Genomic DNA, 57671 nt, shown 5'->3' on the forward strand with positions numbered 1-57671 from the left:
GTTTGGACCACGCTAGTTAGTCGCAAACCTCCGACCTCGGTCGGGGGTAGTTGATACTTTGCGATATTTGATATTTTCATCAGCCTTACTGAAAGTCGACCTAAATAAAGCAAGAAAATCCGGCAAAATGCTTAACAATCATTCGGCAAAAGTCAGGCAAAAGAGTCTCAAGCAGAGCATAAAAAAGAGGACCCGCGGGTCCTCTTTTCATGATTAGTTTTTTATTTACAATGTTTTCAATTCTCAGCTTCCGGCTACTTGATGTAGGCTTCCTTGAAGTTGTAAGGAGAGCCGGCACCGTTGAAGACGACGCCCTTAACTGAAGTCTTAACCAGGGTAGCCTCGTTGCTGTAGTACAGCGGCGTTACGCCTTGGTCTTCAACAAGGGCCTGGTCAGCGGCAACAAGGGCCTTCCAGCGGTCAGCAGTTGAACTGGTCGTCTTTGAAGTCGTCAGGTTCTTGTTGTAGCTGCTGCTTTGCCACTTCCCGTAGTTGTAGGCGTTGCCCTTGGCAAGCAGGTCCAGGAAGGAGATTGGGTCTGAGAAGTCAGCAGTCCAGCCAGTTGCGACCACGTCAAAGTTCAGCGCGGAAACGCGGGACAGCCGGGTCTTGAATGGCACGTTGGAAACTTCAACCTTCATCCCCAGGTTGGTTTCCAGGGCTGATTGGATGAATTCGGTAACCTTCTTGGCATCATCAGTGTCATCCCCCAAAAGCTGGATGGTGATTGACTTCTTGCCAAGTTCCTTCAAAGCCTTCTTGTAGTATTCCTTGGCCTTGGCCTTGTCGTAGCCTTGAACGGCCTTGGTTGCGGCAGTTTCAACTTCGCTTGAGAAGTCCTTGCCAGTCGCGCCGTCGGTGATGCCAGCTGCCGTGAATGAAACGGCTGGGGCGTTGGCGGCACCAACAGTAGTTGCCAATTGGGACTTGTTGATTGAAAGTGAGATCGCCTTGCGCAGGTTGGCATTAGCCAGGTTCTTGTCCTTGGCGATGTTGTATTGCAGGTATCTAGTCGAAGCAAACTTCCGGATGGTCCAGCCCTTGGTGCCCTTCAGCTGCTTGCTTTGCTGAGCGTTCAGGTTGGTTTCGTCCAGCTTGCCGCTTTGGTAGAGGTTGTAGCTGGTCGTTTGGGTCTTTTGAACGCTCATGCTTACTTCATCAAGCTTGACGTTCTTCTTGTCCCAGTAAGTGTTGCTCTTCTTCAGCTTCCAGCTCAAGTTGGTGCCAGTCCAGCCGGTCATCTTGAACGGGCCGTTGGACAGAACGTACTTGGCCGCGGTGCCGTACTTGGAGCCGCACTTTTCCACGAACTTCTGGTTTTGCGGGAAGAAGATGTAGAAGCCCATCAGCAGCTTGAAGTATGGGATTCTCCGATCCAGGGTAACGACCAGCTTGTACTTGCCATCAGCCTTGACGCCCAAAGCAGTGGCCTTCTTCTTGCCGGCTACGATGGCATCAGCGTTCTTGATGCCTGAGAACAGGTAAGCATATTCTGAAGCCGTCTTCGGGTCAACCGTTCTCCTCCAAGAGTAGACGAAGTCGTTGGCCGTAACTTCATCGCCGTTGGACCACTCAGCCCCCTTGCGCAAGTTGAAGGTCCAGGTCTTGCCGTCCGCGCTTTCCTTCCAGGACTTGGCCATCCCTGGGGTAGCCTTGGCCTTGTTGCTCAAGCGGATCAAGCCTTCCATGACGTTGTTGAACTGGTCGGCATCATAACGGTCAGTGGCCTTTGACGGGTCCATCGTGGTCAATTCGGCCGCTTCAGTCCAGGCAAGCTTTTGGGGCTTGCTGGACGAAGAGGATGACTTGCTTCCGCAAGCTGCCAAAAGCGCCGCGGAGGCCAAAAGGACTGAGCTGGCTGCAAATAATCTGCTCTTTCTCATTTTAAATACCTCACTCATTGCACACACGAAACTGGAAACATCGTTCCAGCTGTCTTTCTTCAAGTTTTACATTAACCAAAAATTAAATTACTTAAGTTGTGTTTAATTATAGCAAAAATTTGCCTTTTGAGAAGACTTTTTTGGCAAAAAAATGAGGAAAAGTACAATTCTCACCAGTGTTTTCTCATTTTTTCAACAAAACTAAAAAAGGGCCTTTTTTTGGCAACTATCAATCGCCATAAAAAAGAAGAGAAGCAAGCTTGCTTCTCTTCTTCATTTAAATCTAGCTTTTAATTAGGCTGCAGTCAGACTACTTGATGTAGGCATCCTTGAAGTTCCAAGTCCCACGGTTTTGGTAAACGTCCTTGACGTTGGTGCGTACCAGAACTGATGAGCTTTGGTAGTAAAGTGGGGAGATGCCGGAGTCCTTAAGCAGGATTTCTTCGGCCTTGGTCAGATCGTCCCAACGCTTGGATGATGATGAAGTGGTCTTTGAGTCAGCAACCAGCTTGTCGTATTCGCTGTTCTTCCACTTCCCGTTGTTTTCTGGGTTCTTTGAAGTGAACAGGTCCAGGAAGGAGATTGGGTCAGCGAAGTCGGCGCTCCAGCCGGAAACGACAATGTCAAAGTTGCCGGCAGTTGACCGTGACAGACGGGTCTTGAATGGCAGGTTTTGAACTGAAACGCTGACTCTCTTGCCGAAGGTTGATTCAAAGTTTGATTGCAGGGCTTCAGTCGTCTTGTTGCCGGCGTCAGTGTCGTCAGACAGGATCTTGAAGCTGAAGCTCTTGACGCCAAGTTCCTTGAGACCCTTGTCCATGTACTTGACGGCTTCACTCTTCTTGGTGCTGGTTGGGTAGTTGGCTTCAGCTGATGAAGCAATGCCCTTGGTGTAGTCTTCGCCGTTGACGTTGGTCAATTGCGGTGGAGTCAAAGTGTTGGCAGGGGTGCTTGAGCCACCGAGAGTTGAGCACAGGCCCTTCCGGTTGACGGCCAGTGACAAAGCCTTGCGGACGTTAGCGTTAGCCAGGTACTTGTTCTTGGCAATGTTGAATTGCAGGTAGAAGGTTGCACCTTGGTTCAAGCTACGGTAAGCTGGGTCGTTCTTTAATTGCTTGGTTTGTGAAGCATCCAGGCTAGTGTAGTCAAGCTTCTTTGATTGGTACAGGTTGTACGCGGTTGATGGTGACTTTTGTACGCTGTACTTGATGGCGTCAAGCTTAACGTCCTTGGCATCCCAGTAGTTCTTGTTCTTAACCAGCTTCCAGGTCAGGTTTGAACCAGTCCAGCCAGTCTGCTTGTAAGGACCGTTGTAGGCCATGTACTTGGAAGCAGTACCGTACTTGGAGCCATACTTCTTAACAGCCTTTTCTTGTTGCGGGAAGAAGACCGCGAAGCCCATCAGCTTGTCGAAGTAAGCGATCCGGCGGTCAAGCGTTACGACCAGCTTGTACTTGCCTTCGGCCTTGACGCCCAAGGAGCTGACTGGCTTCTTGCCGGCAACGATGTCATCAGCGTTCTTGATGCCTGAGAACAGGTATGAGTATTGGGAAGCAGTCTTAGGGTTGACCGTTCTTTGCCATGAGTAGACGAAGTCCTTGGCAGTTACAGGAGTACCATCGTCCCACTTTGACTTTCTCAAGGTATAGGTATAAGTCTTGCCGTCCTTTGAAACCTTTTCACTGGTTGCCAAGCCCTTTTCCAGCTTGGAGTTAGGGCCCAAACGGTAAAGACCTTCCAAGGTGTTGGTCAATTGGTTGAACGAGGTAACGTCAGTTGCCTTTGACAAGTCCATCGTTGGGATTTCAGCCGCGTCCATCCACTTCAAGGTCTTGCTTGATGATGACGACGAGGAATTATTATTGCCACAGGCAGCCAACAAGGCAGCTGATGCCAAGACGGTTGCGCTTAAACTTAAAGTCTTGCTAAGCTTCATTGTACTTTTCTCCTTTATCTTCTTAGACACACGAGTATTAAGTGAGATTAAGAAAGTTGGCCAACTAATTAATCTTTAATGTTAAATTCATATTACTCCTCTTTTTAGAATTGCACAAGCCCGTATTAATTGTTTTTTCATTTTTATTGAATTCTGGCAAAAAGAAAAAGAGAAGCAGAAATTGCTTCTCTTTTTCAGCTTTAAAGCTGCTTGCCTTTACTTAACGTAAGCGTCCTTGAAGTTCCAAGTACCACGGTTTTGGATAACGCCCTTAACGCTTGGCCGGATCATCCAGACATTGGTGTTGTAGTACAGAGGTGCCACGCCAGTGTTTTCAAGCAGGATGTTTTCGGCCTTGGTCAAGTCGTCCCAACGCTTGGAAGTTGAGGCAGTAACCTTGGAGTCGGCGATCAGCTTGTCGTATTCCTTGTTTGACCACTTACCGTTGTTTTCAGCATTGCCAGTCGTGAACAGGTCCAGGAAGGAAATTGGGTCGGCAAAGTCGGCGCTCCAGCCTGAGATGACCACGTCAAAGTTGCCGGCAGTTGACCGTGACAGACGGGTCTTGAACGGCAGGTTTTGAACTGAAACTGAAACCTTGCCGCCGAAGGTTGATTCGATGTTTGATTGCAGCAGTTCAGTCGTCTTCTTGCCCGCGTCAGTGTCGTCTGACAGGATCTTGAAGCTGAACTTGCTTACGCCAAGTTCCTTAAGCCCCTTGTTCAGGTACTTAACGGCTTCGCTCTTCTTGGTAGTCGTTGGGTAGTAGACTTCAGCTGACTTAGCGATCCGGGTCGTGTAGTCCTTGCCGTTGACGCTGGTCAATTGCGTTGGCGTCAAAGTGTTGGCAGGAACGCTGTTGCCGCCCAGTGATGAAGTCAGGCCCTTCCGGTTGACAGCCAGGGAGATGGCCTTGCGGATGTTGGCGTTAGCCAGGTACTTGTTCTTGGCAACGTTGAATTGCATGTAGAAGGTTGCACCTTGGTTAAGTGAAGTGTAGCCCTTTTGGTTCTTCAATTGCTTGGTTTGTGATGAGTCCAGAGCAGTAGCGTCCAGCTTGTTTGATTGGTACAGGTTATAGCCGGTTGATGGCGTCTTTTGCACTGACCAGTTGATGGCGTCAAGCTTGACGTCCTTCTTGTCCCAGTAGTTTTGGTTCTTGACCATCTTCCAAGACAGGTTTGAGCCAGTCCAGCCGGTTTGCTTGAATGGACCGTTGTACAGCATGTACTTGGAAGCAGTCCCGTACTTGGAGCCGTACTTCTTAACAGTCTTTTCTGATTGTGGGAAGAAGACTGCAAAGCCCATCAGCTTGTCAAAGTAGGCGATCCGGCGGTCAAGCGTGATAACCAGCTTGTACTTGCCTACGGCCTTGATGCCCAAGGAGCTGACTGGCTTCTTGCCGGCAACGATAGCGTCGGCGTTCTTGATGCCTGAGAACAGGTATGAGTATTGGGAAGCAGTCTTAGGGTTAACGGTTCTTTGCCATGAGTAGACAAAATCCTTGGCAGTTACTTCGCTGCCATCGCTCCACTTTGACTTTCTCAAAGTATAAGTATAAGTCTTACCATCCTTTGAAACCTTTTCGCTGGTTGCCAAAGCCTTTTCCAACTTAGAGTTTGGCCCCAAACGGTACAAGCCTTCCATAGTGTTGGAAATTTGGTTGAATGAAGTCGCGTCCGTTGCCTTGGAAAGGTCCATGGTTGGGATTTCTGAAGCAACCATCCAGTTGATGGACTTCTTGGATGATGAGCTTGATGATGAGTTGCCGCCACATGCTGCCAGCATTGCTGCTGATGCAAGGGCAGTGACACCCACGCCTAACGCTTTGCTAAATTTCATGATCTTTTCTCCTTAGCTTTACTATGAGATTTTCTGCACACACGAATTAAAACCTCACGATGTCTAACAGAAATTTTATCTTATTTTCTTAATCTTGGCAATCCTTTTCTCATCTTTGACTAAGAAAAATATTTTTAAGTTAGTCCAAATTCCACTCGTGCAGGAACTCGGCCACGAAAGCGCGCATATACTCGCTTCGGCGGTGGGCTTCAGCTTTGGCGGCTTGGGTGTTCATCAAGCCTTCCAGCTTAAAGAGCTTCTCATAAAAGTGATTGATGGTCGTTTCCGTATGGCTTCGATACTGGTCATGGCTGACCAATTCAGCCGGCTTGATCGCTGGATCGTAGATCTTGTTGTCATGCTTGCCGCCATAGACAAAGGCCCGGGCAATCCCAATCGCGCCCAAGGACTCGATCCGGTCGGCATCTTGGACGTACTCCCCTTCCAGAGACAGCTGGTAGCGGTGCTCGATATTCTTGGAAAAAGACATGTGCTGGATGGTAAAAAAGACATTCTCCTTGGCTTCCCGGCTCATGCCTGCCTGGTCAAGCAGCATGGCCAATTCCCCCAGAACCCGGCTTGGGTCAGCGCAGACCTTTTCATCGATCGCGTCATGGACAAAACCCGCCGCAAAAGCGATGTCACGGCTTTCCTGCCCGCTCTCCGGGTGATCGGCCACCAGCATGCGCTCGGCCAGTCTAGCGACCCGCTGGCCGTGATAGAAGTCATGCCCAGTCATTTCATCGCCTAATTGCTTCTCTATGTAATCTGCCACTAATTGTCTGTCCAATCTTGTTCCTCGTTTCTTGTGATTTTCGTTTTTTGAGACTGTCTTTTTTCAGACCTAAGATATTTCACCAATATATAACAAAGACCCCAGCCAATCAATAGCCGGAGTCTGCTTTACTAATTCTAATCTTTTGATGCAGCTGCTTGATCTAGCAGCAAATCAGTCGCCACGTCAAGAATCGTGACGTAGAAGACCAGGCCGTCGCGCGGGTCCCGAACCAGCCGTCCCTTGGCCAGAACCTTCAAGGGACAGCCATCCTTGGTCAAAAGACGAAAGGTCATGATTTCCGGGCGCTGGCTCTTGCGGTTGACATTAGCCACTGCCTGAGCCACGATCATGTTAACCTTTGGGCGGTCGGTCGGGTAGATGACGTGGTCCATCTTCCGGTCCGTGTTCTTTAATGCCACTGCTTTTAATTATAGCCGATTTCATATCGCATCTTGTGTTCTTTTAGTTAAAAAAACTTGAAGAAACCGTAGATATTGTATAAAAAAGTGACCTAACTTCAGCGGGGATTGCTCTTCAGCAATTAGCTAACGTACGTTTTTTATTTATATTTTAACATCTTTTAGTTTTTTTATGCTGTTATAAGAAAAGTAGGCCGAGTAGCCTGCTTAAGCCGCTTGTCAGATTTGAACTGACGACCTCCTCCTTACCACGGCGGTGCTCTACCTGCTGAGCTAAAGCGGCGTATCTATTGTAGCAGATTTGCCCGCTTTTTCATAACGAGAAAAACGCGTCCCCCCTAAAGGAGACGCGTCTTGCATGCTAAAAGATTATTGCTTATTTTACGTGAACCAGGGTGTACTTCTTCTTCCCCTTGCGGACGATCACGAACTTGCCGTCAAAGGCAGCCGCCGGGTCAACGACGAAGTCCACGTCCTGCACCCGGTCGCCGTTGATGTAAATGGCGCCGTTCTTGATGTCTTCACGGGCCTGGCGCTTGGATGATTCGATCTTGGCGTCAACCAGGAAGTCAACCAGGTTCTTCGGCTCACTCGTGCTGTCGGCGCTTGGCGCCTTAGCCAGGGCGTTTTCAACCTGCTTGGTGGTCAAGCTCTTCACGTTGCCGGAGAACAGGGCCTTGGTGATGGTCTTGGCTTCATCCAGGCCGGCTTCGCCGTGCACGAACTTGGTTACTTCTTCAGCCAGCCGCTTTTGGGCTTCCCGCTTCCAAGGCTCAGTCTTGACCTTTTCTGCCAGCTCATCGATTTCCTCGTGGCTGAGGAAGGTGAAGTATTTCAGGTACTTCACGACGTCACGGTCGTCTTGGTTGATCCAGAACTGGTAGAACTCGTAAGGGCTGGTCTTTTCCGGATCCAGCCAAACGGCACCGCCGGCTGACTTGCCGAACTTGGTCCCGTCGGCTTTCAGCATCAACGGAATGGTCAGGCCAAAGGCTGGGCGCTCTTGCCCTTCCAGGCGGTGGATCAGGTCAATTCCGGCCGTGATGTTGCCCCATTGGTCAGCCCCGCCGATCTGCATCTGCACCCCATGGTCCCGGTTCAGAATGTAGAAGTCGATGGCTTGCAGGATCTGGTAGGAGAATTCGGTAAAGGAAATCCCGTTTTCCAGGCGGCTGGCGACGACTTCCTTGTTCAGCATGTTGTTGATCTGGAAGAGCTTGCCGTAGTCGCGCAGGAAGGCGAGCAGGCTCATCTTGCCCAGCCATTCGCGGTTGTTGACGATCTTGAAGTTCTCAGTGCCAAACAGCTTGACCATTTGGGCAGTCAGCTTTTCCTCGTTTTCGTGAATGGTTGCTTCTGACTGCAGCACCCGTTCAGTTGAACGGCCGGATGGGTCGCCGATTGAGCCCGTGCCCCCGCCGATGATAATGACTGGCTTGTAGCCGGCCAGCTGGAATCTCTTCAAAATCATGAACGGGATCAAGTGGCCGATGTGCAGGGAATCGCCGGTTGGGTCGGTCCCGCAGTAAAGAGCAAAGTCATCATGCTCCTCCAGGTACTTGCGCAAGCCTTCAGGGTCAGTTTCCTGGTTGATGGCCCCGCGCCACTTCAAATCTTCCAAAATGTCAAAATTAGCCATTTCTGCCTCCAATAAAAAAGTCCCTGGATCCAATGATCCAGGGACGACTAAATTCATTCTTAGCCGTGGTACCACCCACGTTCGCACTCTTGTGCCTTTAACTGGAAGTTGTTAACGAGGACTTCCGCCCCGCGCTGTATTTCGCTGCCCTTGACCTGTCTAGCTCACACCACCCGCTAGTTCTCTGACCGCTGAATCAAGGCGCTACTTCGCTGTCGCGTTTTTATAAAAATAACATGATTTTGCTCCAGGGTCAAGCCTATAAAAGCCAGCGGGCCAAAAAACGGCTTCTTCGCAAAAGCCAGACGATGACCAAGCTGCTGGCGAAAACCAAGGCAACCAGGACCGGCAGCCAAGCCGCGTTCCCTGCCGCCAGCTGCCAGACCGGGCTTTTCCCCCAGTAGTAGATCAAGAGGGGGTGGATCAGGTAGATGCCCATGACTGACGCAGCCAGCTCCCCTAATTTTTCTCTAGACCAGGCCTGCGGCTTCAGGGTCTGCAGGCTGAGAAAAATCGCGCTGCTCTCCAGCAGGACAAAAAAGGAATTGTAGCTGTATAAAGCCAGCCGCAAATGGCCGCTCCTCGCCGTCACCCAGCCAGTCAAACCAATCGTTGCCCCTGCCCCGGCCAAGCCCAGAACTTGGACAAGGGGCAATTTCCGCTTATCCAGATGCGCCTGGCTGAGGTAATAGCCAGCCATGTAGTAGCCCCCGTAGCCCATCACGATTTTAACGTTCAGCTTGCCCAGCAGGCGGCTCAGCGCGGCTGTCGCCAATGTCAGGTGCTTGGGCGCGTTGGGCCAGAGCCGGGCCAAAGCCAGGCAGGTCGGCAAAATCCAGGCCAAAAGCAAGGCCAGCAGCAGGTAGTATTCCAAGAGCTGCCTTCTTCTGGCGATCGGCCGCAATAGCGGCGTCACCAGATAAAGACCGGCAATCATCGGCAAATACCAGAGATGGTCGTAGCTTCCCAGCAAAAGCCTGGCCACGGTCACCAGATCGCTGCCTTTGGCGAAATAGTACCAGCCGCAGTAGATCAGCTGCCAAATTACATAGGCAGTCACGATTCTGCGCAAGTACTTGTTAAACAGCTTGTCTCTGTTGAGCTCAAAATTAGGATTGAGAAAAAGTGCCCCTGAAATCATGATAAAGACCGGCACGCAAAAGCGGCTCAGTCCGTCCCAGAAGTTGAGAATCTGCCAGTTCAGCCCCGCGTAATCCTGATGGTAGAAATTAAGCGACGTGGCCACGTGCACGGTAATTACCCCGAAGATCGCCACCAAGCGGAGATAATCGAGATAGTCGATGCGCTGCTTCTGTTTCATCGTCGTCCCCTGTCTTTGGATTAATAAAGCAAAAACAGGGACCAAACCTCCTTGGTCCCTGTTCATTAATTACAATTGAATTACTTCTTCATGGTGTAGAAGCCCTTGATGTTCAAGGCATATGCTTCACCGGCAGTCATGTCGTATTGAACCATCTCGTAGTCCTTCAAGAGGGCTTGCTGTGAGCTGGTCAAAGTCTTTGGATCGACTTCCTTGCCCTTCTGGTCAACCAGAGTGAAGCCAGCGTCATCAGTGTAGCTGATAGTCAAGGCTGGCAGCTTCTTGTGCACCTCAGTCAGCAATGCCTGGTAGGCCGTAACCTTCGAATTGGTCTGTTCCAGCATCATCGCGATGAAGTCACTGGTGTTGACGTAGTTGGTCTTGGAAGCCAGCTTAGCCTTAGCCCCGTGCTGACGCGCGTACTTGTTGGAGTAGATGAAGTAGCGGGTTGAGTGCATCTGAATCGGGTACTTGGAAGTGTATGACTGGGGAACGACTGATGGGTAGTGGTCCCCGTAGAAGACCAAAGTGATTGGCTTCTTGATCTTGTCAATCTGCTTCAGAAACTTCTTGACTGCTTCGTCAGTGTAGTGGGTCCCCATGATGTAGGTCGCCGCTTGCGTTCTGACGTCACCATCGCTGAACAGGTCACCGGAGATCTTGCCAGCATAAGGGTTGTGTGGATACCAGTTGTTGTATGGCATGTGGTTCTGAATGGAAATCAGATTGATGAACTGGCCGTCCTTGCGGGAGTTGATCTGCCGCAAGCCGTTAGCGTAAGTCGTGAAGTCGGAGTTGTATGAGTTAGTCCCCAGCTTCTTTTGGTCAACGATCTTGTACTTAGAGCCGAGGTAGACAAACTTGTTGAACTTGAAGCGCTTGTAGTCTTCAATTCTTGAGTAGTAGGTCCCGATGAACGGGTGAACGGCTGATGAGTAGCTGAAGTTGGCCCCAATGGTTGGGTAGTACTTGTATTGCGGCACGACTTGCACGTAAGGCGTCAAAGAAGTACTGAAGGCCCCCATGTTGAAGCCGGTCAGGGATTCCCATTCCATGTTGGCCGTACCGCCGCCGTAGCCAGCGCTGAGCATGGTCCCGTAAGTCGTTGTCTTCTTCAAGGAGTGGATGTAAGGGATTGGGTCCTTGGCCCCCTTGGCGAACTTGATCGTTGGGAAAGTGGTTGGATCCATGAAGGATTCACTCAGGTTGAAGACGATCGTCTGCTTGGACAGGTCGTTGGTCCGAGTCTTGTTGATCGTTTGGGCAAGCTTCGCATACTTTTGGTAGATCTTGTTGATCTGGCTCTTAGAGTAATTCTCCGGCTTATCCATGATCTGCAGGTCAATATAGTTGAGGAAGTTCAAAATTGGCCCGTTGACCTGGATGTCTCTTTCCGGATTTCTGAAGGACTGCTTATCGTCAAAAGCCCGGTTGAGGCGGTAGATGATTGAGCCTTGGTGATTGAACCATAAAGGCGTGATGAACAAGCCCAGGGAGGCCAAGGCCCACAAGCCCCGGCGCTTCCAGTTGCCCCGCTTCTTGACCTTGAACTTGATTTCCAAAAAGACGATCAAGGCAATCACCAGGGCCAGGGCAACCAAGATCAAAATCAAGGTCTTGGTCCCGCCGATCATGTCCAGCAGACTGCCGGCGTTGGCCGCTTCAGACAATTCGCTTGGATAGATTGGTTCCCCGCGCAGATTCAGCTTGATCTTGTTGGCAATTGCCCAGCCAAGCACGAAGACCGTCGTGGTAACCATTGAAAGCCAGTAACGGGTCGTCACGAAGTAAAGAATCGTGAACAATGCATCGATAAAAATCGTCGTCAGGATCAAAGTCCCAAACTTAGTTCCCAGAATCCAGACGATCGCGTTGACGTCAGCCGCTGTAGAGATCTGAATCCGCAGCTTGTCGGATTCAATCAGGAATGACGCGAAGGAAACCACGAAGAAGAAAGCCCAAGTGGACAGGTTGGTCCGGTGGTACTTGATCCAGCTCCTCAAGTGGTCAAATAAGCCTTCAGCAACTTCCCCGAAGCTCTTGGTCCGGTACAAGAAGGCGTTGCAGCGCTTGATTGGCTTCCATCTGAACAGGTAGCGCTCGTAGAACCAGTGCCACAGAGTAGCAATCCCAAGCATGATCAGCATCGTAATCAGGCGGTTGGCCTGCCGGCTGCCCGTGCCGTACTTAAATGAAGCCACGAACTGGGAGGTAATTGGCGCCTGCATGAAGACGATCAGCGGAATCAGGAAGTCAAGGTCTTTTTCCTCCAAAACGGCGATCGCCTTGCGCGTTACCGCAAAGCCAGCCAGGGCAATCACAAAGATGAGCGGCGAGGTCACGTTGATCAGGAACTGGTAGTTCCAAGAAGTAGTTATGGCGTGGCCGGCCAAAATCTGTGACCAATAGACGGCATTAAAGCCCGGCACCCCGACCAGGACAAAGGCAAAAGTGAACAGGCCGGCCAAGACCGACCACACCGTCATTTTTGTCGTAAAGTGGATCTTGCCCAGGAACATCCCCCACGCGAATGGCAGAATCAGGTACAAGCCATACAGGGAGTAATTGATCTGGTAGGTCCCGGCCGTCAGGGTAAAGCCCAGGAAAGTCAAGGCTGACAGAATGATCAAGCTTTGCTTGTAGCTGAACTTCTCCTGCCAGTCAAAAATGACCGGCTGCACCAACAGGGCAAAGATGATCCCCGTCATCATGACGACCGTTGACGTCAGGACCGGGAACAGCATCCCCCAGAAGCGCCACGCGTTCAAGTGCCATGGCTCCATCGCGAAGAAGGCGATGTAGTACAGAAGCAGGGTCGCTTCCATAATGCACCATGCGCGGAAGCCCTCATTGAAGCGCAGCTTGCGCTTGCTGTAGACCGCCCCAAAGACCATTGGCACGAACCAGTAGGTTACGCTTTCCGCCGTAACTGGCAGATAGCGCAGGTAGGTCACCGGACTTTTCAGCATAGAGTGCTTAAAATTGAACATCTGCAGCAGAATGACCAAGCCCAATAGGACCAGGAATCCAATTTTAAGCAGATTATGAGCTCTAGTTGCTTTTTTATTTTCACTCATAGCTATAAAACTGTCCTCTTTCTCTAATTTCGTTAGCTCTCAACTGTCTATTATAGTAGTCTCTTCTAAAAAATAGCTTAAGAATTTATTTTATAATTCCTAATTTCTTTTTGATGGAGTATAGGATATCCACCCGCTTGCCATGGCCCGTAAAAAAGTCATAAATGTCTTTGCGGAACTTAAAGGCCATGATAGCAACAATCACAAAGAAGACGATCCCGGCTTCCTGTGACTTGGTCAGCTCATAGCCGCTGAACAAGATCATAAAGACCAAAGGCGGAATCGTCAGGTTCTGCATGACGGCAGTCAAAAACAGAGCCACCAGCAGGGTGAGCAGGCCGGCCCGCCAGTCGTAGGCGACTGACAAAAGCGCCGCGACCGCGACCGCCTTCCCGCCCCTGAAATGGTTCATGACCGGGAAGCAGTGGCCCAAGACCACGCCCAAGCCCGTGTAGGCAATGAGCAAGCGGCTGTGGTAGATGGCATAGACGACCACAATCGCCAGCAAAGTCTTCAGCAAGTCGCCAACGCAGGTCATGATGCCGGCTTTCTTGCCAAAAACCGCCCCAACATTAGCCGTCCCGGGGTTGTGGGACCCGTATTGGGTCGGGTCCTTATGCAGATAGTACTTCCCCACGAACATGGCACTGATAAAATTGCCAAAGAAATATCCAATTACGAGCGCAACACATTTCCCAGTCACGGCTAATAACCTCCTGAAGAGAACGGATTCGTATCATAGCTGCTGATTGAGTAAGCAGAATTGTTGGAATTAGAGTATGAATACGTCCCTGCATTCGTGCCGGTCCCAGACTGGGCAGCAGCTGAAGAACTGGCTGCCGTCTTCTTGCTGCTTGACTTGCTTTCCTTCTTCTCTTTGACTTCATTGACCGTCGTTGAGCTGGAGTAGATCTTGTAGGTCTGGGTCTGGCCGCTGGTAAAGTCAAAGCCATTGGCCTCGTTGAGCTTGTTCAACTCCGTTTCCCGGTTGGAAACCGTAGCCGTCTTCAAGCCCAATTCCTTGCGGATCTTGTTTGACAGGCGCTGCAGCTCGCTGGTTGGCGCGATCTGATAGGCAGCGTCATCGATGTAGGCACTGTAGCCTTGCAAGTAGTCGCTTGAAGCGTTGGAAGTACAGTTGGAGTAGTTGGCCAGGATCGACTTTAAAACTTGGAAGCTCAAGTTGGTCTTCACGTTGGAAGACAGATTGTCCGCGATCTTGGTAAAGTTCTTCAAGGAAGCGGTGGTGGCCAGCTTGGATATCAATTTGGTAATCACTTCCCGCTGCCGCAATTGCCGGCCGTAGTCGCCCTTAGGGTCGTCATAGCGCATCCGGCTGTAAGCCAGGGCCGCTTGCCCATTCAAGTGCTGCTTGACTCCCTTTTTGAAAGGAAAGCCGCTGTAAGTAAAGGTTAAAGGCGGCGTAACATAGATCCCGCCCACGTAGTTGACCAGTTTCATCAAGCCGCCCATGTTGACCAAGGCATAGTACTTGACTGGCACGTTAAGCAAGTCGGAAACGGTCTGCATGGTCATCTTGGCTCCGCCTCTGGCATAAGCCGAGTTGATCTTGGCCACGTCGCCAGAGTTGTCGCCGACCATGTCGGCCATGGTGTCGCGGGGAATGGAGTACATCGTGTACCCCTTCTTCTTCGGGTTGACCACCACGATGATGAGCGTGTCGGTGTTCCCCATCTTGTCGGTTCGGTCCAAGGCCCCCGTGTCCGTCCCTAAAAGCAGAACCGCAAACGGCTTCTTGCCGTTGAATTCACCGTATGTGGTCTTTACGGCGTTTTCTTGGTCATAGGCCTTGTTGGCCGCTTGTTCAGCCGTGCTGTACAGGTGGCGGGCATATAAGCCAACGCCCACCGCGACCATGCAAATGACGCCCAGGATGCCGATGATCCAGTTGCGGATCACTTTATTGCGCTGGCGATGCTGAGCACCCACGCGGGTGCTTCGGATTTTGTTTCTGTCTTCATTGTTCATAATTCGACACCTTAACTAAACTTGCACATTAGTGAGTATTATAGCAAAAAAACATGCCAAATTTCGTTCGGCGTTCTTTCTTATATAAATTGTAAAAAAGCAAACGCTTCATTTATCAGCCAATCATGATTGCTTGTTATTGACTGATTAACAGGTCTGTCTATTAAAAGCTACCATCTTCTGGCCGTCCATGTCAATCTTCAACGGCATTTTAGCGAACGACTGTTATTTTATTTTTGCAGTTTTTACAGCACAAAAAAAGCGCGGGATCGAAATCCTGCGCTTTCTTGCAGCTGAGAAGCAGACTTAAATTAGTCCAGCTTTTCCTTGCTTACAACGTTCAACTTGTCATCGAAGGTGTAAACAACTGGTTCACCGGTCTTCATTTCGACGTTCATGATGTCTTCGTCAGAAATGTTTTCGATGTACTTAGTCAAAGCACGGAGTGAGTTGCCGTGAGCTGCGATGATAACGTTCTTGCCAGCCAAAAGGTCTGGAGCAATCCGGTCTTCCCAGAATGGCATAACTCTGTCCAAAGTTACCTTAAGGTTTTCGGCCTTAGGAACGATGTGTGGGTCAAGGTTTGCGTAACGACGGTCATGTGCTTGGCTGAATTCTGAGTCGTCTGACAGAACAGGTGGCAAAACGTCGTATGAACGACGCCAAATGTGAACTTGTTCGTCACCGTACTTTTCAGCAGTGGCCTTCTTGTTCAAGCCTTGCAAAGCACCGTAGTGGCGTTCGTTAAGTCTCCAGGTCTTAACTTCTGGAACCCAAAGTTGGCCGCTTTCTTCCAAGGCAAAGTGCAAAGTCTTGATGGCACGGGTCAATACTGAAGTATAAGCTTGGTCGAATTCCAAACCAGCTTCCTTGATCAGCTTACCAGCCTTCTTGGCTTCCTCAACACCCTTGTCTGAAAGGTTAACGTCAACCCAACCAGTAAATTGGTTTGAAAGGTTCCATTGGCTTTGGCCGTGACGGATTAAAACTAATTTAGACATTAATAAATCTCCTTTAGCAAATTAAACGTTTCACTAAATATTATACGGCCTCTTGCCCACTTTTCAAAGACCCCGAACAAAAAAAGCTGGCTTTTCAAAGTTCAGTTCCAAGCAAATCACCGAACTTTTGCTAAAATGAAGAAAGATAGGATGTGATTGACCATGAAGTGCCGCCAAAATTTGCATTATTTACTGGCTGGCTTCCTCCTGCTGGCCTGCTTGACCCTGGCAGCCTGCAGCACGCCGGACAGCAGCACGATCCTGCGCAAGGCCGAAAAAACCAAGATCAGCAATTTCCAGCTGCAAGTCGACGACCACTACTATGACAAAAAGGGCCGGCCGGTTGCGTTCTACGGCACGATCCGCTGCCAGAAGCAGCCTTTCGTGCTATGGACCGACCTCACGCAGACCGGCGACCAACACGTCAAGATGTGGGTCGCCAGCCGCTATGCCTACGTAAGCCTTTATAAGGACCAACACCAAGCCTGGTACAAGGCCAAAGCCAGCCAGTATACCAGCGCCAGCCAGTTCCAGAAGATCGTCAACGATTTGGATCTCCTGACCCTCTCCGCCAAGTCGCGCGGGCTTTTTCAAGTCGCCAGACATGGCAAGACCGGCTATGTCCTCACCTACTCAGGCAAAAGCAAGTCCCTTTGGCGCGACATCAATAAAAGCGGCGGGCTGGCCACCGTCTCCGGCGATGAAAACGTGAATGGCTCTAAGCTGACCAAGATCAACATGCAAATCTACGTTAATCGGCAATACCAGCTGACCGGCTTCAAGATCGTGGCTAAGTACAAGACAGCTGGCAAAGGCGGTCAGGCCAAGGTGACCATGAGCGACGTCAACAGTTCAAAGAAGCTGGCCATTCCCAAAGCGGTCCTGGAAAACTCCGTCGACGTCACCCAAGCCAACAAATAGCAATCAAGCAATACAGATAGGAAGAAGCAAAATGAAGCTAGGAATCATCGGCAGCGGGAAGATCGTCAAGGACTTCCTCACCTGCGCCAATGCCATCACCGGCCTGGAACTGGCCGCGATCGCCACGACCAAGCGGTCAGCCCAAGTTGGCCGGGAACTGGCCGCCAAATACGGGATCAAGGCCGCCTTCAGCGACTACCGGCAAATGTTAATGGAGGCAAACGTGGACACGGTCTACGTGGCGACCCCCTCCTCCATGCACTACCAGATGAGCAAGGATGCCCTGGCAGCCGGCAAGAACGTGATTTGCGAGAAGCCTTTCGTCCTCACCGCGGCTGAGGCCAGCGAGCTGAAGCAGATCGCTGATGCGCGCGGCGTCATGATCGTTGAAGCCATCACCAACATCTACCTGCCAAACTTCAAGGCCCTTAAAGCAGACGTCCAAAAGCTGGGTCCCGTCCACAACGCCATCTTCAACTATACCCAATACTCCTCCCGCTACGATGCCTTCCTGCGCGGGGAGATCGCGCCGGCCTTTGACCCCAAGCTGGGCGGCGGGGCCTTGCTGGACCTGAACGTTTACAACGTCCACTTGGCCGTGGCCTTGTTCGGCGAGCCGGAATCCCTGGTCTACTACCCTAACCTGCAAAAGGGCGTCGACACTTCCGGCTCCCTGCACCTGACCTACCCAGACAAGCAGGCGGACCTGATCGCGGCGAAGGATGCCGACGCGGGCTTTCGCAACCAGTCCATCATTTCCGGGGAAAAGGGGGCCGTTGCCTTCACCGGCAGCAGCGGCGAATTGGCTGGCTACCAGTTCATCCCGCGGGGGCAGACGCCCGTAGCCAAGAACCTGAACCTGGCTCCCCACCGGATGATTCCGGAATTTACGGAATTCGTCCGCATGGAAGCTGAACGCGACTTCAAGGCCAGCGACCAGGCCTTCGCGCACAGCCTGGCCGTCTTGCGGATCCTGGAGACCGCCCGGAAATTCTGCCTTTAAGCAATACAAAAAGGCTGATGCCATTCGGCATCAGCCTTTTTTGCTGTTTGCTTGTCATTAATTCCGGCTCAGGATCTCATGGATCTTGTCCGCTTCCCGCCAAGGGCCACTGTAGATCAGCTCATCCCCCGGTTCCACGACCGTTGAGCCGTGCGGGGAGATCCACTTGTTGCCGCGCTTGATCCGCGAAACGGTGATCTGGTCGATAAAGTCCCAGTCCATCAGCTGGCGGCCAGTATAGGCCGAGTTCTTGACCACCACGTCATACAGGGCGTTGTTGACGTCGGTGATGATGTGGTAGACGGCTGGCGATTCGATCAAGGCCGCCAGCAAGGCCCCGCGCAGGTTGTTGACCGAGAAGCTCTCAATCCCCGCTTCATCCAGCCGCGCCATGACTTCGGCATTTGGCTGCCGCTGGCGGACGATGACCCGCTTGACCCCAGCCTTTTTGGCGGCCAGGCCCAGCTCGAAGTTGAGCTGGTCGTCATGGTGGCCGGCGACAAAGATATCAGCGTCAAAAGCACCAGCTGCCTCCAAGACGGCTGGCTCTACTTTGTCCAACAGCTTCAGCCCCGGCACCTTTGACTGGTAGGTGCGGTACTTTTCCGGATCGCAGGTCAGCATCTGGACGGAATACCAAGAGTCATGCAGGTCTTGGAAGACCGTGGAAGTCAACGCGTTCATGCCAAAAATCGTGACCTTGTCCTTCAGCTTGTCAGCTGGCGAGAGCTCGAAGGTGGCGTTGAAGACGATCGGGCAGACGATGCAGACGATGACAGCCGCCAGGATGAAGGCACTGGACTGAGTCGCCGTGATGGCTTTCAAGTCCCGCGCGACCTGCAAGGCCGGCAAGACAATGGTGATCGTCGTCGCGGTCAGGAAGCCGCCGGCAAAGGCGTTGCGCTTGTTGAACAAGCGCATGTAGACCAGGGAGACTGGTACTTTGGCCAGGAAGAAGCAGATCACCAATACCGGCAGGAGCATCAAGGCTTGCGGGTTGGCAAAAAGCAGCTTCAGGTTCAGATTGACCCCGGTCTTAATAAAGAAGAAGGGGATAAAAAAGCCATAGCCGATCGAGGTCAGCTTGTCCTTGGTTGCCTCGGTAGGCTCTAAGAGCTTCATGACCATCCCCGCCAAGAAGGCCCCCAGGATGTTTTCGGCCCCAACGCTTTCCGCCACTGTCACCAAAGCAAAGATCAAGAAGAAGGCCAGCCGGATGTCCAGCTGAGTCGTTGCCTTGGTCACCTTGGCAAACCACAGGTATGGTCGCTTGAAGCGTTTGAGCAGGATGATCGCGGCCACAAAGAGCAGGATGATCAGCCACAGTTTCTTGGCATCCCCGCCATTGACCGTGGAGTAGATCGTCAGCAGCAGCAAGGGGATGACTTCCCCCAGAACCGCCGTCAGCAGGATCGTCTGCCCGATTGGCCGGCCCAGGATCTCTTTTTCCTTCAAAGTAGCGATGACCACGCCCAAGGCTACCGTCATAAAAATGATCGCGGCCAAGGCAACGTCGCCAAACAAGCCGGCCGCCTTCATGGCGTAAGCCAGGGCCAAAGACATGACCGCCACGCCGGAAAAGGCGGCAATAGCGGCGGGCAGCGGCTTGACCTGCTTGCCGCTCTCTGACTTTCTGGCCTTGCTCTGCTTCTTGGGATTCAATAAATCAAAGTTGATTTCCATCCCAGAGAGGAACATCAAGATGATGACCCCCAAGTTGGACAAGAAGGTCAAATGGTCACTGGGGGTGATGACATTGAAGCAGCTCTTCCCCATCACGATCCCCACGATGATTTCCGCGACCGCGGTCGGGACGGTGGTCACCTGCAGGCGGGCCATGACGATGGGAATCACCAGGGCCAGCAGGACCACCAAGAATAGTGAAAATCCTTCCATAATAAAATTTGTCTCCTTATTTTAACTGCATTTACTATAACAAAAAAAGGACGTGAGATGAATTCTCACGTCCCGAAGCAGAGCAAGCATTTTTCCTGCTTCTGCATATTTCTTATTTAAAGTTGACAGCCTTCACGTATTGCGGCGCGTTGCTGCTGGTGTAGCCGATCAGGTAGTAGACCTTGGTCTTCTTGTTGGCCGTGATCTTGACCTGACTGCCGTAAGTGGTCAGCTTGCGGCCCTTCAGCTGCTTAGGCATAGTCTGGTCGCGCGCGCCAGTCCGGGTGTAGACCCAGGCATTGTGCTTCAGCTTGCGGCCATAGCCGGTGATGTTTCCGGCTCTGACGTACTTGTTGTTGCCGTACTTGTAGTACTTCGCTTTCTTGATCGTGACGATCCCGCCGTAGATCTTCAAGTAGCTGGTGGCCTTGATCGTCTTGATCTTGGCATTGCGCTTGCCGGCAGCGGTGTAGGTGTAGGCATTGCGCATCACCTTCATGGTCTTCACGGTCACGGCCTGAGAAGCCGGCTTGCTTGACGCTGATGAACTTGAGCTCTTGGATGAAGCACTCTTTTGGCTTGCGGAAGAGCTGGATGAACTTGATGATGAGCTGGCACTCTTGGACGAAGCCTTAGAAGATGAACTAGAACTTGAAGATGAAGATGAAGATGAACTAGAACTTGAAGATGAAGCTTTGGCAGCCGCGTTGGTTGAGGTCCCCATCTTGTTGTAGTAGTAGACGATCAAGCTGTAAAAGTTGTTCATGGAGTAGCCCCACTTGGCAAAGTAGCCGATTGGGTCCCCGTGGTCGGTCCCGCCGAGGTAGTTGGAGACGTCAGCGTGGGACCAGATCGTTCCCGTCCCATTGCTGCTGGCCCGGGATGGGGTCAGATTGTAAGCATGCAGCAGGGAGGCAATGTAGTAGGCGTCGTTGGCGACGCTTTGCACAAACTGCTTGCGGGTGCTGACTTCGCACAGTTCAATCTGGATAAAGCGCTTGTTGGCGATCGCGCCGGCGCCCCACACCCCGTAGTCTGGAGTCATCAATTGGATGACCTGTTTTTGGTCAACTACCGCGTGCACGTAAGTGTAGGCGCTCGTCCAGTTGTTGTTGAAGTAGCGGCCTTCATCCCAAGCGCTGGCGCCAGGGTCGGCCGTTTCGTGAACGACGATCCCTTCTGGCTTGCCAACGCCGTTGCGGTAGCCAAAACGGCTGCCGTACTTCTTGCCGTTGGCCACGCTGTTGAACTGGTTGTAGACCAGGCCCGCGGCCTTGAGCAGCTGGTCCAGGTACTTGGTGCCGCTGTACTTGGTCTTCTTGGCCTCACTGTTGATTGAAGCGTAGACCTGGCTGGCGCCAATGTTTTGGCTGACTCCGCCAGCAAAGGCCGTCAAAGCCCCGGCAGCGACAATGGTTGACAATAAGCGTTTGATTTTCATTTAATGTCCTTTCGCTTTTCTTATTTATGATTCAAGGCTATGACTTAAAAGTTGCCTTTTCTGACGTATTGGTTCAAGCCAACCACGTAGTAGTACTTGCCCTTGATCTTAACCTGCCAGCCGTAAGTCTGGTGCTTGGTCCCCTTCTTCCACTTCTTGGCTGGGGTGTAGCGCTTGCCAGTGCTGTTGTACAGGTAGGCATTCTTCTTCAAAGTCCGCTTGGTCCCGTCAAAATTAGTGGCGTTGACGAACTGGTTGGCGCTGGCGGAATTGATCCGGTAGTAGGTCGCGCCGTTCAAAGTTACCGTACCGTAGGTCACGACCGTCTTGCCGGCCTTCAGGCGCTTGTCCTTGGTCTTTTGGCCATTGCTGTCGTAGACATAGCTGTCGTGCATCAGGATCTTGGCTTGGCCAGCGGACGTTTGGGCGTCAGCCGCGTTGCCCGCTGGAGCTTGGGAGCTGCCAGTCGTCAAGGCATCCCCGTTAACCCAGCCCAGACCCTTGAGGTACATTCTCTTGGCCCCGTTATAGTAGGTAATGGTCTTGGAAACCGTTACGGACCGGCCGGCATTGACGTAGGACTTCTTTGGTGAAAGCGCGTGGTCAGTTGGGTACAAGTAGGTGGCGCCGGACTTGGCCACTTTGGCCTTGTAGGTCAAAGTCGAGATCATTGGATCGTACTTGGTCAAATTGTAGTTATTGATGTGGCTGATCAGCTTGCTGGCGTAGTTGACATCAGTCGCATAGCCGGCAGCCTTGATCTCCTTGGCCGCGGCTGCTGGGCTTGACGCGTTTTCAATCCAGGTCTTGCGGTAGCGCAGGCCGCCATTGCCAATCGTGTTCCGCATCTTGCGGCCGTAATCATCAAATGAGCCAGTGTAGCTGGAGTACTTTCTAAATGGCGCGTAGATGTAGTAAACCGCGCCATTTTTGGTCTGTTCCGCGGTCCGGACCGTGTAGCTCGCGCCGCTCCAAGTGCTGTCAGCCTTCATGCCAAACAGGTTGTAGGCCTGAGTGGCCAGAGTCGAGCCTCCCCAGGCTGACTCCAAGGCTGCTTGCGCCAGCATCAAAGACGGGTAGACTCCATACTTCTTGCCGGACTTTTCCGCCTGCAAAGCGGTCGCGTTTAAAAAAGCAGTGGTCGTCGTTGAAGCTTGCACTGCTTTGGTTTGCGCGTTATTTGAGAAAGACAGGTTGTTGGCAACTGGAACAGCGATGGAGGCAAGCATCGCAGCGGTAGCAATTCCAGTGAAAAATCTTCTCTTCATTAATTTCCTCCTACACTTTTTTCGATAATATACTTAATTGTATTGGGAATGACTCTTAGATACAATCGAACGCGCATTCTGTAAAAGAAAAGTAATAATAATTGACTGAAATACCTAAATTCCAGCGTTTTCACCCCCTTTCAGGTTTAATAAATTAGCCTCTGTTATAAGAACTGAAAACGGCGCTGGCTGGTCAAGATCATTAAGTTAAGTCAACGTAATAAATTAAGCCAAAAACACTCATCTAAGTTAGATGAGTGTCCTAAGGCGTTGTGTCTTAACTTAATCTGGCGTCCTTTTTGCCTGATCATTTACTGGCGCTTGCTAGTCTCAAATGACCAGGCAGCCCAGGATCTGCTTAACGAGCAGAATCATCAAACACAGTTGCGACGTTGCGTTCAATGTACTTTGCAGCCACTGGCTCATGATAGAGGCTCACTCCTTTTTTGACGAAGACGTCTTCCTTGGCAATGTCAGCCATTGCCCCGCGCACCACGTCTTCGGCAAGATCCTTGACCGCGTTGGGGAAGCTGATGCTCTTAGTCTTGCCTTCGCTGTTCTTGAAAGTCAGCTGCAGTTCAGTCGTCGTTGTCATGATTTTTCTCTCCTTTAAATAAATCGCTTAATCTGGCTTGTTCCTTATTCACCCTTGTCCACGATCAGGTTCTTCTTTTGGATCAAGGTCAGCATGCCCAGGGAATCGTCCTGCAGCTTGCTGATGGCCTGACCCACCTTGACCAGGCTTTCTGGGGTGGCGTCAGTCTTCACGTTGGGCAGGGTCCGGGCGAGCTTGCCGTCCTTGTACTTTTCGGAATTGAAGGTGTATTGGATGCTTTGGTCAGCTAATTCAAAATTCATTTTTTTGCTCCTTTTTCTAGCCTGACTGGCAGTGATATGCTTGGTAAGAGGTCTCGCGCGCTTTGTCTTACACCCTTAATAACGCTGGGCCTGGCCCAAGTGTGCCAGGCTGCCGGGAAAAATTTTCACGCTTTGGCCACTGAAGTTTAAAGATCTGTTACAAGATCGCGGAGTGCCGGCATTAGCTTGGAATCTTTGGTATAATTGACCCAACTATTTCAGGAGGAACACAATGAAACGTAAGACACTTTGGACGATCATTGGGATCGTAGCCGTCGCTGTTTTGGGCGGGGGCTTCTTCTATGCCCAGCACCAATCGTCTCAAAACCATTCCGCGGCTGAAAGCTACCTGACCTACATGAATGAAGGCAAGCAAGCAGCCAAGTCCAAGAAGTACGCCGCGGCCGCCAGCAAGTTTGCCAGCGCCTATAAGGTCAAGGCTACCAGCGAGGCCAAGCATTGCCAAAGCCAGGCTGAGAGCCTGCGCGACAGCGTCCACCTGGCCAAGACCAGCACCAAGTACGCCAGCGCCATCGTTTTGGCCCAAAAGGCCAAGAACGAGACTGCCGGCTATTCAGTCATGACCACCCAGGCCGGCAAACTGGTCAAGACCTTGAAGGGGGTCAAAGACAACTACGACAGCGAAATCAAGCCGCTGATGAAGAAGGCTGACTCATCCATGAGCCGCGGCGCCTACTCCGCGGCCGTCTCCACCTACGCCAGCATTTTGGACCTCCCTTACATCAACGAGGTCTACTACGCGAAAGTCCGCGCTGACGTCAAGGAAGACTTAAAGGAAGCCAAGGAGAAGGCCAAGGGCGAAGACCAAGATGAAGACAGCAGCTCCAGCTCTTCCACAAGCTCCAGCAAAGAATCATCATCTGCCTCATCTTCCAGCAAGGCTGCTTCCTCAAGCAAGAAAAGCAGCAAGTCCAGCAGCTCCAGCTCTTCCAGCCAGGTTGAAGGGGCCGGCCAAAGCGTCAACGACCAAGTCGGCGGCCAAACCGTCACTGCCCGCGACGTGCAGCAGATCCGCAATCAGTTGGCAAATCTGGGCGAAGACAGCTCCGGCTGGAGTCCGCAGGACCTGATCAACCTCTTCCGCTATGCCAACGAGCAAGGGCACACGACGATCGACTCCATCACCAAGGACGACGTCAAGGGCTACTTGTCGCCAAAGAAATAAATAAGCAAGCAAGGCAAGCGCCAAAAACAGCACATCCACAGGCTGTGGCGCTTGCTTTCTTTTGGCAAAGTAGTTAAAATTATCATTGACTTTATAGACTTTAATTGAAAAAAGGAGTTACAACTTTGGCTGAAGAAGAAAAGAAAAACCAAGAAATTGACGACATGTACAAGATTGTCATGCCTGAACCAGAACGGGTAACCATGCCTGCACGCGAAATTCCTGACCAACCTGACTACTTGGTAAACTTTGCCAACTTCTACATCGCTTCTTTCGAACGTGACGACTTGGAAATCATCAGCGAATACGATGGTGACGGCCACAACATGGTCAACATCAACCACTACCTGCTGGCTAACCAGCCATTCTCACGCAAGAACCTGGTTAAGCACGTTTTGATCGACCACGCGCAGAACTTCCAGGCAATCCTTGATGAAATGACCAAGGCCACTGGCGTGGTTCCAGAAGACATGATGACCTACGAAGACTGGGAAAACTGGTACGAAGGCCAACGCGCCAAGATTCAAAGCAGCTTGTCCTAAGCCAGAGGATCAGACTGGTTTGTCTGAATGGCTCTTGCAAGTTGCCTTCAAATATAAGAAAATAAGAGAAAAGAAAGAATGTCACATGGCATTCTTTTTTTACTTAATAAATTTAAATCGTCTTTAAATTTATCTGTGTCTATCACAGGCTTTTAAAGTTTGAGGAGTATTTTATTACTATGGAAGTAGAAAATAAACGCAATCGCATGACGGCCGCTGGCCTCTTGATCGCGATTGGGATTGTCTACGGCGACATTGGGACCAGTCCCCTCTATGTCATGAAGTCCGTAATCGCCGGCAACGGCGGGCTCAATACGGTCAGCCGGGACTTGATCATCGGGACCATTTCCGCAGTCCTGTGGACCGTGACCATGCTCACGACGGTGCAGAACGTGATTATCGCCCTGAAGGCAACCAACCACGGCGAAGGTGGTATCTTCGCCCTTTACACCTTGGTCAGAAATAAGGCTGCCTGGCTGGTCTGGCCGGCCCTGATCGGCGGGGCCGCTATCCTGGCCGACGGGACTCTGACCCCGGCCGTGACGGTTACCACTGCCATTGAAGGGCTGAAGGGGCTGGAATTCGGCAAGGGCAACGTCCCGGTCAGCAACCAGACCACGGTCCTGGTCATTACTATTATTATTTTGCTAGTGCTTTTCTCCATCCAGCGGATGGGGACCAGCATCATCGGAAAGGCTTTCGGTCCAGTCATGCTTGTCTGGTTCGCCTTCCTGGGCGTCACGGGGGTCATCAACATCGGCGGCAACTGGTGGATCCTGCAGGCCTTGAACCCTTACTACGCGATCAAATTGCTCTTTAGTCCTTACAACAAGGCGGGCTTAGCGATCTTAGGGTCCATCTTCCTGGCCACCACGGGGGCTGAAGCCCTTTACGCCGACGTCGGCCACGTCGGCAGGGGGAACATCCTCGGCTCCTGGCCATTTGTTTTCGTCTGCCTCTCCCTGAACTATTTAGGGCAAGGGGTTTGGATCTTAAACAACACCAACCTGCACTCAGCCACTGAAATCAACCCCTTCTACGCCATGGTTCCGGAAAACATCCGGCTGGCGTCAATCGCTCTGGCTACCCTGGCAGCGATCATCGCTTCCCAGGCCTTGATCTCGGGTTCCTTCACCCTGGTGGCTGAAGCCATCAACCTGAAGTTCCTGCCGCGGATGAATATCCTCTACCCATCTGATGAAAGAGGGCAGATCTACATCCCGGCCATTAACAAGATGCTGGGGATCACGACCATTGCCCTGGTTCTCTTCTTCAGAACCTCAGCCCACATGGAAGCAGCCTACGGCCTGGCCATCACCATTACCATGCTGATGACCACCATCCTGCGCTATGAATGGATGTTGCTCAAGCAGGGCCACAACCTGGCCAACCTGATCTTCGTGATCTTCTTCAGCACCATCAACATCCTCTTCATGGGGTCAAGTCTGAGCAAGTTCACTCATGGTGGCTACGTATCACTGTTGATCACCCTCTTGATCGTTTCCGTCATGGTCGTTTGGTACTTCGGCAACAAGGTCCGCGACAAGAACGAATTAGGCAATGCCTACGTCCGCTTGGATGAATACACCGACATGCTGACTGACCTCAGCCATGACGACAACTACCCAACTTACGCCGACAACCTGGTTTACATGGCCAAGGTTCAATACAACAAGTTCATCAAGCGGGAGATCATGTACTCCATCCTGGACAAGCGGCCTAAGCGGGCCCGGGCCTACTGGTTCGTGACGGTCAACGTCACCGACGAGCCATTTACCGCGGAATACGCGATCAACACTTACGGCACCAAGAACGTGATCAACATTCAGCTCTACCTGGGCTTTAAGAAGCAGACCAGCGTCAACGTCTACCTGCGCCAGATCGTCCACGACCTGATCAAGGACAACACGATTGAGCCGCAGCCACAAGAATACACGACCACGCCAGGCCGTGACGTCGGCGACTTCAAGTTCGTCATCGTCAACGACGTCATCTCTCCTTCAACCACCTTGACCTCTTACGAGAAGTGGCTGGTTGAAGCCCGCGTCCGCCTGCAGAACCTGTCGCCAAACCCGGCCCAATGGTTCGGTCTGGAATTCGCGGACACGGTCGTTGAGCGCGTGCCATTGATCCTGGGCAAGCAGAAGACCAGCCGCATCAAGCGCGTTGCCCCCCGCGACTACAGCAAGACGGCTATCAATACCAACAAGACCGCCAAGCCTAAGAAGCACGGCTTTCTCAAGAAGAAATAGCTAAAACGCGAATAAGCAAGAGTCTGAGAAAAAAGACTCTAACGAATAAAAAAGGCTTCTAGAAGTGAAAAACTTCTGGAAGCCTTTTTTATTCACAGCAGAGAGCTGCTGCAGCGCAAAAGCACCCAACTGAACCGTGTTTCTCAGACTCTTTTCTGCCATCATTTAAGAATTTTTGGCAATTTCTTCACCAAACTCCACAATTATATTCACAATTTCGCCATATAATTTGCGTACTATATAACCATAGACAGAAGCAAGAAAGCTTCTCCTCTATATCTAAATTTCTTTTTTATTTTTCTTTTCTCTTATACACAACACACATAACACAAAAAGCCGTCAGCTCAATTCGAGCTGGCGGCTTTTGCTTGTCGCTGATTTTTTCCAGTCTTACCAGATCTTGACGCGCTTGTCAGCTTCCAGGTACATCCCATCGCCTGGCTTAACGTCAAAGGCCTCATAGAATTGGTCCTGGCATTGGGCTTGGACGTTGGCCCGCAGTGGACCTGGGGCGTGGACGTCGACGGAAACGATCATCTTGATGGCCGCTTCCAGGGACTTTTGCGCCCAAACGCGGGCCCAGTTAGCGTAGAATTCCTTCAAATCGTTGCCGCCTTCTTGTTCGCAGGCAGTTACGGCCGCGGTCAAGCCGCCCTGGTCGGCAATGTTTTCAGAGACGATCTGCTTGCCCTTCAAGGTGGTTGGACCAAACTTCAGGCCATCGAACAAGTCAACTTCGGCCTGGGTCCGCTTGGCGAATTCCTTGTAGTCCGCGTCAGTCCACCAGTTCTTCAGGTTGCCGTATTCATCGAACTTGGCCCCGTTGTTGTCAAAAGCGTGGGAGACTTCATGGGCAATTACGGCCCCGATCCCGCCGTAGTTGGCGGCCCGGCTTTGGTCGGCGCTGTAGAACGGCGCCTGCAGAATGGCTGCCGGGAAGGTGATGTCGTTTCTCTGCGGGTCGTAGCAGGCGTTGACCATGTTCCCTGGCATCAGCCAGACCGTCCGGTCAACTGGCTTGTGCAGCTTCTCCAGGCTGTACTTGATGCTTTCCTTGGTCATTTCGCGCTCATTGGAGTAAAGGCTGCCACCTTGGTCAGCCGGCACAACCTGCAGACGGTTGTAGATGTCTTCGATCTTGTCTGGGTAGCCGACTTTAAGGATCAAGGCCTGCAGCTTGACGATAGCCTGCTGCTTAGTAGCTTCGGACAGCCAGTCGTTCTTGGCCAGCCGGTCCTCGTAAACGGCCAGCATCTTGTGAATCATGTCGATGATGTCCGCCTTGGCTTCATCCCCGAGGTACTTCTTCCCGTAGTAGATGCCCACGACTTCGCTAAAGGCACTGTCAGCCAGACGGTAGGCCTGCTTGACCCCGCTGGCCAGTTCTGGCTGGCCGGACAGGGCCTGGCTGAATGGGAAGGCGGCTTCTCTGAAGGCCTGAGACAGGTAGGAAGCAACGCCGTTGATGAATTTGGTCAGGATCCAGCCCTTGATTTCCGTGAAGCTGTCCGCGTTAAGCAGCTGCTCTGCCCCATCCAGGTAGCGGGGCTCAGTGTTGATGATGACGTCTGGCACTTCACCCAGGTACCCTTCCAAGTAGCCCTTCATGTCAAAGGAGCTGAACTTCTCCAAGAAATCCGCGCTCTTCATCGGGTTGTACATGGCTGGGTAGTCAGCCCATTCTTCGCTGGACTTGACGATCTGGGACAGCTTCTTGTCGTAGGCCAAGGCGCCGGCAACGTATTCCGCGGCTTGGTCATCTTCAACGCCAGCCATCTTGAACAGCTGCAGGCTTTGCTTCTTTAACACGTCCAGCAGCTTTTCTGCGTCAGGGCTCTGGTAAGTAGTCGTGTCTGGCAAAAAGGTTGACGGGCCGCCAAAGTAGACCGCGTTAACCTTGGTATTCTTCATGTCCGCGTCGATAGAAACGGAGAACGGCACGGCAAAGCCAGCCTTAGCCAAGGCTGGAGCCTGCCGGTTCAAGTCACTCCAGTCCTTGATGCCTTCCAGGGCCTTTAAGTCAGCTTGAATCGGCTCCGCGCCATCGCTGTCGCGCTTGTCGAAGTCCCGGGCCAGCTTGTAGAGCTCAACGGCCTTGTCCATGTTGGCCAGGTCTGGAACGGCTTTTTTGCCATCGGCAAAGTCAGCGAAGTCGGCCATCAGCCATTTTTCCACGTTGTCAGCAATTTTGACGAAACTCCCCATACTGGAGCGGTCAGCTGGGATTTCCAGCTTGTCCAGATATTCTGAGTTTACGGCCAAGTACAAGTTGTCTTGCGGACGGGCTTGCAGATCTGGGACAGTCGTGTCGCCTGCGCCTCCGCGTACGTTTTGTTTAATCATTATGCCTCCTGAATTGCAATTATCATTATTTAACTAGCAGCCTTGCTGGCCGACGCCACAAGCCGCGCCGGCCGCTGCCTTTTCCTGCTTGATCTTCTCCATGGCTTCATCGGCTTCCGCCGGCCAGATTGGCTCAAAGCCCTGTTTCCGCAGGTAGCCTTCCCAGTCAGTGAAAACCGTCCCGTCTTCCTTGACGCAGGCGGGAATGCCCAAGTCATGGACCGCCTTTAGATGATCAAAGACCGGGTTTGTGTCGCGCAGCTGGATGAAAGCTTTCATCTTTGGCATTGACGCGAAAATATTCACGAACCGGTAGCCGATCCCGTACTTCTTAAAGCTTGCCTCGCAAGCAATGCAGTCCGGACAGATCTTGGTGCCATATACTGTCAGCATAGTTTTTCCTCCGTTTCATCATTTTGTTATCTATTTTACATTTTTGCGGCAAAGAGTGACACCAAAGTGCTTGATCAAGCAAAAAAAGAATCCATTGCTGGATTCTTTTGCGGCTTTGCCGGGGCAAAGCTTTGCTTTTTAAGCTGCTGGCTTTTTCCTACTTATACAGCTGCAGCTTGTCCTTCATCTTGGACCGCAACGGAATCAAGAAAAACAGACAGAGGAAAATGCCGACACTGGCGACGATGAACATGGCCTTGTAGCCAAAGAGGTCGATCAAGGTCCCGCCAAACAGCGGCCCCAGGGCCCGGCCCACCCCGCTGGCCACCAAGGTCAAGCCTTGGTACTTGCCCTTGCTGGTGTATGGCGACATATCGTTGACCAGGGCGGGAATGGCGGAGAAGGCCGTCGATTCGCCCAAGGTCAGGATTGACATGGAGAGCACGAAGCCTGGGTAGGTCTTGGCAAAAATCAGAGTCAGCCAGGAAACGGCAAACATGAAGACGCCAAAGAAGATTTGGTGGTAGATCGTCTTGAAGATTCCCGGGAAGCGGGCCAGGATCAGCTGGACGATCACGATGATGCTGGCATTGATGGTCCACAAGGTTGAGTACAGGTGGAAGGGAATGCCCAGGCTGACCATGTAGACCGACAGGTTGGACTCCCAGTTCATGTACATCAGCCAGGTCACGCCCAAGGTAATGTAGAAGCCCATCGTCATCATGAAGTTGGCCTTTGGCATTGGCTCCGTCTTTGCCGGGGCCTGGCCGGCGGCCTTACGGGCCTTGCGGCGGTCATGGTAGGCAATGATCGGTCTGAACTTGAAGATCGCGATCACGCCGCCAATCGCGTACAGCAGGCTGGCAATAATGAACAAGAGCTCGATCGAATAGTCATACAGGTAGCCCACGATCAAGGTCCCGATTACCACGCCCAAGTTTTGGGCAAAATACAAGATGTTGAAGACGTAGCGGCCCGGGTACTTGCGCAGGCTGGTCGCGATCGAATTGATCACGGCCCCGTCCCAGCCGCCTAGGAAGCCAGTACAGATCAGCCAGAACCAGTAGATGGGCCAACCGTGGAAGAAAGCCATCAAAAGCAAAATGACGGCATCCGTCAGCATCCCGCCCACGATCAATGGATACGGATTCAAGCGGTCAAACAGGCGTCCGCCCAAGGTCGAGCCAACCATGTTGGCGGCACAGTTGCAGAAAAGGACGATCCCGATTACCGACAGGCTGATGCCCAAGCGCTTGTTCAAGTAGACCGAAGTCAGCGGCCAAATAAAGCTGGCCCCGATCCAAGTGGCCAGTTCAGCCAGCAGCAGCCAAGGCAAGCCGATTTCTTTACCGCCCTTTTCACCATGTTGCAATCTCATTTTTTTCTCATCATCCCCCTTTTTACGCATTGCTAAAACTGACAAGTTCTCAAGCTTAGTTTATCAATTAAAAAAACGACTTGCAAAAACAAGTTATTTTAAGTTAACAGCCGCGGAGGTAGGGACTTTTGAGCTTCAGCAGCTCTCTGCTGTGAATAAAAAGGCTTCCAGAAGTTTTATCACTTCTAGAAGCCTTTTATATTCGTTAGGGTCCTTTTCCCAGACTCGTCTTTTCTCCCAAAACCAATGTCTTACATTGCCTTTTATGCTTCCGGCTTCCGTTCTTCCTTCAGCAGGTCAACGATTTCCGCCAAGTATTCAGCTTCTGGCGAAACCTTTGGCGCTTCCTCTTTCTCCTTCTTCGGCGTCAGCTTGTTGATCGCCTTGACCAATAGGAAGATCACGAAAGAAATGATCAGGAAGTTGACCACGGAGTTGATGAATTCCCCGTATTTGAACTTGGTATCACCGATCTGCAGGATCAGGTTGGACATGTCAATCTTGCCCACGAACAGCCCGATCAAGGGGTTGATCAGGTTCTTGACCAGCGAGTTGACGATGGCCGTGAAGGCAGACCCCATGATCACGCCGACTGCCAAATCAACAACGTTGCCTCTGGCAATAAAAGCCTTAAACTCTTTAATCATGATAATACTCCCAAAAATTTGTGCTTTTCAGCATTAATTCCTGTCAAGTATATCATATTTTCTTTAGAGCTCCTTTTTATTGCCCTGCAGGCCGCGGACATGGGTGGCATCCTGAAGGACTTCCAAGACGCCCATGTATTGGCCTTGCTGATCGCGGACGGCAATGTACTGGATGTACACGAAGCGGCCCCGGAGCTCAAACCAGAATTCATGCTTGTCCTTTTTGCCGCTGCGCAGGTCAGCCACGATCTGCTTGACCTTGGCCACGCTCTTGGGCATGTGGATGCTGAAAAGGTTCATCCCCAAGTCATTGGCTGAGTGCGGATAGAAGCCGCAGTTGCCGCCAAAATAGCGGATGATGTCGTCCTTATCGACAAACGCCAGGTCAAAGGGCAGCAGATCCAAAATTGCGGACAATTGATCAAAATTCAGTCCTCCTTGGGCAAACTGCAAAAAGACCTGGCCTAGAGCCGCCGGCCCCTTGCTGGCGGAAGCTGCCGGAGCGACCGGCAATTGAGCATCATAATTGGCTTTTTCATTGCCGCCCAGTTGGCCGGCAAAGGCACTGATCTGCTCATTCCAGTTCTTGGCCAGCTGGTCCAGGTCGCGCGGCTTTTTGGCAAAATCCGCCAGCTCCTGCTGGCTCGGCCGCCAGTTGACCGGCGGATTGATCAGGGTATAGCCAAACTGCGGCTCATCCTCTTTGACCTTGCGCCAGTCATCCGGACTAGCCACGTCAGCCAGCAAAGGAACCATGATGGCCTCTTCCTTGAAGATCATTTCCGTGACCTCCTTGGCCGCCCGCTTGACCTTCCGGCTGAGCTCTTCTCGATCAGGCGCTTCTTCCTCGGCACAGGCTGCCGCCTCCCTGATCCAGCCACGGATGTCATCATCTACGCCCCACATGACTTGCGGCGGGGTAGTAATCCCGTACTTGGTCATCAAGGGGAAAATCGAAATCTCTTTCCGGGCATAGTGCTTGCCAATCGTCCGCAAGTCCGCCAGCTCCTGGCGGATCCTGGCCAAAACCGCGGCCTGCGGGTCTTGGACATACTTGTCCAGGTCCGGCAAAAGGGCATCATTCACCAAGCTGGCAATGACCATGTTCTCCAGCTTGAGCGTGTGCACGGGGTGACCGGGCCGGGCAAAGGCCGGGCTCTCCCTGCTTTGACCAATCGCTCCCCGGAATACTTCCGCGTGCACGGTGCACAGGTTCTGGATCTCAGCCGGATTCAAGCCGCCGGCAATCAAGGCCCGCTCGGCCTCAGTGATTTCACGGACGGAAACTTGGTCAAAAGCTGCCTTAAATCTGGCCTTGGCCTGGTCAAAGTCCCCATCTTCCTGCAAAATGCGGAGGATTTCGGCCAGCTTGGCCTTCCGCTCCTCCAGACTCATTTGTTCAGTCATCAGTCTTGCACCTGGTATCCTTTCGCTTGCAGCTGCTGCTTTACTTCTTCCAAGTCAAAGCCCATGGCCTGGCAGCCCAGGCGCAGGTTCATCACCCGGCCGACTGTCTGCAGCATCCCCGGCTGCTTGATCCGGTCAAAGCCAATCGCCGCCATGTCATCCACAAAGCTGGGATACCGGTCCGCCAAAGTCTTGATCGGCGTCCGCGTATCAAGCTTTTTCGCGGCTGCAGGCGCTGGCGCTGCCTGTTCCTGCCCGCTGATCCCCAGGGCCGCTTTGGCACTGGCTGACAGGCGGGCTGGTGACCAAACGGGGTACCAGACCAGCTTGACGGCTGCCTCCGTGATTCCTGGCACCTGGCACACGGCCGCTTTGATCTGCTGGTCCAAATAATCGCTTAAGGGGCAACCCATGGTCGTCAGCGTCATCGTGACCGTGCAACGGCCAGCTTCTGTGATGTCAACTCCATAGATCAGGCCCAGGTTGACCACGTCCACCAAGAGTTCCGGGTCTTCTACTTCCTGGAGCTTTTCAATGACCTGGTTTGCCAGGCTGAGCTTGTCTGCAATCATGCTTGCCTCCTTTTTAGCGAATCAGCTTGTCCCAGATGACCGGGTGCTGGTCCGGCGTCGCGAAGGACTTCTGCACGTCAATGATTCGCTGGTTGCTGGATCCTCTAAACTGCAGGGTCAAGTCCTTCAAGTTGTCCATAAAGCGGCCATCGACCAAAATATCGATGTTGTGCAGCATCTTCAGCTTGTCAGGCGTCTCCTGGAGCAACTCCTCCCAGGTGTAGCCAGACCAGGACCAGATGTCCTTGTCATGGCCGAATTCCTTTCTGACCCGGTCGATGATCCGGTTGCAGACCCAGGTGTTCAAAAATGGCTCTCCGCCCAGCAGGGTCAGCCCCTGCACGTAAGGCTGGCTGATGTCGTTGATGATCTGGTCTTCCAATTCCTGGGTGTAAGGGCGGCCGTAGTTGAAATTCTGGGCAGCCAGGTTGTAGCAGCCTGGGCAGTCAAACAGGCAGCCTGACACGTACAAGGAGCAGCGGACCCCTTCCCCGTCAACGAAGTTGAAGGGCTTGTAGTCGGCAATCTTGTGCTTGCTGTGGTCCTCCGAAATCCATTCGCCCGGCTTGGGATTCTTGGGCATCCGCTTCATCTTCTTGACCCGCTTGCCTTCCTGGCCGGCCTTCGGCTTGTATTGGTCCGGGTTGACGAAGACCGTTTCCCCGTCAACGCTGATTCTGATCAGGTTGTCGCGGACGTCTGGTCCTTCTTGCTGGTTTTTGTCTTTTTCTGGCATCTTTGTTTCCTCTTTTCAAAAAGCAAAATAGGCAATGGAACAAATCCCATTGCCTATCTCATGCTTGCCTTTTAGTATTGGCTGTTCTTCAGCTTTTCCGCGTTGGCTTCCTCGTCAACCATGCTCAGGCTCATGTGCTTTGCCCGGTGGGCAATTTCTTCATGACGGCCGTGAACCATTGGCCGCTTCAGCGGGTTGCCCAAGTAGCCGCAGGTCCGCTTGACGCAGTCGCAGGTTTCTGGGTTGTGGTTGCCGCATTGCGGGCATTCAAAGCCCTTGGCCGTGGCCTTGAATTCACCGGCAAAGCCGCATTCGTAGCACTTGTCGATTGGCGTATTGGTCCCCAAGTAGCCGACCTTGTCGTAGGCCCAGTCCCAAACGGCTTCCAGGGCTGCCGGGTTCTGCTTCAGGTTCGGGTACTCGCAGTAGTGGATGAAGCCACCAGCCGCGTATGGCGGGTAGTCCTTTTCAAAGTCCAGCTTTTCAAATGGGGTTGGGTGCTTGCGGACATCGTAGTGGAAGCTGTTGGTGTAGTATTCCTTGTCCGTGATGTCCTTGACCTTGCCGAACTTTTCCGTGTCCAGACGGCAGAAGCGGTCAGTCAAGCTTTCGCTTGGCGTGGAGTAGACGCTGTAGTGGTAGTGGTTTGGATCTTCCTTTTCCCACTTGGCGCAGGCATCGTGCAGCTTCTTGACCACTTCCAGGGTGAACTGCTTGGCTTCTGGGTTGTGTTCCCAGTTTGGCCCGTAGAAGACCGTGCCGACCTCGTAAAGGCCGATGTAGCCCAGGGAAACTGTGGCCCGGCCGTTCTTGAAGAAGTCGTTGACGTTGCCGTCATCGCCGACCCCCTTGCCGAAGGCGCCGTATTCATACAGGGTTGGAGCGTTGACCGGCTTAGCTTCAGTAACCCGGTGGGCCTTGAATTCAACGGCTTGCCGGCACAGGTGCAGGCGGTCGTTGAAGATCTCCCAGAAGCGGTCCATGTCCCCTTCGCTCTCCATCGCGATTCTTGGCAGGTTCAGAGTCACGACGCCCAGGTTCATTCTCCCAGAGTTGACTTCCTGGCCGTTTTCATCCTTCCACCCTTGCAGGAATGACCGGCAGCCCATTGGGGCCTTGAAGGAGCCAGTGATGTCGATGATCTTGTCGTAGCTCAAGATATCTGGGTACATCCGCTTAGTCGCGCATTCCAAGGCCAGCTTCTTGATGTCGTAGTTTGGGTCGCCTGGGTGCAGGTTCAAGCCCTTCTTGATCGTGAAGACCAGCTTAGGAAAGATGGCGGTTCTGTGCTCAACGCCCAAGCCTTCGATGCGGACTCTCAGGATGTCCTTTTGGATTTCGCGCTCAAGCCAGTTGGTGCCCAGGCCAAAGCCCAAGGTCGTGAACGGCGTCTGGCCTTGGCTGGAGAACATGGTGTTGATCTCGTATTCCAGGCTTTGCATTGCGTCGTAGATATCCTTCTTGGTCCGCTTCTTGGCAAAAGCCTTGACCTTTTCTTCATCGTCGATGAATTCGCGCCCTTCTTCCAGGTGCTTCTCGTAGTTCTTCTCGGCGAAAGGCGCCAGAACTTGGTCGCAGCGGTCAAATGAGCAGCCGCCGTATTGGCTTGAGGCCACGCTGGTGATGATTTGGGCCACTTGGCTGGTTGCCACCCGGATTGAGTTAGGAACGTCCATGAAGGCGTTGCCGATCTTGAAGCCATGGTTGAGCATGTACTTGAAGTCGATCAGGCAGCAGTTGGACATTGGTGACAATGGCGTGTAGTCCAAGTCGTGCCAGTGGATGTCCCCGCGCAGGTGGGCCTTGGCGATGTGCTTGGGCATCATGGTCAGGCCGACCGTCTTGCCAACCGTCCCAGCCGTCAGGTCTCTTTGGGTCGCGAAGACGTCAGAGTCCTTGTTGGCATTCTCATGGACGATCGTTGGGTCCTTGCGAACCAGCTTGGACAGGCGCTGCTTGGTGTCGGTCTGCTGGCGCCATTCTTCCTCGTCTTCCTGGCGCTTCTTTTCATATTCTTGAGCCTGGCTGCGGTAGCCAAGTTCATTCAGGCTTTCCTTGAAGGCCCGGTGCACTTCTTCGGCAGTGGCCGTGTCAGTGCCCAGCTTGTCGTAAACCTTGCTTAAAACGTCAGCCTTGATGTCTGAGTCGCCCAGACCCAGTTCTTCCAAGACGATTTCCAACTTGAATTGTTCAAACTTAAAAGTCGCACCATCACGCTTGATAAAAGTTTTGGGTTCGTTGGCGAAGACAAGACTCTTCACTTCTGGAGCTGGCTTTAACATGACAATCATCCTCTTCTTAAAAAATATCTTCTTTGTAAACTGAATACGTGCTTGGCAGCTTTGGCAGCTGCTCCCCTTGCTCTTGGCAAGTTAGCCACAAGATAAAGCAGGTCTTGTGGATTGTTTGTGGATAACCCCTATATCTTGGTTATCTGATGGATCTAGCATACCATAAAATACAAGATGTTGTGGTCTATACAAAGCCGCAAAGGACCCAATTCTCAAGTAAAAAATCAGTGCTGACGCCCCTTTGAGCCCGTATAGTTATTAAAAAAGAATATTTTTTATTTTTTGCTTTTTGTAAAGCAGCTTGGACTTTTTTAAATCTAGGTAAAAAGAAAGACGCCGGCCTTAGGCCAGCGTCTAAACAGCAGTTGCTTGCAATTTGCTTTTGCTCAGCTACTCAACTTTTTCGCCCACGATCTGCCGGCGGCCGCCTTCCTTGCCCTGGTACAAGTAGCGGTCGGCCTTGGTCAGCAGGTCGCGCAGGTCCTGGTTGTTTCGCGGGTGACCGAAGCAGTAGCCAATGGTCAGAGTCACGCTGCGCGGCGCCCCATCGATATAGGCGCTGGCCACGCTGTCGGCCATCCGGCCCAATTCCTTGACAAACTGTTTGCGCGTCATGTGATTGGTGACGATCAAGAACTCATCGCCCCCATAGCGGTAAATGTCATTGCCAAAAAAGAGCCGGCCGGTCTGACCCACGATCCGAATGACCTCATCGCCGCACTTATGCCCAGCCAGGTCGTTGAAGTCCTTGAAGTGGTCCACGTCCAGCATGGCCACGCAGAGGTCCTTGTCCACGAAATAGCGGAAGTCGTGCCGGAAGCCGTAGCGGTTCTTGATCTCAGATAATTCATCGATCACGCTCTGCTCGCGCCAGCCGCGGATGTCAAAGTCCCCAATGAACAAGGTTAAAGTCAGCAAGGACATGGTCAGCAGAAAGTTGCTCATCCGCAGATAGATGAATCTGGCGTTCATGGCTCCGGCCAGCAGGTAGATGACTTCAAAAGACACGGTCCACCAGAAGCGCTCCCCTAGTTCCCGCTGGCGGTGCCAAACGGCTCTGAGAGCGCCGTAGAGATAGAGGCAGGCTGCCAGATCCAGGATCCAGTGCCAGGGGCCGTAGACAAAATAGATGTTTGCGACCAGCCGGTAGATCTTGTTCCGGCTAAAAGGAAGCAGCAACGCGGCCATGGCCAGCGCGTACGGCAAGCAGTAGATCAGCCAACGGTCTTTTTTAAGCGGGCGTTCACTAATGGTCAAAAATAAGGCAAACAAAAAGAACAAAAAAGAGATTGAGGCAAAACTGATCTTCTGCACAATGCCGCAGAAAAGCGGCTGCCATGAATTAGCATAAATATCGTGATTGACCATATAAGCCCAGATCAGCTCAAACAATGCTGACAAAAAGACGTTGACGTCCAAAAGCAGCAGGGCAATCGAGCTCCTGCGCTCCAAAGTCCAGGTAAAGCCCCGGCTCAAGCGGACAACGATCAATACCAGCAAAATAATGCAGGCGCATAAGTCAAAGGTCTCGTTGAACTTTCCCGGCGTATAAATCACTTTCGTCCTCCTTCCGCAATCGCTTACACTAGATATTTTACTATATGACCAGGAATATTTTACTATTTTTTTCCGCCAAAAAACGCTAGCGGTCATCACTAGCGTTTTAATGATCTTTACTATTTTGAAAAAATTACTTGTTCTTTTCGAAGTACTGGCCCTTGTTGACTTCAAAGTAGGTCTTGAAGCGCTTGTAGTAGTTGTGGAACATGTACTTCATCAAAAGCCAGCGCTTGAAGGAGCTGTCCTTGTCGTAGAAGACGGTCGTGCCCACCTTGCCGGCTTCAATCAATTTCAAAGCCTCGTCCTTGGCTGGATTTTCCACGGCGTATTCCTTGAAGATCTTCTCCGGAACGCCAAGCCAAAGCATGTGGGTGCTTTCCAGCTTGTTGCCGTAAACGGTCTCCTTGCCCTTCAGGGAGTCTTCCACGTAGTCGTCGATGTACCACTTGGCCAGGTTGTAGCCGTTCAGGGTCACGTAGAAGCTGGAGCGGCCTTGGCGGAGGTTGATTTCAAAGAACTTGTACTGGCCGTCGCGCTCGTCGAACTTGATGTCGAAGTTGGCCATCCCGGTGTAGTTGATCTTTTCCAGGAAGCTTTGCACCGTTTCATAGAGCTTTTCATCGTATGCCGGCAGAATCGCCATGTAGTTGCCGATTGACTGCGGGGTCGGGTCTTCCAGCATTGGGTGGCCCAGGCACATCATCTTGACCTGATGATCCTTATCCACGTAAGCGTTCAGGACCCGCATGTGGGAGTCGTCGCCTGGGATAAAGTCCTGCAGGATCAGGTCTTCCTTGTAGCCGTTGGTGTAGATCTTGCCCACGATGTCTTTGAACTCGGCAAAGTCCTTGATGACAAAGGCCTTCTTGCGGCCTTCAAACTGCACGTCCAGCCAGGAAACCGGGTCTTCTGGCTTCAAGGCCACTGGGAACTGGAACGGCACCTCTTCATAAGAGCCGTCTTGGTAGTCCTTCATGGTGATGATGTGGGTCTTTGGATATGGCAGACCGTATTCCTCACAGACTTCGTAGAAACCTTCCTTGGAAATCAGCTTTTCCAGCATGTCGTAATCGATGTAAGGTACGATGAAGGTTCCTTCCAGCTCCGCCTTGTGCTTGGCCAAAAGCTCAGCGTAGCCGTCCCCGCAGGCGATCAGGATAACTGGCTCTGGGTGGTTCTGGTATTCCTTGATTTTTTCATTCATGACCTGCATAAAGCCAGGGTCTTCCGCAAAGCCCGGGTGGACTTCCACGTCGACGATCTTGGAATAGCGGGTAGCAGCCAGCTGGGTGGCAGCCCAGGCCTGCACCTTGATGCCATATGCTTCATTGAATGAGCGCGCCATGCCGTACACGTTGATGTCGCTGCCCAACAGAATTGGTGTAAATTTAGCCATTGGAAATAACTTGTTCTCTTTCTCTTTTTTGCTTTTTCTTCTCTGCTCGCTTTTTTACTACAGCAGCTTGCCTTGCGCGATCAAGGCTGCTACTTCTGGCTGCACGTGCTGGTACTTCTTCACGGTTTCATCGTAGTCAATGAAGAAAAGCTTGTACCAGACCAGGAAGGTGTAGATGGTCCAGATCTGCCGGCGGTGGGACCCGTCGCCCTCATAGTTTTCGTCCAAGAGGTCCAGGATCTTCTTTTGATCAAAGATGTCGTTCACGAAGTCTTCGCTGAAGAGCTCTCTAACCTGCTTGTAGAAGCGCTCGTCCTGCAGCCATTGCTTGATTGGGGTTGGGAAGCCCAGCTTTGGCCGCTTGGCCCATTCGTCTGGCAGGACCTTTTCTGACGCCTTGCGCAGGGCGTACTTGGTGTCGTACTTGTTGACCAGGTACTTGGTTGGAATGGAGTTGGCCAATTCAGCGATCTTCACGTCCAGGTAAGGCACCCGGAGCTCCAGGGAGTGGGCCATGGAAATCTTGTCCGCCTTCTGTTCAATGTCATTGAGCATGAAGTGGTGCAGGTCGATGTACTGCATCTGCTTGACGTTGTCCAGGTCCTTGACCTTCTTGAAGTCTTCCTGGTAGATGCCGTTGACCGTCAAATTGTTGCGGTAGCTTGGCTGCAAGATGGCGTTGGCGTCCTTAGACGTAAAGATGGTCGGGTAGTCCATGTCGTAGATGACTGACTGGCCCACGTAGAATTCGCTTGGCTCAGCCAGGTTGGTGTACAAGTGGACCTTGCCTGGGAAGTTCGGCATCTTCTTGATCTTGTGGGCCAATTTGATCCGCTTGTTCTTTGGCAGCTGCTTCAGCTTGGAAGTAAAGACCTTGATGACGTTGTTGTGGGTGTGCATCCCATAGTTCACGTAGCCGGCAAACAATTCGTCAGCCCCTTCGCCGGACAAGGCAACCGTAACGTGCTTTCTGGCCAGCTTGCACAGGTACCACAAAGGAATGATTGACGGGTTGGCGTCTGGCTCGTCCATGTGGTACTGCATTTCCGGGAAGTCGCGCATGGCTTCTTCTGAGTCGACCTTGTCAGCGTAAAAATGCCAGCCGTTGATGTCGGACAAGGCCTTGGCCTTGGAAGCTTCATCGTAGGTGCTGTCGTCAAAGCCAATTGAGAAGACTTCGTCAGGGTCCAGCAGGGAGGTCAAGAAGCTTGAGTCCACCCCTTCGCTCAAAAAGGCCCCAACCTTAACGTCAGCGTTGCGGTAAAGGTCAACGGTTTCCTTCAAGTCTTCGTTGATCTTCTTGACCGTTTCCTCAAAGGACAGGCTGTTTTCCTTGTATTCCGCGTCCCAGTACTGGTGGGTCTTCATCTTGCCGTCCTTGTATTCAAACCAGTGGCCTGGCTGGAAGCGGTAGACGCCCTTGAAGAAGGTTTCCTTCAAGTCGTTGTACTGGTTCATCAGGTAAGGCTTGACGGCTTCAGTGTTCAATTGCTTCTTGAAGTGTGGGAATTCCAAAAAGCTCTTCAATTCTGAGCCGACGACCAGGTGACCATCCACGTCTTGGTAGTACATTGGCTTAATCCCAAAGAAGTCGCGGGCCCCGTACATGGTTTGGGTGTTGTTGTCCCAGATGATGAAGGCAAACATCCCCCGCATCCGCTTCAAGATGCCGTCCATGCCCCACTCTTCGTAGCCGTGCAGGATGACTTCCGTGTCCGCCTTGGTGGTGAAAGTGTGGCCGGCCTTGATCAATTCTTCCCGGAGTGGCTTAAAGTTGTAGATTTCCCCGTTGAAGATGATGGCCCGGCTGCGGTCTTCGTTGTAGATTGGCTGGCTACCGCCGCGCAAGTCGATGATGGACAGTCTCCGGAAGCCCAAGGCTACCTTGTCGTTGGTGTACATCCCATCGCTGCTTGGTCCGCGGTGCTTGATGGTAGCCATCATCTTGCCGATGGCCGCTTGCTTGTCATTAATTTCTGGATCATAAAAGGCGACAATTCCGCACATATCTGTTCTCTTCCTTAATTTGTTCTCGTTCTTATTCTTTTGCTTGCTTTTATTGCCGGCTTTCGCCGTTTAAAGTCAACTCTATATTATAAAACAAGGACTCTAATGTTCAAAGAGTCCTTGCCAATTCTTAACCTTATATCAAAAACATCCGTCTTCTGGAAGCAGCTCCATAGCCAAAGACTTTGATCCGCCGCTTCTTCAAGTCGATATTGACGATATAGCCGGCAAATTCGTTCTGGTGGTCAATCTCCCGGTTGAGGTTCTTGTTGTACTTGGTGGTCAGCTGGTGGTTTGGCCCCATCAAGGCTGAGCAGTTGAACAAGATGTACTGGATCCCGTTGATCCGGTACTGGTCCTCCACGTGCCGGTGCCCGCAGAAGTAGGCGATGATCCGGGCATCTTCCACGCCGGTAAAGTCAAAGTCGTTGGTCAGGCGGAATTCCGGCGGCACGTCCTTGCTCGAGTGCATCCGCCCCTTTTCCTTCTGGTTAAAGGCCACCAGCAGCTCGTGCAGGGAGCGCCCGTTGTACTTGAGGGCATTGCCGCCCTTGCGGTTGATCGGGTTGGCGTGGCTCATCAAGACGATCTGCTTGCCGCTGGACTGCTGGAGGATTTCGATCAATTCCTGGATCTGGTCCTCTCTCACGCCCAAAGTAATCTTGACGTCGTACTTCTTTTGCCCCTTCTCATCCAAGCGGTAAGGGATGTCAGAGGTATTCAGGCTGATGACCCGCACGTGCCCGAAGTCAAACCAGGCTACCCCGTGTTGGCGAGAAATGTAGTGAATCCGTGGCTGCTTGTACATGTCCGGCCACATGATCTTTTCAAACTCCTTCTCCGGGAAGGAGGCCTTGAGGTCATGGTGCTCGTCGAACTTGTCGTTTTCATCGTGGTTGCCCTTGATCATCAAGTAAGGCACCCGGGCCGAGCGGAAGGAGTCGCGCAATTTCATCAGCTCGCTTTCGCTGATCAGGCCCGCGTCAGACCCGTCAATCCAGTCGCCCAGGTGGCACTTGAGGTCAAGCAGGCCCAGCTCATCCAGGTAGGAAAACTCGCGCACGTGCATCAAGCCGTTCCAGCCATAGAAGTCCAGGCTGTCCACGTTCTTGAAGTGGGTGTCGGTAATCACGCTGATATTGACTGAATCCTCGCCTTCCCGGATCTCCCGCTTAACGTCAGCGACAAAGCGGCGCAGGTAGTCTTCCACGACATAGCGCCGGCCCGTCTTGCGGCTGCGGAAGGCCTTGAAGCGGTTAAGTTCTGGAATGAACTTCCGGTCGTATTCCGGCGCCAAAATGTCGGTCGACTCGGGACTGAGGGCCTGGTGCAGCACGCCCTGGTCGTCCTTGTACACCGTCAAAGTGAAGGGACGGTCGTCTGGCGTGGCGTCGCGGGCATCGACGTGATACTCGCCCACCGTCAGGTATTTCTGCATTGGATCCAGCAATTCGCCGCCATTCTTGCGCACGGTTCGCGTCTTGGAGGCCCCGATTGCCTTATCGATCATTCCCATTGTGTATTTAAACAAGTCCATTTTTATCCCTTACAGCCTAAAATCACAAAAAGCCGGACCTCAACAACCCGGCTCCTTATTCGTTAAAGATTTTCTGCCAACGCGTGGGCGGCCAAGCCCAAAGACAAAACCGCGTCCTTTGACAAAACGCTCTTCAGATCAGCGTCGGCAATGGCGTCAACCGCGCCGATCACCTTCAAGCCGTAAACCAGGACATGCAGGTCAGTCCGTGGCACGTAGTTGCCTTCGACGTAAGCATTCTCGTGGTTGTAGGTCAGGTTGATCACGTCCTTGTCGACGAAGCCGTCAACGTGGTTGGTCAGAATCCGGTCCTGCAGATCGCCCAGCTTTTGCGTGAGGTTGGTCAGGGTCAGCAGGTGGTCGCTTTCGCTTTCATAGTATTCGTCTTCAGTGCGGTCGAAGTAGCTCGCTACCGGGTAGTTCAAAACGCCCAAAGCGTCGATCGTCTTGTAGACGCGGTCAGTATCCAGCTTTTCTTCGCCGTTAAGAATCTTTTCTTGTGCGTTGGCCAGCTCGTCAGCCAGCTTCATGGTTGCTAATTTGTCCATGTCATCCTCCTTGCAATACTAAACTAATTATAGCAAAAACTTCAGGCCGGTCAGCTAAATTTACCTCGAAAGACGTGATTTCCCCGTCTTCTTCTACCCTGCCTTTGCTATTTGTGCATCGTTTTTCCGCCAATCAAATCGGGAACTTTCCAATCTCAATTTTAGCATGTATGACAGGCAACATCAGATATTCAGCTAATTTTTCTGCTGCTGGCCAAGTTGCCGCCAAAAACAAGATTAAATTAAAATTAATTTTCTCTGGTAATTTTTATTTTTGTGGTTATAATGGAGTCATACATTCAAAAAAGCAATAAAGTGATTATTGCTCTCGTTTTCAATTTATCTCGTTATTATTTACTGTGTTGTTTCGTATCAGCAGGAGGATTATTAAAATGAAGAAAGGTAAATTCTTTGCTGGCGGAGCGGTTGCTTTAGCTTGCGCAGCCGTTTTGTCCGCTTGTGGCTCTAATAAGTCTGCTTCCAGTTCCAAGCCCCAGTCAATTACCTGGATGAATACCGCCGAAATGACGACCTTGGATGCATCCAAGGCAACCGACCAGGCATCATATGAACAAATCAACAACGTCGAAGAAGGGCTTTACCTTTTGGGCAAGAACGCCAAGGTCCAAAATGCTTTGGCCACTTCCACCAAGAACAGTGCCGACGGCAAGACCTGGACTTTCACCATCAGAAAGGACGCCAAGTGGTCCAACGGGGATCCGGTAACCGCCAAGGACTTCGTCTATTCATGGCGCAGAACCATCGACCCGAAGACCGCCTCTGAATATGCCTATTTGTTCAGCGGCATCAAGAATGCCGACGCGATCGTTTCCGGCAAGAAGAAGCCAGCCGCTTTGGGCATCAAGGCTGACGGCAAGTACAAGCTGACCGTTACTTTGGAAAAGCGGATCCCATACTTCAAGCTGTTGATGGCCTTCCCGCTCTTCTTCCCGCAAAACGAACATGCCGTCAAGAAGTTCGGCTCCAAGTACGCGACCTCATCCAAGTACATGGTTTACAACGGTCCATTCAAGCAAGTTGGCTGGACTGGCTCCAACCTGACCTGGAAGCTGGTCAAGAACCCAACCTACTGGGACAAGAAGAGCGTCAAGCTGGACACGGTCAAGTTCAGCGTTCAAAAGACCCCTTCAACCGACTACAACCTGTATCAATCAGGCAAGCTGGACGCGGCCTTCCTGGACGCCCAAGCCACCAAGTCTTTGAAGGGCAAGACCGGCTACACCCAACGCAAGATGTCCACGACCCAATACCTGTCCTACAACCTCAAGAAGCACCCAGAATTCAAGAACAAGAACCTGCGTCTCGCCATCTCCATGGCCATCAACCGCAAGGAACTTGCTTCAACTCTGGGCGGGGCCGCAACGCCAGCTACAACCTTTGACCCAGAAGGCATGACGACGGTCAATGGCCAGGACTACGCGGACACGGTCAAGAATGCCGCAACTGAAAAGGCCACGACTTACAACGTTAAGGAAGCCAAGAAGCTTTACAAGCAAGCATTGAAAGAAACCGGCAAGAAGAAGATCTCCTTCACCCTGCTGGGCGACGACGATGACACGGCCAAGAAGGCAGCTGAATTCGTTCAAAGCCAACTGGAAAACAACTTGGGCATCGACGTTCAAGTTCAAAGCATCCCGAAGAAGACCCGGCTGACCAGAATGATGAACGGCAATTTTGACGTCGTTTCAACTGGCTGGAACGCCGACTTCTCCGACCCAATTTCCTTCCTTGACCTGCAGACTACCGGGGCTTCATACAACTACGGCAAGTGGTCAAACAAGACTTACGACAAGTACGTGGCAGCATCTAAGACGACCGGTTCAGATGCTGACCGCTTCAAGGACCTGGCCAAGGCTGAACAAGTCCTGCTGACAGAACAAGGGGTTACCCCACTGTACCACCCAATCGAAGCTTGGATGATCAAGCCTAGCGTTAAGGGCGTCATCTACAACGGCGCCGGGGCTAACTACAGCTTCAAGTACGCTTACGTAAAATAATAGGAAAGCATTAGCAGCTAACAAAAGAGACTCGCGGCTTACGCGAGTCTCTTTCTTTTGCCTAAAGAAGGCAGCTGGTTCACCGCTTAATTACCTGAAACTATCGCATATCCATTCTTTAATAAAAAAAGCCACGGCAGCTGCCGTGGCTTTTAAAAGAGTTATTATTCAAATCAGCTTAGACCAGCTTCTTCCGGATTGCACCAGAGATCCAGTCGATCAAAACAACCATAACGATGATCCCGAGCAGGATAATCCCGACCCGGCTCCATTGCCGGTAGTTCAAGGCAATGATCAATGGGTAGCCGATACCACCGGCCCCAACCAAACCCAAAACGGAAGCTGAACGCAGTGACACGTCAAAGCGGTAAAGGGTGTTGGAGATGATGGCTGGCATCAAGTCTGGCATCGTCGCGAAGACGGCCACGTTGAACTTAGAGCCACCAACAGACGTAATGGCTTCGCTTGGACCATCATCCAAGCTTTCAATTGCTTCTGAGAAAAGCATGGCCAGCATCCCAACTGAGTGGAAGCCCAAGGCCAATACACCGGCTGGGGCACCTGGCCCTACAGCCTTAATGAACATTAAGGCCAGCACGATTTCTGGGAAAGAACGGATGAAGGTCAAAACGATCTTGCCAGTTTCTGAAACCCAGAACTTCTTGTGCCGGGTGTTGGCAGCCCAGAAAGCAAAAGGAATAGAGATGACGGCAGAAATGAAGGTCCCTAAAAAGGCAATGCACAGGGTTTCCCACAATTGTGAAACCAGGTCTTCGCCTGAGCCATTGTAAACGTATGACCAGTCTGGGTGGAACAAGCCGTAGAAGATGGCCCCGCTGATTTCAGCAGCGGTGTCCTTGATCCCCCCGAAGTCAATCCCAGTACAGGACCAGATCACAATGGCAATCGACAGGATCCAAGTTCCCCACTTCACCACGCGCTGCTTGGTCGTGACTGGCTTTGGCGGCAGTTTTTTCATTGTAGTAGTATTCATTAGCGCATCAACGCCTCCCGTGCCTTAGTTGAAACGAAGTCGATGATCAAAACGACGATGAAGACAACCAAAATGATCATCCCAGTTTGGTTGTATTGGAACATGTCCAAAGTGTTCTTCAGTTGCAGACCAATCCCGCCGGCACCAATGTAGCCCAGGACGGTTGAGGCCCGGACATTGATTTCAAAGGCGTAGAGGGCGTAGCTGACAAAGTAAGGCAGGATTTGCGGCATAACGGCAAACATGACGTTGTTCATGTTGTTGCCGCCAACTGCCTTAATTGCTTCACTTGGACCTGGATCGATGGTTTCGATGGCTTCGTAGAACAGCTTGACGACAACGCCGAAGGTGAAGACCGTCAAAGCGCAGATACCAGCAACTGGCCCGATGCCCACGATGGCAACGAAGATTGAACCCAGCAGCAGGTCGGGAATCGTTCTGATGATGTTCATGATGAAGCGCAAAACGCCAGTCACAACCTTGTTGTGAATGATGTTTCTCGCGATCAAAAGCGAGTAGACGAAAGCCAGGGCAGAACCGATAACCGTACTGATGATGGCCATCTTAATGGTTTCAACCAAGTACGGGATGGCCGTACCAGCGTATGACCAGTCAGGCTGGGCCATCGCAACGAAGATTTCGCCGAATTGACCAAAGTTGGCGAAAAATTGGCTCAAGCTGGTATTGGTTTCCTGAACAGAGAGGATCAGGCCGACAACCATAAAGATTGCCCAAGCCCAGTTCCACATGCTGAACTTCTTCTTAGGAAGCTTTAACATGTCGCGATCAGTTTCAGACATCTTTTATTCTTCCCCCTTACCATTGCCGCCGTTGTAGATATCGTTAAAGACGCTTTCTGGAGTGTCTTCCATCTTCCCGTCGTAAACGATCTGCCCGGCACGGACGCCGATGACCCGGTGACCGAATTCCTTGGCCAGGTCAATTGAGTGCAGGTTGGCTACAACCGTCATGCCGTACTTTTCATTCAGCATCTTCAAGTCTTCCATTACTTGGTGGGAAGTCTTTGGGTCCAAAGACGCGGTTGGCTCATCGGCCAGAATGATTTCTGGGTCTTGGGTCAGCACACGGGCAATAGCTACCCGCTGCTGCTGGCCGCCTGACAGCTGGTCGGCACGGGTGTAGACCTTATCAGCCATGTCAACGCTTTGCAGGGCTTCGTACGCGCGCTGCTTGTCTTCAGCAGTGAACATGTTGAAGGTCGTCTTCCAAGTTGGGTAGTAAGCCAAGCGGCCAGCCAGAACGTTGCGCAGGACGCTTGAGCGCTTAACCAGGTTGAAGCTTTGGAAGATCATCCCGATCTTGCGCCGCATCAAGCGCAGCTGCTTGCCCTTGGCCTTGGTAATTGATTCGCCATCAATCAAGATGTCGCCTTCAGAAATATCATGCAGGCGGTTGATGGCCCGCAGCAGAGTTGATTTGCCGGCCCCAGAAAGCCCAACAATAACAACGAATTCACCCTTGTTGATCTTGAGGTTGATGTCCTTCAAGCCCACAGTTCCATTCGGGTAAACCTTGGTCACATTCTTTAACTCGATCATCGGCTGTTCTGCCATGAATAATAACTCCTTAAAAAACTGATTATATAAACTGAAATTCTTGTTTGGCCCGCTAAAGGCTAATCATTGAAAATCGTGTCCTACAAAGACTGTGGGGCACGATTTTCACAATTATATTCGATTGAATCTGGATTACTTGTCAGCAGCGATCTTGTCGTACTTGCGGACAATGTTGAAGTCTGAGTCCTTGGCAGGAGTGTAGCCTTCGTGGCTGTAGATGCTTTCGATGATCTTCAGACTCTTCTTGTCCTTGCGCAGTGATTCAAAGGCCTTGGTAAGCTTCTTCCGGAATGACTTGCTCATGTCAGAACGAACTGAGATGGTGTCGTTAGGAATGGCCCTAGTGAAGTAGATTGGCACAACCTTGCTCATGATGTCAGGCTTGTCGGCCTTAACAGTGTTACGTGCGTCTTCGAAGACAAAGGCTGCGTCTACGTCACCGCTCAAAACGTCAAGTACGGCTTGGTCATGGCCGGTAACCGTAACCAGGTTGGCGTTGCCCTTCTTGGTAAGGTCCAGGCCCTTTTCCTTCAATTCAGCGATTGGGAAAATGTAGCCGGCTGATGAAGTTGATGATTGAACGGCAATCTTCTTGCCCTTCAAGTCCTTCCAGCTCTTGATCTTTGAGCCCTTCTTAACCAGGATTTCTGAACGGTATGATCTAACCAGCTTGTTGGTCAGCTTGCCGCCTGGTTGCTTGATGCCGTAACGCAAAGCTTGCAGCAGAACGTCAGCGGCCTTTTGCTTGTGGGCCAGGACGTAGCCATCAGGTGGCAGGAAGCCAACGTCAACCTTCTTTGATTTCATGGCTTCAACAACCGTGTTGTAGTCAGTTGACATTGAGATCTTAACTGGTACGCCCAGCTTCTTGGAAAGGATCTTTTCCAATGGCTTAGCCTTGGCTTCCAAAGTTGAAGCGGCTTGGCTAGGTACGAATTGGATCGTCAATGGGTGGCTCTTTGATGGAGTGTAGCCATTGGCTGATGATGATGATGACTTGCTTGATGAGCAGGCGGTTGCCAAAACGGCAGCAGCTACAGTCACGGCACCAAGCAAAACCTTCTTAAACTTTTTCATGTTTCCCCCTGAAAAAAGTTAAAAGTACAAAGTAACAACAGCGACATAACATATGAGGACAGATACTAAAAACTAGCCTATGTCAGTAGGTGACAAAGACACCCATTCACATAGACTAGTCGCACGTACATATCCTCATAAATTGAACAACAGCAAGGCCCTCCAAGGAGAGAGCCACTGGCGCAAGCATAATGTTTAAAACTGAATTGCGCGTCATGCGTCTCCCTCCTTGTCTGCTTCTGCGTTCATCGAGTATTCTACCAGAAACATTCGTGTTTTAGCAAGATGTTTTCGAACTTTTTCCACAATTTGTTAAGATTTTAAATGCTTTGCACTTATTTGCTATGGTATCAGCCAATAATACAGAAATAATTACGGATGACCAGGTGATTTTTGGGCTAAATCCGAACAAAATTAAATCCAGGTAAAATTCCAGGCAAAAATAAAAGAAGCGCTTGGATCTTCTTCCAAACGCTCCTTAAGCCAGCTTATACTATTTATTGGACTTGGCAGGCATGTTGTCGATATCGGTTCTGACGATCAAGACATCGGCCATCGCGTGCTGGTTGACGTATTCAGTGACAGAACCCATCAGCATCCGTTCAACGGCATTCAAGCCAGTGGCGCCCATCACGATCAAGTTGTTGTGGTGGTCCTTGATGAAGTCGTAAGAAATAATTCTCTTTGGGCTGCCGTAGCGGATGTGATAGTCCAAGTCATCAAAGGCCAGGTTGTCGTGGGCCCATTGCTTCAAGCTCTTCAAGTATTCTTCAGAGTCTTGGGTCATTTGGTAGATCGTGTCGCCGGAAATCAGGGTGTCTTGCATTTCGCCCATGAACTGGCGGGTGTCGATAACGTTCAAAACGTCGACATGGTAGCCATTGTTGGCCGCGATCTTGACTGCCTTGTCAAACGCGCGCTCAGCTGATTCTGAGCCGTCAACGGGTACCAAAATTTTGATTGTGTCTTCAGTCATAGTGCTCATCTCCTGTTATTTAACACGTATTTCCTTGTACCCTTATTTTAGCATAAACTCCATTTTTTATATAAAAGCAAAAGCAGCAAAAAATTGTTAATCGCTTTAAAGCTTGATACAATACTGTCTTAAGCAAGTTTTAGAAAGGACGATTCCATGCAAAACCAACTTTACCGCCACCTGCTCGACGTCAAGGATGGCCGCAATTTCCGCGAACTAGGCGGCTACCGGACCAACTCCGGCCGCAAGATCAAGACCCATAAACTGATTAGAAGCGGGCATCTGGCCGACTTAACCAAGAGCGACGAGCGCTACCTAGCCGGCTATGGACTTAAGTACGACGTCGACCTGCGGACCAGCTATGAGCGCGAGCACCAGCCAGACAAGGTCTGGAGCGGGCTGAACTACTTTGCGGATCCCGTCTTTGACGAAGACTTGACCGATTCCACGATGAGCATCTCCGACATGGCCAGGGCTGGCGGCGAGAACGCCTCCTGGGGCTTCAAGCGCATGCTTAGCGCCTACGAGAACATGGCCACCGGCCAAAATGCCAGCAAGGCATACCGCCACTTGTTTGAGCTCCTGCTCCAAAATGAAAAGGACCATGAAGCAGTCCTCTTCCACTGTACGGCTGGCAAGGACCGGACCGGATTTGGCGCGATCTTGATCTTGAGTGCCCTGGGCGTGCCAATGAAAACCATCGAGCGGGACTACCTTTTTACCAATGAAGTCGTTGCTGACTTCGTCAAGGAAAAGCTGGCCCGCGAGCAAGCCAAGGGAGCCGGACCGGATCTCTTGAACACCTTCCGCGACTTGCAGACGGTCAAGCCCGCCTACTTCAAGCACTTGTTCAAGACCATCAATGCAAGCTACGGCTCAATCAACTCCTACCTGCACCAGCAGATTGGCCTCTCCAGCAGCGACCTGCTGGATTTGCGGGCGATCTATTTGGAAGATTAGGCTAAAGACTTTGAAATCCCCTGCAATCCGACAAACGATTGCAGGGGATTTTTGTGCTGCGTTGGCTTTAGGACACCACGACTCACGACCCACAGCTCTTGAGCCAGCTGCCGGATCGTTGCTACCACTTAGTCGACGGCGGCTTAGAAGCTTAGCCGGCCAGCCAAGAAATCGTAGATTTCCTGTGGCTTAGTCAGGGCAAAGAGCTCCTTTAATTCACTGACTCCAGCCTGACTAAGGTATGTCATGGTTTGCGACAAGAGCTTTGCCTGGCCGTCGGCCTTATCATCTAAAAGCATGAAGCAAAAACCGACTGGCAGCTCTTGCTCAGGATTGACCATGCTTTTGAAAACAATCGGCTCAAGCAGTCTAATCGGTACGATGCGCTGCTTTTTGACGAAACAGCCTTCTGTATGCGAAAAAGCCAAGTTAGGCAGGCCGGCACCCAAATTGCGGCTGTCCAAGCCGGTTGGATAGTCTTCCTCCCTTTGAATAACTTCTTCTAAGAAGCCATTGGCAACCAGTCCTTGCTCAAAGAGCTGCTGGTAAACTTTCGTAAACATTTCCGTCCGGTCGGTGGCTTGGACGACAAAGCAAGTTGCTGGATCCAGAACGCGTTCAGTCATTTTCCGTTCCTCTCTAGTCAAAAAGATGGTAATCATTTATATTATAAGCTTTCTGTAAGTGGTCAAAGCAAGAAACAAGCGATTTTTAATTTTTCTTGCCGCATTTGCTAGCCAGCAGTCCAGCAAAATGGTAAAGTAATTCTAGAAAAAATAATACAATATCTGGCAACAGATATGAAAGGAATACAAGATATGCCAAAGAAGACCATCTACTTCGGGGCCGGCTGGTTCACTGACCGCCAAAACAAGGCCTACAAGGAAGCCATGGAAGCCCTCCAGGACAACCCAACGGTTGACCTGGAAAACAGCTACGTCCCCCTGGACAACCAGTACAAGGGCATCCGGGTTGACGAACATCCGGAATACCTGCATGACAAGGTTTGGGCTACGGCCACCTACAACAACGACTTGAACGGGATCAAGACCAACGACGTCATGCTGGGCGTCTATATTCCTGATGAAGAAGACGTCGGTCTGGGCATGGAATTGGGCTATGCCTTGAGCCAAGGCAAGTACGTCCTTTTGGTCATCCCAGACGAAGACTACGGCAAGCCGATCAACCTCATGAGCTGGGGCGTCAGCGACAACGTGATCAAGATGAGCCAGCTGAAGGACTTCAACTTCAACAAGCTGCGCTTCGATTTCTACGAAGGTGCCGTATACTAAAAAAAGACTACAGCTGACAAAAGGCCTAGCTTCCTTATTTTGGAAGCTAGGCTTTTATTTTGCACTTTTTTCTAAAACTGCCGGGGTGCTGCCAAGGCATTCGGCACCAAGACCTCTGCTCTGAATTCTCCCCCGCCGCTGGCGGGCGCTTGCGGGCTAAAAGTCAGCCGCAGGCGGCCATGGTAAGGCTCCAGAAAGGATTTGACCTTGCCTAAGCCAATCCCTGGCTGGCCGTTTGCCACAATGCTGTCTCCTTCCGGCCCAATTTTGATTTCCTTATCTGTTTGATTAAGCACGGTCAAAAGCATGGTTTTCCCGGAAAACTTCAGCCCTGCCTTAACCCGGTGGTCCGCCGCCAGTGAAGCTGCCTGGCAGGCATTTTTCAAAAGGTTGCCGGCAATGATGCAGAGGTCCAGCTGCCGCAGGGTCAAGTTGCCAGGAATCACCCCAGTCCAGCTGATTTCAACCTGCGGATACCGGGCGGCCAGGTCGCCAATCACGGCATTGATTCCGCTGTTGCCAGTATCGATCAATTGCCGGGTTATCTGGCTGCTGCCAACCAGGTCGTCGATATAGGCGGTCAGTTCCTGGTACTGGCCAGCATGAGCCAGACCCTGCAGGCTGACCAGGTGCTGGCGGGCATCATGGCGAAACTTCTTGGTTTCCTTCTCCCGGGCCAAAAGCGATTCATAGTAGTTTTCCTCAGCCTGGAGCAGCTGCTCTTGCTCACTCATCGCGCCTTTTAATTTCCAAACCTGGAACTGGTCTTGCAAAAGAGCCATGTCCAGCCAGACGGCAGCCCCGGCCAGGCAGGCTTCTAGCACTGGCGACTGCTTTTGCGGGCGGAGATAGGCTTGAAAGTGACCAGCTGCCAGACTTGCCACGCCCAAAACCAGAATTTCCAGAAAAATCAGCAGCCACTTGGCTTTTCCTGGCCAGTTGCCAAAAAGATTTTTGACCTTAGGCGCCAAAAGCAGGTAAACAAAAGTCAAGGCTACAGCAGCTTCAAAAACAAGATCAGCCACGACCACTTCTTGACCGACCAGCTGCTTCAAGCTCAGATCCAGCAGGCTTAAAACTGCATAGCTGCCCAGCTGGCTGAGGTCTTCTTCCTTCAGTGGCCCCAGCAAAGTCCGGCCCAAAGCAAGCAGGGCATAGATCAAAGCTTCATTTAAAAGGCCCAGCAAAGGACCAGCTAAGCCGCAAATTAACAGACCAAAAACATAAATCCCCAGCAGCCAGACCGGCTTGATTTTCTCCTTAAAAAGATAAGTGAAAGCCAGGTAAAATTTGCTGAACTGCAGCAAGATAAAAGCTGTGTTCAAAATCGTCTCGACATCAATAGACAAATTTTTTCCTCCAAAATCACAGCGGCTGGGCATAAAAGCGCAGGTAGTCAAGCCAGGCAGCTTCTACAGCCTTGACCTGGCGGCGAGGAAGCAGAATCGGCTGCTTTAGGCCAGCAAGGTAGAGCTGGTTATGCTTTAGATCGCTGATATGCTGGTAAGCCACGATGTATTGCCGGCTCACCCGGCCAAACAGGGTACTGTCAAGCTGATCTTCCCAGTACTTTAAGGGCTCAGGACTGATTACTTTTTTATCAGCCGTATAAATACAGCTCTGGTCACCCAGACTTTCCAATAGACGGATTTCATTTAAAGGCAGAGCGGTCATTGCCTTATCTGGCAGAGGAACTGCCAGCATTTGCCTGGCCAGGATTTCCTGGTAGGCTGCCTGCAAAACCGAGCTGATATCCTCCTTTTTCCAGGGCTTGAGCAGGTAGCGGAAGGCCCGAACCTCAAAGGCGGAAGGCATATAGCGGTCATAAGCAGTTAAAAAGACCAGCAAATCACTCCGCTTGTCACGGCGCAGGCGGCGGGCCGTCTCCATGCCGCTTGTGCCAGGCATTTCGATGTCCAGGAAGATCAAGTTGTACTTCTTTCCTGCTTCAAGCAGGTCATCCCCGCTCGCGTAGCAGTCGACGCGCGCGGCGTTTAACTCCATCACCAGCAATTGCCGCAAACTCGCGCGTTCTTTTTCTTCATCGTCACAAACCGCGATCCGCAGGCCCAGTTCCTCTTTCATCCTCATCTATCCTTTCCGGCCAATCGTCCGTTTGACTTCTGTTTTGCTCTTTTTGCTTAAAAGCTTTCCATATACCAAAGTATACAGCAGGATAAAAGAAAACTGGCAGATCAGCAGGCCGGCAGGACTTGCTGCGTAAAGGACAAGCAAGATGGCCGTGACCAGAAAACAAACAAGCAGTGCTAAGGCAGCCGCCTCTGCCGCCTGCGGAAAAATGATGCTCCACTTATGCCCGCTGGTAAACAAGGCGAAAACCTTGGACCGGTTGAGCTGAACCCAGGCGCCAGCTTGATAGCTCAAGATGCTGGCCAGCAAAAACAAGAGCAAGATGCAGTTCAGCAGCTGCCACAAGCAGCTCTTTAAGTAGAGCTTGGCCAGCTCCAGCTTGCTTTGGGCGAGCTGCTTCAAGCGGAAGGGCTCTGGCGAGTAAACTTTTGTCAAGCCGCGCCGCTTTAAGGCAGGAATAAGCTTATCTGACTGGATAAAGAAGAGATTGCCTGTCGACAAAGCTGGATATAAAAAGCCATGCATGTCATAAATCTGGCTGGGCCGTTTGCTGTAGATGAGCAAGGGCTTGCGGCAAAGTTGAAAATCTTGCGTTTCATTTAAAGCGGCCAGCTTTTTCCGGCTGGTCAACAAGTGCATCCCTTTCGGCACGGTTTGCCGCTTTGCGGTATTAAGCGGCAAGATTCTACGCAAGAAATTCCGGCTTTCTGCTGGCAAATCGGCCAGGGCAACTTCCTTTAGGTCCTGGCGGCTGAGACCAGCCAGCTTTAAAGCCTGGTCATTGACGAAAACAATGTGGTCATATCCCCCTAATTCAGCTTTTGACGTTTGCATCTGGTCATCCATGATCAAAGACAAAACCACGTTGCCTTGCCGCTCTTCATCTTTGATGAGCGCGAGTTCAGCCGGATAATGCTCTCTCCGGTCCAAGCGGCCGTCATCATCAAAACTGACGGCTGCTGGAACTTGCTGCCATTTTTCCTTTGACTGGTAATTTTCATAGGCACTCTTGGCCAGCAAGGCCGCTTGCGGCAGGGACCAGGCTAACAGCAGCAAGGCTGAGACCTGCAGGCAGCGCAGGGCGATTTTTCCTTGATTTTTTCCAGAACCGCGGCTGACGCGAAATTTGCCCGGCAGCTTCATTAGCAGGAGTGAACAGAAAATCAAGACCAGTTCAATCAACAGTAAAAGAGCAGAATTGTCTAAACTAGATTTTTCACGAAAAATCAGACCAAACAGCAAAATGCCAAGCAGGCTGCCAGCAAGGCTCCAAACAAAGAGACAGGTAAAATTATCCAGGCAGATTTCCAACCTGCTGATTCCGGCCAGCAGGCGAATGGCATCTTTACGATAGCCAAGCTGCAAAGGTAAAAGCAGGCTTGTGATGTATAAAAGCAGGCTGCAGATCAAAGGCAGCCGATCTACTGCATCGCGGCCGAGTCCAAGAGAATACAGAAAGACAAGGGCAAGGAGCAAACTGGAAACAGCAATACTTATTTTATTACGCATGGTCATTCCCCCAGGCAAATTCGCGCGTCACACTTTTGCGCCAGTTTTTCATCGTGGGTGGCGATAAAGACGAGCGCGCCTGCCTGTGCCTGCTTTAAAAGCAAGTCAGTGACCAGCTGGCGGTTGGCCGCGTCCAAAGAAGCGATCGGCTCATCCGCGTAGACCACCTGACCCTGTTTGTATAAAAGGCGGGCCAGGCCCAGCCGCCGCTTTTCTCCGCCAGAAAGCACGGCGGCTTTTTCATGAGCTTGCGTTAAGCCAAGCATTTCCAAGCAATGCAAGGCTTGTTCCTGGCTCTTTTTCGCCTTAGTCAACGAAACGTTGTACAGCAAGCTTTCTTCATCGATGATTCCAGCATCTTGATAGAGAAAGGCCGCCTTTTCACGCCAAAATTTCTCCCTTTTTCCTTCAGGCCAGCTGCTGGCATTCTCACCATTAATCAGAATTCTCCCCTTGCTTGGCAGGCTTAACAAGCCGAGCAGGTTGAGCAGAGTGGTTTTGCCAGCGCCGGACTGGCCAATTAGGGCAACTGCTTGCCCACCATTTGCTTGAAAAGACAAATCTTGAAACAGCAGCTTGTCTCCTGCTTGCGCCGTAATCTGATCGGCAGAAACGCTTATTCCTCTCATTGCGCTGCATCCTCCTTTGTTTCAACATCGCAATTCTATCCCTAAAAGCAGTCCCAAAACCGCAAATGCCGATGAATGGTCATCTATGCCGGTGAATGGCAGCAAAAAAGCCCGCTGACCAGCAGCGAGCTTCGATATTATTCTTCCCAGCGAACTTCCCCATTCAAGTAGGTCTTCGCCAGGGACATGTCATCTTTCAAAATCAAAAAGTCAGCTGGCAGGCCCGGACGAATTGCCCCGCACTTGTCCAGCAGGCCTTGGCTGCGGGCCGGATTGTAGCTGGCCATCAAAACGGCCTCTTCTTTGCCAGCCAGCCCCCAGTCAACCAGGTTCTTCACCCCGTCCTTCAGCTGCAAGACGCTGCCGGCCAGGTTGTCGCCCTCCTTCAGGCGCGCCATCCCGTCCTTGACGTATACCGGCAGTTCCCCCAGCATGTAGTCGCCATCCGGCATCATCCCAGCTTCCATGCAGTCAGTGATCA

General features: G+C 51.7%; 48 protein-coding genes and 1 tRNA gene (1 of these 49 running past the window's edge). 8 read left to right on the forward strand and 41 right to left on the reverse strand.

Features of this window, described 5'->3' with window-relative positions; genetic code table 11:
- Positions 1 to 254: 254 nt before the first annotated feature.
- The 12 genes from OCH80_RS00970 to OCH80_RS01025 all read right to left on the reverse strand — a co-directional run bounded on the left by OCH80_RS00970 (position 255) and on the right by OCH80_RS01025 (position 15885).
- Positions 255 to 1883 (reverse strand): peptide ABC transporter substrate-binding protein, encoded by a 1629-nt coding sequence (locus OCH80_RS00970; RefSeq protein WP_404537179.1) that lies wholly within the window; start codon positions 1881 to 1883, stop codon positions 255 to 257.
- A gap of 310 nt (positions 1884 to 2193) precedes the next feature.
- Positions 2194 to 3819 carry a peptide ABC transporter substrate-binding protein gene (locus OCH80_RS00975; protein ID WP_404537181.1) on the reverse strand — a complete coding sequence of 542 codons (1626 nt, stop codon included), beginning with the start codon at positions 3817 to 3819 and terminating at the stop codon, positions 2194 to 2196.
- 216 nt (positions 3820 to 4035) lie between these two features.
- The gene (locus OCH80_RS00980; RefSeq protein WP_404537183.1) at positions 4036 to 5661 is read right to left on the reverse strand and encodes a peptide ABC transporter substrate-binding protein; all 1626 of its coding nucleotides are present in this window, start codon (positions 5659 to 5661) and stop codon (positions 4036 to 4038) included.
- Positions 5662 to 5800: 139 nt separating this feature from the next.
- Positions 5801 to 6451 (reverse strand): HD domain-containing protein, encoded by a 651-nt coding sequence (locus OCH80_RS00985; RefSeq protein ID WP_404537185.1) that lies wholly within the window; start codon positions 6449 to 6451, stop codon positions 5801 to 5803.
- A 122-nt stretch (positions 6452 to 6573) separates the two neighbouring features.
- Positions 6574 to 6858: a hypothetical protein gene (locus OCH80_RS00990; RefSeq protein WP_404537187.1), complete on the reverse strand. Its 285-nt coding sequence runs from the start codon at positions 6856 to 6858 to the stop codon at positions 6574 to 6576.
- A gap of 210 nt (positions 6859 to 7068) precedes the next feature.
- Positions 7069 to 7141: transfer RNA gene (locus OCH80_RS00995), tRNA-Thr, on the reverse strand.
- A 93-nt stretch (positions 7142 to 7234) separates the two neighbouring features.
- Positions 7235 to 8497, reverse strand: coding sequence for a tyrosine--tRNA ligase (tyrS, locus tag OCH80_RS01000; protein WP_404537189.1), 1263 nt, complete (start codon positions 8495 to 8497; stop codon positions 7235 to 7237).
- Positions 8498 to 8756: 259 nt separating this feature from the next.
- On the reverse strand, positions 8757 to 9818 hold the full coding sequence (locus tag OCH80_RS01005) for an acyltransferase (protein WP_404537191.1): 1062 nt from the start codon (positions 9816 to 9818) through the stop codon (positions 8757 to 8759).
- 80 nt (positions 9819 to 9898) lie between these two features.
- A complete protein-coding gene (locus OCH80_RS01010; RefSeq protein WP_404537193.1) occupies positions 9899 to 12895 on the reverse strand; it encodes an LTA synthase family protein in 2997 nt (998 codons plus the stop codon).
- A gap of 85 nt (positions 12896 to 12980) precedes the next feature.
- Complete coding sequence (locus tag OCH80_RS01015; protein ID WP_404537195.1) at positions 12981 to 13598, reverse strand: glycerol-3-phosphate acyltransferase; 618 nt, start codon at positions 13596 to 13598, stop codon at positions 12981 to 12983.
- A 2-nt stretch (positions 13599 to 13600) separates the two neighbouring features.
- Positions 13601 to 14884: an LCP family protein gene (locus tag OCH80_RS01020; protein WP_404537197.1), complete on the reverse strand. Its 1284-nt coding sequence runs from the start codon at positions 14882 to 14884 to the stop codon at positions 13601 to 13603.
- A 311-nt stretch (positions 14885 to 15195) separates the two neighbouring features.
- Entirely contained in the window at positions 15196 to 15885 is a 690-nt protein-coding gene (locus OCH80_RS01025; RefSeq protein ID WP_154549021.1) for a 2,3-diphosphoglycerate-dependent phosphoglycerate mutase, read from the reverse strand.
- Between the two features lie 162 nt (positions 15886 to 16047).
- Between OCH80_RS01025 and OCH80_RS01030 the strand changes: the two genes are divergently transcribed.
- Together OCH80_RS01030 and OCH80_RS01035 are read left to right on the forward strand one after the other, a co-directional pair.
- Positions 16048 to 16806 carry a DUF6612 family protein gene (locus OCH80_RS01030; RefSeq protein ID WP_404537199.1) on the forward strand — a complete coding sequence of 253 codons (759 nt, stop codon included), beginning with the start codon at positions 16048 to 16050 and terminating at the stop codon, positions 16804 to 16806.
- 31 nt (positions 16807 to 16837) lie between these two features.
- Positions 16838 to 17809 (forward strand): Gfo/Idh/MocA family protein, encoded by a 972-nt coding sequence (locus OCH80_RS01035; RefSeq protein ID WP_404537201.1) that lies wholly within the window; start codon positions 16838 to 16840, stop codon positions 17807 to 17809.
- 57 nt (positions 17810 to 17866) lie between these two features.
- On the opposite strand, the gene OCH80_RS01040 is transcribed toward OCH80_RS01035, so the two are convergent.
- The 5 genes from OCH80_RS01040 to OCH80_RS01060 all read right to left on the reverse strand — a co-directional run bounded on the left by OCH80_RS01040 (position 17867) and on the right by OCH80_RS01060 (position 23272).
- Positions 17867 to 19705: a monovalent cation:proton antiporter family protein gene (locus OCH80_RS01040; RefSeq protein ID WP_404537203.1), complete on the reverse strand. Its 1839-nt coding sequence runs from the start codon at positions 19703 to 19705 to the stop codon at positions 17867 to 17869.
- Between the two features lie 112 nt (positions 19706 to 19817).
- Positions 19818 to 21146 carry an SLAP domain-containing protein gene (locus OCH80_RS01045; RefSeq protein WP_404537205.1) on the reverse strand — a complete coding sequence of 443 codons (1329 nt, stop codon included), beginning with the start codon at positions 21144 to 21146 and terminating at the stop codon, positions 19818 to 19820.
- 44 nt (positions 21147 to 21190) lie between these two features.
- Positions 21191 to 22414: a glucosaminidase domain-containing protein gene (locus tag OCH80_RS01050; RefSeq protein WP_404537207.1), complete on the reverse strand. Its 1224-nt coding sequence runs from the start codon at positions 22412 to 22414 to the stop codon at positions 21191 to 21193.
- Between the two features lie 358 nt (positions 22415 to 22772).
- Positions 22773 to 23009 (reverse strand): DUF2922 domain-containing protein, encoded by a 237-nt coding sequence (locus OCH80_RS01055; RefSeq protein WP_154549027.1) that lies wholly within the window; start codon positions 23007 to 23009, stop codon positions 22773 to 22775.
- A 44-nt stretch (positions 23010 to 23053) separates the two neighbouring features.
- Positions 23054 to 23272 carry a DUF1659 domain-containing protein gene (locus OCH80_RS01060; RefSeq protein ID WP_154549028.1) on the reverse strand — a complete coding sequence of 73 codons (219 nt, stop codon included), beginning with the start codon at positions 23270 to 23272 and terminating at the stop codon, positions 23054 to 23056.
- Positions 23273 to 23504: 232 nt separating this feature from the next.
- Here OCH80_RS01060 and OCH80_RS01065 point away from each other — a divergent pair, with 232 nt between their 5' ends.
- From OCH80_RS01065 to OCH80_RS01075, 3 genes are all read left to right on the forward strand, one after another.
- Positions 23505 to 24458, forward strand: a complete 954-nt coding sequence (locus OCH80_RS01065; RefSeq protein ID WP_404537209.1) for a hypothetical protein — start codon at positions 23505 to 23507, stop codon at positions 24456 to 24458.
- A 164-nt stretch (positions 24459 to 24622) separates the two neighbouring features.
- Positions 24623 to 25000 (forward strand): hypothetical protein, encoded by a 378-nt coding sequence (locus OCH80_RS01070; protein WP_154549032.1) that lies wholly within the window; start codon positions 24623 to 24625, stop codon positions 24998 to 25000.
- A gap of 179 nt (positions 25001 to 25179) precedes the next feature.
- A complete protein-coding gene (locus OCH80_RS01075) occupies positions 25180 to 27252 on the forward strand; it encodes a KUP/HAK/KT family potassium transporter (RefSeq protein ID WP_404537211.1) in 2073 nt (690 codons plus the stop codon).
- 390 nt (positions 27253 to 27642) lie between these two features.
- On the opposite strand, the gene OCH80_RS01080 is transcribed toward OCH80_RS01075, so the two are convergent.
- The 13 genes from OCH80_RS01080 to OCH80_RS01140 all read right to left on the reverse strand — a co-directional run bounded on the left by OCH80_RS01080 (position 27643) and on the right by OCH80_RS01140 (position 44067).
- Positions 27643 to 29595, reverse strand: coding sequence for a M13 family metallopeptidase (locus tag OCH80_RS01080; RefSeq protein ID WP_404537213.1), 1953 nt, complete (start codon positions 29593 to 29595; stop codon positions 27643 to 27645).
- Between the two features lie 33 nt (positions 29596 to 29628).
- A complete protein-coding gene (locus OCH80_RS01085) occupies positions 29629 to 29988 on the reverse strand; it encodes a glutaredoxin (RefSeq protein WP_154548371.1) in 360 nt (119 codons plus the stop codon).
- A gap of 157 nt (positions 29989 to 30145) precedes the next feature.
- Positions 30146 to 31366, reverse strand: coding sequence for an MDR family MFS transporter (locus OCH80_RS01090; protein ID WP_404537215.1), 1221 nt, complete (start codon positions 31364 to 31366; stop codon positions 30146 to 30148).
- A 263-nt stretch (positions 31367 to 31629) separates the two neighbouring features.
- The gene (gene mscL / locus OCH80_RS01095; protein WP_404537217.1) at positions 31630 to 32013 is read right to left on the reverse strand and encodes a large-conductance mechanosensitive channel protein MscL; all 384 of its coding nucleotides are present in this window, start codon (positions 32011 to 32013) and stop codon (positions 31630 to 31632) included.
- 63 nt (positions 32014 to 32076) lie between these two features.
- Positions 32077 to 33420, reverse strand: a complete 1344-nt coding sequence (locus OCH80_RS01100) for a DUF438 domain-containing protein (protein WP_404537219.1) — start codon at positions 33418 to 33420, stop codon at positions 32077 to 32079.
- Positions 33420 to 33992: an iron-sulfur cluster assembly protein gene (locus tag OCH80_RS01105; protein WP_404537221.1), complete on the reverse strand. Its 573-nt coding sequence runs from the start codon at positions 33990 to 33992 to the stop codon at positions 33420 to 33422. Before OCH80_RS01105 ends, OCH80_RS01100 begins: the two co-directional genes overlap by 1 nt.
- A 13-nt stretch (positions 33993 to 34005) precedes the next feature.
- Positions 34006 to 34728 carry an anaerobic ribonucleoside-triphosphate reductase activating protein gene (nrdG, locus tag OCH80_RS01110; protein ID WP_302187594.1) on the reverse strand — a complete coding sequence of 241 codons (723 nt, stop codon included), beginning with the start codon at positions 34726 to 34728 and terminating at the stop codon, positions 34006 to 34008.
- Positions 34729 to 34799: 71 nt separating this feature from the next.
- On the reverse strand, positions 34800 to 37010 hold the full coding sequence (gene nrdD / locus OCH80_RS01115) for an anaerobic ribonucleoside-triphosphate reductase (protein ID WP_404537223.1): 2211 nt from the start codon (positions 37008 to 37010) through the stop codon (positions 34800 to 34802).
- 399 nt (positions 37011 to 37409) lie between these two features.
- Positions 37410 to 38576, reverse strand: coding sequence for a GGDEF domain-containing protein (locus OCH80_RS01120; RefSeq protein WP_404537225.1), 1167 nt, complete (start codon positions 38574 to 38576; stop codon positions 37410 to 37412).
- Positions 38577 to 38709: 133 nt separating this feature from the next.
- Positions 38710 to 39975: a carboxylate--amine ligase gene (locus tag OCH80_RS01125; RefSeq protein WP_154548354.1), complete on the reverse strand. Its 1266-nt coding sequence runs from the start codon at positions 39973 to 39975 to the stop codon at positions 38710 to 38712.
- A gap of 57 nt (positions 39976 to 40032) precedes the next feature.
- A complete protein-coding gene (gene asnB, locus OCH80_RS01130; RefSeq protein WP_206987960.1) occupies positions 40033 to 41982 on the reverse strand; it encodes an asparagine synthase (glutamine-hydrolyzing) in 1950 nt (649 codons plus the stop codon).
- Positions 41983 to 42118: 136 nt separating this feature from the next.
- Entirely contained in the window at positions 42119 to 43519 is a 1401-nt protein-coding gene (locus OCH80_RS01135; RefSeq protein WP_404537227.1) for a metallophosphoesterase family protein, read from the reverse strand.
- Positions 43520 to 43581: 62 nt separating this feature from the next.
- Complete coding sequence (locus OCH80_RS01140; protein WP_154548348.1) at positions 43582 to 44067, reverse strand: hypothetical protein; 486 nt, start codon at positions 44065 to 44067, stop codon at positions 43582 to 43584.
- 392 nt (positions 44068 to 44459) lie between these two features.
- On the opposite strand from OCH80_RS01140, the gene OCH80_RS01145 reads away from it, so the two are divergent.
- Positions 44460 to 46085: a peptide ABC transporter substrate-binding protein gene (locus tag OCH80_RS01145; protein ID WP_404537229.1), complete on the forward strand. Its 1626-nt coding sequence runs from the start codon at positions 44460 to 44462 to the stop codon at positions 46083 to 46085.
- A 178-nt stretch (positions 46086 to 46263) separates the two neighbouring features.
- On the opposite strand, the gene phnE (OCH80_RS01150) is transcribed toward OCH80_RS01145, so the two are convergent.
- The 5 genes from phnE (OCH80_RS01150) to OCH80_RS01170 form a co-directional block, all read right to left on the reverse strand.
- Positions 46264 to 47079 carry a phosphonate ABC transporter, permease protein PhnE gene (gene phnE / locus OCH80_RS01150; RefSeq protein WP_154548342.1) on the reverse strand — a complete coding sequence of 272 codons (816 nt, stop codon included), beginning with the start codon at positions 47077 to 47079 and terminating at the stop codon, positions 46264 to 46266.
- On the reverse strand, positions 47079 to 47879 hold the full coding sequence (phnE, locus tag OCH80_RS01155; RefSeq protein WP_404537231.1) for a phosphonate ABC transporter, permease protein PhnE: 801 nt from the start codon (positions 47877 to 47879) through the stop codon (positions 47079 to 47081). Before phnE (OCH80_RS01155) ends, phnE (OCH80_RS01150) begins: the two co-directional genes overlap by 1 nt.
- 3 nt (positions 47880 to 47882) lie before the next feature.
- Positions 47883 to 48653, reverse strand: a complete 771-nt coding sequence (gene phnC / locus OCH80_RS01160) for a phosphonate ABC transporter ATP-binding protein (protein ID WP_154548338.1) — start codon at positions 48651 to 48653, stop codon at positions 47883 to 47885.
- Positions 48654 to 48788: 135 nt separating this feature from the next.
- Complete coding sequence (locus tag OCH80_RS01165; RefSeq protein WP_404537233.1) at positions 48789 to 49733, reverse strand: phosphate/phosphite/phosphonate ABC transporter substrate-binding protein; 945 nt, start codon at positions 49731 to 49733, stop codon at positions 48789 to 48791.
- Positions 49734 to 50226: 493 nt separating this feature from the next.
- Entirely contained in the window at positions 50227 to 50709 is a 483-nt protein-coding gene (locus OCH80_RS01170; RefSeq protein WP_154548334.1) for a universal stress protein, read from the reverse strand.
- A gap of 156 nt (positions 50710 to 50865) precedes the next feature.
- Here OCH80_RS01170 and OCH80_RS01175 point away from each other — a divergent pair, with 156 nt between their 5' ends.
- Complete coding sequence (locus OCH80_RS01175) at positions 50866 to 51669, forward strand: tyrosine-protein phosphatase (protein ID WP_302187813.1); 804 nt, start codon at positions 50866 to 50868, stop codon at positions 51667 to 51669.
- Between the two features lie 143 nt (positions 51670 to 51812).
- Here OCH80_RS01175 and OCH80_RS01180 read toward each other — a convergent pair whose 3' ends face one another.
- Positions 51813 to 52295 (reverse strand): PTS sugar transporter subunit IIA, encoded by a 483-nt coding sequence (locus tag OCH80_RS01180; protein WP_154548328.1) that lies wholly within the window; start codon positions 52293 to 52295, stop codon positions 51813 to 51815.
- Positions 52296 to 52487: 192 nt separating this feature from the next.
- Between OCH80_RS01180 and OCH80_RS01185 the strand changes: the two genes are divergently transcribed.
- A complete protein-coding gene (locus tag OCH80_RS01185; RefSeq protein WP_404537236.1) occupies positions 52488 to 52961 on the forward strand; it encodes a nucleoside 2-deoxyribosyltransferase in 474 nt (157 codons plus the stop codon).
- 71 nt (positions 52962 to 53032) lie between these two features.
- On the opposite strand, the gene OCH80_RS01190 is transcribed toward OCH80_RS01185, so the two are convergent.
- From OCH80_RS01190 to nagA, 5 genes are all read right to left on the reverse strand, one after another.
- Positions 53033 to 54310 carry a GHKL domain-containing protein gene (locus tag OCH80_RS01190; protein WP_404537238.1) on the reverse strand — a complete coding sequence of 426 codons (1278 nt, stop codon included), beginning with the start codon at positions 54308 to 54310 and terminating at the stop codon, positions 53033 to 53035.
- A 16-nt stretch (positions 54311 to 54326) separates the two neighbouring features.
- A complete protein-coding gene (locus OCH80_RS01195; protein WP_404537240.1) occupies positions 54327 to 55046 on the reverse strand; it encodes a LytR/AlgR family response regulator transcription factor in 720 nt (239 codons plus the stop codon).
- 6 nt (positions 55047 to 55052) lie between these two features.
- Positions 55053 to 56219 (reverse strand): hypothetical protein, encoded by a 1167-nt coding sequence (locus tag OCH80_RS01200; protein ID WP_404537242.1) that lies wholly within the window; start codon positions 56217 to 56219, stop codon positions 55053 to 55055.
- 344 nt (positions 56220 to 56563) lie between these two features.
- Positions 56564 to 57190 (reverse strand): ATP-binding cassette domain-containing protein, encoded by a 627-nt coding sequence (locus tag OCH80_RS01205; protein WP_404537244.1) that lies wholly within the window; start codon positions 57188 to 57190, stop codon positions 56564 to 56566.
- Positions 57191 to 57327: 137 nt separating this feature from the next.
- On the reverse strand, positions 57328 to 57671 hold the 3' end of the coding sequence (gene nagA / locus OCH80_RS01210) for an N-acetylglucosamine-6-phosphate deacetylase (protein ID WP_404537246.1). The gene runs 805 nt beyond the window's last position; the window shows 344 of its 1149 coding nt (coding positions 806-1149); its start codon lies off the right edge, out of view; its stop codon occupies positions 57328 to 57330.

The organism is Lactobacillus sp. 23-2 (assembly GCF_044902225.1).
GTDB classification, from domain to species: domain Bacteria; phylum Bacillota; class Bacilli; order Lactobacillales; family Lactobacillaceae; genus Lactobacillus; species Lactobacillus absianus.

Bases quoted from the DNA above. Each gene is read 5' to 3' on its own strand.
- OCH80_RS00970 (WP_404537179.1), bottom strand. From the start codon at position 1,883: ATGAGAAAGAGCAGATTATTTGCAGCCAGCTCAGTCCTTTTGGCCTCC.
- OCH80_RS00975 (WP_404537181.1), bottom strand. From the start codon at position 3,819: ATGAAGCTTAGCAAGACTTTAAGTTTAAGCGCAACCGTCTTGGCATCA.
- OCH80_RS00980 (WP_404537183.1), bottom strand. From the start codon at position 5,661: ATGAAATTTAGCAAAGCGTTAGGCGTGGGTGTCACTGCCCTTGCATCA.
- tyrS (WP_404537189.1), bottom strand. From the start codon at position 8,497: ATGGCTAATTTTGACATTTTGGAAGATTTGAAGTGGCGCGGGGCCATC.
- OCH80_RS01005 (WP_404537191.1), bottom strand. From the start codon at position 9,818: ATGAAACAGAAGCAGCGCATCGACTATCTCGATTATCTCCGCTTGGTG.
- OCH80_RS01010 (WP_404537193.1), bottom strand. From the start codon at position 12,895: ATGAGTGAAAATAAAAAAGCAACTAGAGCTCATAATCTGCTTAAAATT.
- OCH80_RS01020 (WP_404537197.1), bottom strand. From the start codon at position 14,884: ATGAACAATGAAGACAGAAACAAAATCCGAAGCACCCGCGTGGGTGCT.
- OCH80_RS01025 (WP_154549021.1), bottom strand. From the start codon at position 15,885: ATGTCTAAATTAGTTTTAATCCGTCACGGCCAAAGCCAATGGAACCTT.
- OCH80_RS01030 (WP_404537199.1), top strand. From the start codon at position 16,048: ATGAAGTGCCGCCAAAATTTGCATTATTTACTGGCTGGCTTCCTCCTG.
- OCH80_RS01035 (WP_404537201.1), top strand. From the start codon at position 16,838: ATGAAGCTAGGAATCATCGGCAGCGGGAAGATCGTCAAGGACTTCCTC.
- OCH80_RS01040 (WP_404537203.1), bottom strand. From the start codon at position 19,705: ATGGAAGGATTTTCACTATTCTTGGTGGTCCTGCTGGCCCTGGTGATT.
- OCH80_RS01045 (WP_404537205.1), bottom strand. From the start codon at position 21,146: ATGAAAATCAAACGCTTATTGTCAACCATTGTCGCTGCCGGGGCTTTG.
- OCH80_RS01050 (WP_404537207.1), bottom strand. From the start codon at position 22,414: ATGAAGAGAAGATTTTTCACTGGAATTGCTACCGCTGCGATGCTTGCC.
- OCH80_RS01055 (WP_154549027.1), bottom strand. From the start codon at position 23,009: ATGACAACGACGACTGAACTGCAGCTGACTTTCAAGAACAGCGAAGGC.
- OCH80_RS01060 (WP_154549028.1), bottom strand. From the start codon at position 23,272: ATGAATTTTGAATTAGCTGACCAAAGCATCCAATACACCTTCAATTCC.
- OCH80_RS01065 (WP_404537209.1), top strand. From the start codon at position 23,505: ATGAAACGTAAGACACTTTGGACGATCATTGGGATCGTAGCCGTCGCT.
- OCH80_RS01070 (WP_154549032.1), top strand. From the start codon at position 24,623: ATGTACAAGATTGTCATGCCTGAACCAGAACGGGTAACCATGCCTGCA.
- OCH80_RS01075 (WP_404537211.1), top strand. From the start codon at position 25,180: ATGGAAGTAGAAAATAAACGCAATCGCATGACGGCCGCTGGCCTCTTG.
- OCH80_RS01080 (WP_404537213.1), bottom strand. From the start codon at position 29,595: ATGATTAAACAAAACGTACGCGGAGGCGCAGGCGACACGACTGTCCCA.
- OCH80_RS01085 (WP_154548371.1), bottom strand. From the start codon at position 29,988: ATGCTGACAGTATATGGCACCAAGATCTGTCCGGACTGCATTGCTTGC.
- OCH80_RS01090 (WP_404537215.1), bottom strand. From the start codon at position 31,366: ATGAGATTGCAACATGGTGAAAAGGGCGGTAAAGAAATCGGCTTGCCT.
- mscL (WP_404537217.1), bottom strand. From the start codon at position 32,013: ATGATTAAAGAGTTTAAGGCTTTTATTGCCAGAGGCAACGTTGTTGAT.
- OCH80_RS01100 (WP_404537219.1), bottom strand. From the start codon at position 33,420: ATGACTGAACAAATGAGTCTGGAGGAGCGGAAGGCCAAGCTGGCCGAA.
- OCH80_RS01105 (WP_404537221.1), bottom strand. From the start codon at position 33,992: ATGATTGCAGACAAGCTCAGCCTGGCAAACCAGGTCATTGAAAAGCTC.
- nrdG (WP_302187594.1), bottom strand. From the start codon at position 34,728: ATGCCAGAAAAAGACAAAAACCAGCAAGAAGGACCAGACGTCCGCGAC.
- nrdD (WP_404537223.1), bottom strand. From the start codon at position 37,010: ATGTTAAAGCCAGCTCCAGAAGTGAAGAGTCTTGTCTTCGCCAACGAA.
- OCH80_RS01125 (WP_154548354.1), bottom strand. From the start codon at position 39,975: ATGGCTAAATTTACACCAATTCTGTTGGGCAGCGACATCAACGTGTAC.
- asnB (WP_206987960.1), bottom strand. From the start codon at position 41,982: ATGTGCGGAATTGTCGCCTTTTATGATCCAGAAATTAATGACAAGCAA.
- OCH80_RS01135 (WP_404537227.1), bottom strand. From the start codon at position 43,519: ATGGACTTGTTTAAATACACAATGGGAATGATCGATAAGGCAATCGGG.
- OCH80_RS01140 (WP_154548348.1), bottom strand. From the start codon at position 44,067: ATGGACAAATTAGCAACCATGAAGCTGGCTGACGAGCTGGCCAACGCA.
- OCH80_RS01145 (WP_404537229.1), top strand. From the start codon at position 44,460: ATGAAGAAAGGTAAATTCTTTGCTGGCGGAGCGGTTGCTTTAGCTTGC.
- phnE (WP_154548342.1), bottom strand. From the start codon at position 47,079: ATGAATACTACTACAATGAAAAAACTGCCGCCAAAGCCAGTCACGACC.
- phnE (WP_404537231.1), bottom strand. From the start codon at position 47,879: ATGTCTGAAACTGATCGCGACATGTTAAAGCTTCCTAAGAAGAAGTTC.
- phnC (WP_154548338.1), bottom strand. From the start codon at position 48,653: ATGGCAGAACAGCCGATGATCGAGTTAAAGAATGTGACCAAGGTTTAC.
- OCH80_RS01165 (WP_404537233.1), bottom strand. From the start codon at position 49,733: ATGAAAAAGTTTAAGAAGGTTTTGCTTGGTGCCGTGACTGTAGCTGCT.
- OCH80_RS01170 (WP_154548334.1), bottom strand. From the start codon at position 50,709: ATGACTGAAGACACAATCAAAATTTTGGTACCCGTTGACGGCTCAGAA.
- OCH80_RS01175 (WP_302187813.1), top strand. From the start codon at position 50,866: ATGCAAAACCAACTTTACCGCCACCTGCTCGACGTCAAGGATGGCCGC.
- OCH80_RS01180 (WP_154548328.1), bottom strand. From the start codon at position 52,295: ATGACTGAACGCGTTCTGGATCCAGCAACTTGCTTTGTCGTCCAAGCC.
- OCH80_RS01185 (WP_404537236.1), top strand. From the start codon at position 52,488: ATGCCAAAGAAGACCATCTACTTCGGGGCCGGCTGGTTCACTGACCGC.
- OCH80_RS01195 (WP_404537240.1), bottom strand. From the start codon at position 55,046: ATGAAAGAGGAACTGGGCCTGCGGATCGCGGTTTGTGACGATGAAGAA.
- OCH80_RS01205 (WP_404537244.1), bottom strand. From the start codon at position 57,190: ATGAGAGGAATAAGCGTTTCTGCCGATCAGATTACGGCGCAAGCAGGA.